The sequence below is a fragment of the Mesorhizobium silamurunense genome, assembly GCF_014843905.1.
GTDB classification, from domain to species: domain Bacteria; phylum Pseudomonadota; class Alphaproteobacteria; order Rhizobiales; family Rhizobiaceae; genus Mesorhizobium; species Mesorhizobium silamurunense.
In genome coordinates, this window is sequence record NZ_LPVS01000070.1 from 168895 (window position 1) to 223896 (window position 55002).

Genomic DNA, 55002 nt, shown 5'->3' on the forward strand with positions numbered 1-55002 from the left:
GAAGGCCTGTCGCCGATGCAGGCGGCCTTCAACGGCATGCGTGAAATCTTCTCGGCAATCGTCGCCATGACCATCACGCTGGCCGCCGTGTTTGCGCCGCTGGCCTTCACCGGCGGCCTGACCGGTGCACTGTTCCGCGAATTCGCGGTGACCTTGGCCGGCTCCGTGGTGCTGTCCGGCCTGATCGCCGTCACCATCACGCCGATGATGTCGGCTCGCCTCTTGAAGCCCGGCGCGCACAGCCGCTTCCAGCGTATCGTCGACGGGACCTTCAGCCGTGTCGAGCGTGTCTACGAGCGGGCGGTCACCGCCTCGCTCAGAAACCGGCCGGTGACGCTGATCATCGTCGTCGCGCTGGTCTCGCTTACCGGCTTCATGTTCACCAAGACCTCCACCGAACTGGCGCCGGAAGAAGACCAGGGCTTCCTGCTCTCGATCGTGACCGCGCCGCGCTATGCGACGTCGGACTATACCGAGACCTATGTCAATCAGATGCTCGGGTTGGTGAAGGATATCCCGGAAACCAGGGCGCAGTTCTCGGCCGTCGCCTTCGGCGGCGCGACCAACGGCGCCTTCGTCGGCTTCGCCTTCAAGGACTGGGCCGAGCGCAAGCGCAGTTCCAAGGAGCTTCAGGCCGACATCCAGGGCCGCCTGGCCAAGGTGGCAGGCGTCGAAGCCTTCGTCTTCGCGCCGCCGACACTGCCCGGCTCCGGCGGCGGCCTGCCCATTTCCATGGTGGTTCGCTCGACCGGCGATCCGTCCGAGGTCTTCGATCAGGCGGAGAAGATCAAGAATAAGGCGCAGGCTTCCGGTCGCTTTATCGTTGTGCAGAACTCGATGTCGTACGACGCGCCGCAGGTGACCGTCACCATCGACCGCGAGCGCGCGGCGGCGCTGAACCTGCCGATCGCCGACATCGGCCGCACGCTGACGCTGCTGGTCGGCGGCGCCGAGGTGGCGCAATTCGACCGCGACTCCAACAGCTATGACATCATCCCGCAGGTGCCGCAGGAATTCCGCGACAATCCGGCAAAGCTCGGCGAGTATTTCGTGCGTAGCGTCGACGACAAGATGGTGCCGCTGTCGGCGGTGGTGAATATCTCGACCAATGCCTCGCCGGCGGCGATCGAGCAGTTCAACCAGCTGAACTCGGCCACCATCTCTGCCCTGCCCTTGCCCGGCGTGACCACGGGCGACGGGCTGAAAGTGCTGGAGGACCTCGCCAGGGAAACGCTGCCCGACACCTTCTTCGTCGATTATTCCGGCCAGTCGCGGCAGGAAAAGGAGCAGGGCAACACCATCCTGATCGCCTTCGCCGCTGCCGTGATCGTCATCTATCTGGTGCTGGCCGCGCAGTTCGAGAGCTTCCGGGACCCGCTGATCATCATGATGGCGGTGCCGCTCTCGATCTTCGGCGCCATCGTACCGCTCAACATCGGTCTGGGCACGCTCAATATCTACACGCAGGTCGGACTGATCACGCTGATCGGCCTCATCACCAAGCACGGCATTTTGCTGGTTGAATTCGCCAATCAGCAGCGCGAGATCCATGGCATGCGGCGGCGCGATGCCATCATCGCCTCGGCCAAGGTGCGCCTGCGGCCGATCCTGATGACGACGGCGGCGATGGCGCTCGGCGTCGTGCCGCTGATCATCTCCAGCGGCGCCGGCGCCGCGGCCCGCTACTCGATGGGCCTCGTCATCTTCACCGGCATCCTGGTCGGCACCATGTTCACGCTTTTCGTCGTGCCCATGTTCTACACCTTCATCGCCAGCAAGGATCTGCCGCATCTCGCCGAGAAGCCGGATCCGAAGCTGATGCCGGCGCTGCCGACTTAGCAATTCCGATTTTCCGTCCGGGATTGCGTAAACAACAAGGAGCGGCGAACAAGCCCGTTCCAAATGAAAAGAGGCCGGAAATCCCCGGCCTCTTTTTTTGGTGGTTGCCTCACGGCTTCGGTCTATCTAACCGAAGGCGGCAACCAGCCTGCTACTTGACCCAGCCCGTTACTTAACCCAGCCCGTTACTTAACAATGACGATGCTGGTATTGGCCGGGCCGAAGGCCTCGACAAGCTGGTAGAAGTCGGCCGCGGCATCGGGATGCAGGCGCACGCAACCATGCGAGGCCGGCCGGCCGAGGCGATTGATGGCGTAGGTCGCGTGCACGGCGTAGCCGCCGCTGAAGAACACCGAATGCGGCATCGGCGCATTGTCGTACTTCTTCGAATACCACATCGCATGCATGCGGGTCGGCTTGAACGATCCCGTCGGCGTGACATGCGCCCTGTCGCCGGTCGAGACCTTCCAGGCGAAGGTCGGGCGGCCGTCGACCGTGACTTCCATGATCTGCTGCGACAGCGAAACCCGGGCGACGATCTGGTTGGCGTGAGCAGCATTGCTGCCGAAGAGCAGTGCCGCGCCGGTGAGCGCGGCGGCGGCGACGTTGATGAACCTGGCGGAAATGGCGGTATGCATGACGATCCCTCTCTTTATGCCGGTCCGGCCGGCTTCAATTTCGATGGGCCGTCTTATCGTGGGCGCCTGTTTCAAGGCTATTTCACTTGATACTCGTTTCTGTTTCGAATCTGTTTCCCGAAGTTAACAGCGTCGCCTGACGAAATCTGCTCATGGATCCGGTATGTTAACGATAACTTGGGGAAAACCGACAAACGAAAGCGCATATGGCCTTGATACGAAAGTCATTTCGCTGATCTCGAAACCAACTTGCAACAAAGCGCGGCTCGCGCGGCATGATGCGGATACAGGCCGGCGGCAATGTCGACGCAACGGGAACAGACATCAGCAAACGAAAATGGGCAGGAAATCGAAACGCACCTGGCTTCTCAGGATCAGCGTCGCGGCGGTCATCCTCGGTGGCGCCGGCACTGTCGCCGGCAACCCCGTGACGACGCTTGGCGCCATGAATTCCGGCGAGGTTTCGACGCTGCACACTGCACTGTTCATCGCCACGGTCTGGATCGTCTCCAGCGTGCGCGTCCACCGGCTGAGGGCCCTCTGGCGGGTCGGCCTTCGGCTGATGGGGATGCGCGGCCCCTCCGGCTACTTGCTGCCGAGAGGACCGAAGGCCCGCGCCGCAGCGGGGGGCTCCGTCAGCGGCGCGGGCGCTTCGGGAGTTTCCTGAAGCACCGAATTGGGGATTGAGAACATGAAGACGAAATTTGCCGCCTCGGTGTTGTCCGCACTGCTTTACGCCCAAGGCCTGCTTGGCTTTGCCGCGCTTGCAACGGTGCTGCTCAAGGAGCGCGCCCATGCCGAGATCACCGCCGATGCCGACATGCCATCAGGCCCCTCCGTCCTCGTGGTGCGTTGAGCAACGGCATTCGGATCCAAAAGTGCAGATCGGCTTGGGGGGATCCGATGCCAGATCAGAAAAATGCCTTGGCCTCCCTAGCCTCAGTCGGTGCGCGGCGTCGGAGGATCGAAGCGGTAGCCGGCGCCCCTGATGGTGGTGATGGTCTCCGTATCGAGCTTGCGGCGCAGCCGCACGATGCGCGAATCGATCGAGCGGTCGAAAGCGTCGGCATTCTCGGCAGGCGCGGCGGCAATGATGTCGTCGCGCGTCAGCACCTTTCGCGGGCTCGCCAGGAACAGCCTGAGCAGCGCCACCTGCCCCGGCGACAGCTGATCCTCGGCGCCGGAGCGGTGCATGACCATGGCCGACCTCAAGTCGACGGTCGCGTTCTCCAGCACGATCAGTTCCTGGGTGTTGCGGCCGCGCCGCATCAGCAGGCCGCCGATACGCGCCGCAAGCTCGCGCACGTTGAGTGGGCTTTCGATCACGTCGGCGGCGCCGAGCTCCAGCGCCAGCACCTTGTCGACGAGATCGGCGGGCCGGCAGATCAGGATGAAGTCGCAGCCACCCTCGCCGCCGTAGCGCTTGAGCAGTTCGCGCCCCTCCGCCTGGGTCACGTCGTCACCGACGACCACGACGTCGATGCCCCCCGCCGAAAGCAGCGACTCCGCCTCCCAGGGCTGGCGCGCCTGACGCACGTCGTGCCCGCGCCGCTCGAGATGGTCGGCAAGGTCGCCGGCCACCACTTCGGCAACGGACACAAGCGCGACGACGGATCGTGCTGCCATTTTTCTCCACCCCGCCACAGACAACTCGAGATGAGCGCTGGACATCATGTTTATACCCAATCTACTTTCCGCTGAAAGCGGGAGCGAGACCATTGTGAAGGCGCGCATCATCGTCGTCGAGGACGAGCCTGATCTGAGGGAAGCGGTTGCCGAGTATCTCGGCGCCAGCGGCTATGACGTCGCCACGGCCGAGAATGCCGCGGCGGCGCGCAGCCTGCTCGAGGCGCAGCCCTTCCACCTCGCCATCCTCGACATCGCCATGCCCGGCGAGGATGGCCTCTCGCTCGGCCGCTGGCTGCGCTCCAAGACGCAGATCGGCATCATCTATGCCACCGCAGCCGGCACCGCGCTGGACCGCATCGTCGGCCTGGAGCTCGGCGCCGACGACTACATCGTCAAGCCCTATGAACTGCGCGAAGTGCTGGCTAGGGTCCGCAGCGTGCTGCGCCGCGTGCCGCAGCCGGTCGCCCCGCAGGCCGCGAAGGCCGAGGCCGGCACGCGCCGCTTCATGAATTTCGGCGGCTTCCAGGCCGATTTCGACGGCAGGCTGGTGACCGGCGCCAACGGCGCAGTCATCGAGATGGCCAAGAGCGAGTTCGACGTTCTGGAAGTTTTCCTCACCCGCGCCAACCGGCTTTTGACGCGGGCGGCGATCTCGGAGGCGATCGGCTTCGTGGAAGACCCGGAATCGTCGCGCGCCGTCGACATCCGCATCATGCGTCTCAGGAAGAAGATCGAAGCCGATCCGGCCAATCCGAAATTCCTGCGCACGGTGCGCGGCGAAGGCTATATCTTCTCGCTGCCGACAAGCGACGGCCACTGACTCCGTCGCCGCACATCCTTCCGTAGATGCGATGGACGCTGTAGCATTCCGATCCAGCGCACGTTCCCTGGAAACCGTGATCGATTTTTCGGGGCTTGTGTGTTGGATTTCATGGTTTGCCGATATCGCCGGGGGATGACGTTCGACGATGACAACTGAGACCGCACGGATGAACATGCACGGCTCCCGTCAGGGCGCCGCGATGGCGGCCGTCCATGTCGTTCGCCGCCTGCGCGAGGCGGGCGACTGGCAGCGCGAGATGGACGGCATACTGGAGACGCTGTGCCGCTCGATGGATTGCCAACGCGGCATTCTTTTTCGTCTGCGCGAGCTTCCGGGCCAGGGCTTCGCGCAATCCGTTTCGGCCTACTGGATCGACCCCGCCTTCGGCGGCGAGCTCGCATCGCCCACGGTGATCATGCAGTCGATCATCAACTCCGATCCACTGCTGGAGCGGCTGCAGGAAGACGAGCGCCAGGGCAAGGTCTTTGCCGGCCACACGCGCAACCTCGAGGGTTTCCTGCGGGCCGATTTCGAGAAGCAGAGCATAAAATCCTTCATTTCCGTATCTGTCTTCGCCCACGGCCATCTTTGGGGCACGCTCGCCGTCAACGACTGCGTCGCCGAACGCGAATGGACCGACGAGGAAGAGGCGACGCTGCACATCATCGCGCTCGCCATCGGTGATGCCATTGAGCACTCGCCTTCCGAGGCTCACGCCAGCGAGGTTATCCGCCGCACCATGCTGCAAGCCTCGCTCGACGCCATCATCGTCATCGACGAGTCCGGCTCGATCATCGAGTTCAATCCCGCCGCCGAGAAGATGTTCGGTTTCCAACGCAGCGACATCCTCGGCAAGGACCTGCTCGACACCATCGTGCCAATCTACTACCGCAAGGGCTATGCCTCGGGCGCCGACTACATGGCCGGCCGCGGCGCGCCGATGGTCAACCAGCGGCTGGAGACCGTCACCCAGAACGCGGCCGGCGAGATCTTTCCGATCGAGCTGACCGCGACGGAGATGCGAGTCGCCGACCGCCGGCTGATCTTCGGCTCGATCCGCGACCTGCGCGAAAAGCTGCACGCCGAGGAAGAGATCAACCGCCAGCGCGAGAAGCTGCACCAGAACGAGAAGATGGCGGCGATGGGCTCGCTGCTCGCCGGCGTCTCGCACGAGCTCAACAATCCGCTCGCGGTGGTGGTCGCGCAATCGACGCTGCTGCATGAATTCGCGGCCGACCCGCAGACCAAGGTGCGCGCCGAGAAGGTGCGCGCGGCCGCTGAACGCTGCGGACGCATCGTCAAGAGCTTCCTGTCGATGGTGCGCCTGCATCCGACCGAGCAGGCCGAAACCGACCTCAACCAGGTGGTGCGCGCGGCGCTCGAAGTCACCGCTTACGGCGCGCGCTCCAGCGGCATCATCATCGACACCGACTTCGCCAATGGCCCGCTGCTCGCCATGGCGGACGCCGACCATGTCACGCAGGTCGCGGCCAACTTCCTCATCAACAGCCAGCACGCGCTGGCTGGAATTACCGGCGAGCGGCGCATCAAGGTACGGACCTTTCGCAGCGAGCGCGGCAATCCCGGCTTTTCGGTCGAGGACAACGGACCCGGCATTCCCGAAGCGATCCGCTCGCGCATCTTCGAATCCTATTTCACAACCAAGCCGGTCGGCGTCGGCACCGGCATCGGCCTGTCGATCTCGAAATCGATCGTCGAGCGCCACAATGGCAACATCTGGTTCGAAGAGGTTGAGCCGCATGGCGCGCGCTTCGTCGTCCAGCTGCCGGCGATCACCGGCGATACCGCGAAAGCCGGCGAAGGCCCGGCGCGCTCCAGCGGGCTGCGTCATGCGCTGATCGTCGACGACGAGCCCGACGTCGCCGCTTCGCTCTCCGACATACTGGAGCTCATGGGGGTGAAGTCACGGATCGTCGCAAGCTGGACGTCCGCCGGCGAGGTGCTGAACGGGCACATGTCGCCGGACATCGTCTTTTCCGACCTGCGCATGCCGGGCACCAGCGGCATATCGATCTATCGCGAGTTGCTTGCCGAACAGCCGGGACTGGCGCCGCGTTTCGTGCTGGTCACCGGCGACCTTATCGGCGCCAAGGCGGAGATCGAGGCGCTGCCGCCGCAGCAGCGGCCGCAGATCCTGGAGAAGCCTTTCTCGACGCTCGACGTCCGCGGTGTCCTCTCCGCCATCGCCGATCAGGCGGCGGCCGTGGAAGGCTGAATCCAGCGCCCCCGGAGCCGCCGTTCGCAGGCCGGCCTCACCTGAATATCGACAGACCCGAAAAAAAGAGGCTCCCGACCGACGATGCGGCGGGAGCCTGACTGGAGCGCGGAGGGTGCGCTCAGGGGAGCCTTAAAAAACGTTCGGGATGTTGGTGAGCGGCGCGGCGTTGGCGATCATGCGCACCGCGCGGGCCCTGTGCTGACCGGATTGCTCGGCGATGGCGCGCAGGCACTCGGGGCTTTCGGCGCCCCAGTTCTGGCCTTTGCAGGCGAACTCGATCTGCGGCTGCGGCAGGCGCGCGGTCTTGAGCGTGGTCGGCGCGCCCTCCACGACATTGGCCGGAGGATTGACCAAAGCGAAAGCGGGACCCGCGGCCGGCGCAAGCACCATGCTGGTAAAGGCCGTGGCGCCCAGCAACACGAACATCGCCATCGGATGGTCGCTGGCGCGCTGGCGCAGCGCCAGCTTCGGCCGGCGGTCATTGCGCTCGGGGCCGTGGGCGCGGCGGCTGGTGTCGGCGATTTGGACTTTCGTAAACATCGGCTGTTCCCTTCGTTATCTTTCTTTTTCCTTTGAAACGAACTTAAGCGCTGCAAGTAACAGTCGAATGATAGGATGCGATTGCCCGTGTAACAGGATTTGAAACAGGGAATCTGGGTCGCCACCCATCGTCTGCTTGTCGCCAGCGAGCGTTCACCGCGTCTGGTTTGCGGGAACACATGCTCCTGTCGGACGCGGCGGACTGTAAGCGACCTCACACAGCGCTCTGGTCGGCGAGATTTTGGCTGCGTCAAAGCCGACAAACCTGAGGCCCTCGCCCGGAATGACGGCCGCGATCGGCGCCCGCCTCGCCTACGACCGCGACGCCGTGCTGGCTACGGTCCATAGAAGCTCGGTTGCGAGCCTCTGGGCAGCGTTGCGGCCCGCAACGATCGCGCCTTCGACATAGCCCGGAAAGGACGGCGACAGTTCCGAAGCTGCAAAATGGACAGGCGGCGCGCCGGCAAGGATCGTACGCTCGGCGTCCCTCGCCGTCACATCAACTATAAGATCGCTATAGGCGCCGCCGCTCCAGCGGTCATGCGTCCAGTCGCGCTGGTTGAAATCGAGCACGTCGGCCGCGTCCGGGCCGAGCGCATCGACAAGCCTTGCTGTCACCTCTGTGCGCAGCGCCGCCTCGTCGAGCTTGCGCCAGCGCAATGCCAGCGGCCCGCCGACGAAGACGGTCAGTGCGGCGTGCTCCACATCCTTGCTGGCGTCGCAAGCAAACAGTCCAGACAGGTCGCGCCACATCACCATACCGCTCAGATCCCGCTCGCGCCAGAACGGCCTGGCATAGCGCACCAGGATCTTGACCACTGCGCCGCTTTCCCAGACACCCAGGGCCTTCGTCAGCGCTACCGGCAAAGCGGGCGTGAACTCCAGCTTCGCGGCCGTCGCCGGTGGCAGCATGACAAGGACCTGGCGCGCTTCGACAATGCCTCCGGCCGTGGCGACGCGAACGCCGTCGCGCCCGTGGGCGATGTGCGTGACCGGCTCGTTGAGCCGCAGCCGGTCGCCGAGGTCACCCGCCAGATCGTCGGCAAGCGACTGCATGGTCTCGCGCAGCGAGTACTGCAGCTCCGGCACCTCATTGGTGATGCGGCGGTCATTGTCGATCAGATGCCAGAGTGGCACCTTATCCAGCGCCAGGCACCACAGTCCTTCTATCATCGACCGGAAACCAGCCTTGGCATCGGTCGAGTCCTTCTGGCGCTCCAGCCAGTCAGCCACGGTCAGCCGGGCGATCGCGGGATCGTCCGGCTCGATCCCGTTCATGCGCTCGCGGATCGCCATCGCGGCATGATAGGTCCGCACCGCCTGCTCAACCGGCATCGGCGGATGGGTGATGAAATCGCCATCGACATTGGTTTTCACGAATGTCTTGCTGCGTGCCTTCGCCAGCGCCATCAGCTCCGGCATGTCCTCGCACAGGAACTGGGCGCCGCTGTCAATCCGTTCGCCAAGCCCGTTTCGTGTGGCCTCTACGCGGCCACCGGCACGATCGCGTGCTTCCAGGATCACGAAATCGATCCCAGCGCGCTTGAGTTCCAATGCGGCGGATAGGCCGGTGAAGCCTGCTCCGACGATCGCAACGTCGATTCTTTCGGTCTTGCTGCTCAATAGCCCGCCTTGATCTGCCGCCAATTCGACCGGCCTCCAACCCGCGCAGATGAGTGGGGCGCCGTCGCCCCTGTCAAGCACCTTCGTCGCTTGCGGATGTTTGCCGAGACGTCGCAGTTGTCTGCACCCGGCTCGACCACGAAGACCCCTTGCCGATCATCCGCGACCGCGGCGTCGGCAAGGAATGGCTGCAGCGCATCGGCTACGGCCAGTAAGCATAGCCTACCCTATCGTTCTTTCCAGAACGCTCAACCAATTCCGGTAAGCGATCTTCGCGATCAGCGCCCGTCCGAAGCCGCGCGCAGCGAGCGCGTCGATGAGCTTCGGCAGGCCGGCGACGTCGCCGATGACGGCCGGGATCATGGCGCCATCGAAGTCCGAGCCGAGGCCGATACCATCCTCGCCCAGCGCCTGTAAGAGCGAGTCGATGTGGCGCACCATGATGTCGAGATCGGTGTCGGCATTCATGCGGCCGTCCTCGCGCAGGAAGCCGGTGGCGAAGTTCAAACCCACCATGCCGCCCGTTTCGCGAATCGCCCCGAGCTGCCAGTCGGTGAGATTGCGCGAATGGCCGCAGATCGCATGCACGTTGGAATGCGTCGCGACCAGCGGCGCGTCGCTGAGCGCGGCGACGTCGCGAAAACCCTTCTCGTTGAGATGCGAGAGGTCGATCATGATCCTGAGCTGATTGCAGGCCTTGACCAGCGCCTTGCCGGCATCGGTGAGGCCAGGCCCGGTGTCCGGCGAGGACGGAAAGCGGAACGGCACGCCATTGCCGAAGGCATTCGGCCGGCTCCAGACGATGCCCAGCGAACGCAGGCCGGCGGCGTGCAGGACGTCGAGCATGGCAAGCTCGGGATCGATAGCCTCGACGCCTTCGATATGGAAGACCGCCGCGATCGAGCCCTTCGCCATCGCCTCGCGCACGTCGCCGGCGTTGCGGCAGACGGTCAGCGCTCCGGCGCGCTCCAGCCTGAACAGGATCGAGGCCATGCCGATGGTCGACGTGATCGCCTCGGCGCGCGGGAGCTCCGGCGGCAGGGGTTCGTTGTCGCTCGGCGCCGGCGGCACGGCGCTGCGCTTGGTCTTTTCGATCGGCGGCGGGAAGATCGCGAACATCCCGCCGGCAAAGCCGCCTTTCCTGGCGCGCGGCAGGTCGATATGACCGCCCGGCGTGCCCTCGATGAACAGCTTTTCGACATCCGCCTCCTTCGACTGGTAGAGTCGAAGAAGCGTGTCGTTATGGCCGTCGAAAACGGGGATCAGGTCGGTATCGGTCATCGGGGAAGCCATTCAAATCAGTGACGGGCGGGACGAAGGTTTCGTCCGAGCGAACCGTCAACTTAGGCAAGATGGCCGAGCTGCGCAAATGCCAAGCCGGCATTTGCGCTTGTGGCCTGGGCGGCGGTTTCCACCTTCCCCCGCAAGGGGGGAAGGGAAAAATGCTTACCGCTTCAGCACATCGGCCCATTCCGGATGACGGCGGAACTGAGCGTTGGCGAAGGGGCAGAGCGGGATGATCTTCTTGCCGGCGGCGCGAGCGTCCTCGACGGCGCGGGTGACAAGGCGCAGCCCGGCGCCCTGGCCGCGGAACACATCAGGCACCTCGGTGTGATCGATGATGAGCTGATGCTCGCCGATTTTGGTGAAGGTCATCTCTGCCTCGGCGCCGCCGGGTCCGCGCAGCACGTAGCGACCCTTGGTGCCGTGGTCTTCCAGTTCGATCTCGGGCAGTTGGTCAGCCATCGTTCTTGCCTCCTTCGGCGGCGGGCGTGGAGGCGAAGAGCCGCCGCGCCGCTTCGATTTCATTCGGCCGCACCTCGTGCCCGCCATCGTGCCATTCCACTGTGACATCGGCACCGTCGGCGCGCAAATAGGCTTCGAGCCGCGCCGTCAGGTTCGGCGGGCAGATCGGATCGCGCCTGCCGGCCGTGATCAGGATGCGGCGGCCGGCAAGACTGCCCTTCACTTCCGGCTCGAACGGGATCAGCGGATGCATGAGCGCGGTGGCATCGAACAGGCTTGGCTCCGCGAACACCACCGAGGCCAGGATGTTGGCGCCGTTGGAATAGCCGAGCCCGAACACCGCCGAAGGCTTGGCCGCCTCGACCTGCGCCTTGACGAAGCCCGCTATCTTGGCCGTCGCCCGCGCGAGGTCGTCCATGTCGTAGACGCCCTCGCCCGTGCGGCGGAAGAAGCGGGCAGCGCCCTGCTCCGACACGTCGCCGCGCGGAGACACGATGGTCGCTGAAGGCAGCAACTCGCGACCGAACGACAGAAGCTGGTTCTCATCCGCTCCGGTTCCGTGGAAGACGAAAAGCAGCGGGCTGCCCGGCGAACCGGGCAGCACCTTGTGAATGTAAGCGTCCTTGCTCATGGCCTTAGTCTTCCAGTTTCTGCAGGTGCTGTTCGAGATAGGGCCTGAGATGCTGGTGCTGCGCTGGTAGCTTCAGCGCCTCGCCGAGATGCGCGGTGTCCTCGTCGCGGTCGAAGCCCGGCTCGTTGGTGGAGACCTCGAACAGCACGCCGCCTGGCGTGCGGAAATAGATCGCCCAGAAGTAATCCCGATCGATGACCGGCGTCACGCCGTAGCCCGTGTCGACCAGCGCCTTGCGCACCTCGAGCTGTTTGGCGCGATCCTCGACCGCGAAGGCGACATGGTGTACCGAGCCGGCGCCGAGATTGGCAAAGCCCGCGCCGGGCAGCGATTCGATATCGACGATGTCGGCGCCGTTGCCGTTCTTGATTGCCAGCCGGCGGATGTTGCCTGACTTGTCGACTTCCTCATAGCCCATGAACTTCAGCAGCTCCTCGGTGGCGCCGCCGTCCTTCAGCCTCAGCGCGACCGAGTGGAAGCCGCGGATTGCTTCGTCGCCGGGAACCCCGCCCTTCACCCAGGGGGCTCTGCTGTCGGCCTTGTCCTCGACGAGTGCAAAGCTGTCGCCGTCGGGACCGGTGAAGGTGAGGCGCTTCTCGCCGAAGCTTTCGGTACGGGCAACATTGCCCACGCCCTCATCGGCGAAGCGCTTTTCCCAATAGGCAAGCGTGCCTTCCGGCACCGAAAAGACCGTGGTGCCGACCTCGCCGACCCCATGCCGGCCCTTGCCGATATCCGGGAACGGGAAATAGGTCATCACCGAGCCCGGCGTGCCGAGCTCGTCGGCATAGTAAAGGTGATAGACGTCCGGCGCGTCGAAATTGACGGTTTTCTTGACCCGGCGCAGGCCGAGCTTCTTGGTGAAGAATTCATTGTTCCGGCGCGCATCGCTCGCCATCGAGGTGACGTGATGCAGGCCCTTGATCTGATTGAGCATGATGCTGCTCCTTCCCTATCCTTGCTGCGGCCCTCGCCGCTGTCCACGCCAATATGAGGATAGCCCCGCCAGCGGCAAAGCAGGCAAACACAGAATGGACTGTCTCATAAAAGTGAACGGACAGATGGTTTATGTTCACCGGTTGATGAAACTCCCCTCCTTGCACCGCTCGGGAATTTCGGCTCCATGAGCGGCGCGCCGTTTTGAGGAGAAGATCTTGGACAACCGAGTGAGCCGCCCGAATGTTCTGCTCATCACTTGCGACCAGTGGCGTGGCGATTGCCTTTCGACCGCAGGCCACCCGGTAGTCAGGACGCCGAACGCCGGCGCGCTTGCCGCCGAGGGCGTGCTCTTCCGGCGCCACTATGGCGGAGCGGCGCCCTGCTCGCCGGCGCGCGCCTGTCTCTATACCGGCCTCTACCAGATGAACAACCGCGTCTGCCGAAACGGCTCGCCGCTCGACTCCCGCCACGGCAATATCGCGCTTTCGGCGCGGGCAGTGGGTTATGACCCGACGCTGTTCGGCTATACCGATGTGGCGCCTGATCCACGCCAGCTCTCAGCCGGCGATCCGCGGCTGAGGAGTTATGAAGGCGTGCTGCCCGGCTTCAGCGTGCGGCAGTCCCTGCCCGAGCATCAGAAGCAATGGCTGTCCTGGTTGAGAATGCAAGGCATCGACGCCAGCGCCGGCAGCCCCGGCATCCATCGTCCGGCGGGCGAGCAGGGCAAGACCGGAGGCGATGTGAGCAACGCGCCGCCCATCTATTCGAAAGACCAGACGCCGACCGCCTTCCTGGCCGGCGAATTCATCCGTTGGCTTGGCGAGCAGGAGCAGGGTGCGCCTTGGTTCGCGCACATCTCCTTCATCAGCCCGCATCCGCCATTCATCGTGCCGGAGCCCTACAACACCATGTACGATCCGGCCGATGGCCCCGTTTTCCGGCGCGCGGCGAACTGGCAGGCCGAGGGCGAAAGCCATCCCTATCTCGCCTACGATCTTGGCCGGCAGAAGCGGACAAAGTTCGTTCCCGGCATCGAGGGCAAAGTGCCGGACTGGAGCGAGGAGAATTTCCGCCGCATCCGCGCGATCTACTACGGCATGATCTCCGAGCTCGACGCGCAGCTCGGCCGCATCTGGGAAGCGCTGAAGGCGGCCGGCAGTTGGGACGACACCGTGATCGTGCTCACCTCCGACCACGCCGAGATGATGGGCGACCATTTCATGCTCGGCAAAGGCGGCTTCTTCGACGCCAGCTACCACATTCCGTTGATCATCCGCGATCCGAGCCGTAGAGCGGCAGCCGGCGCATCCATCGACCGATTCACCGAAGCCGTCGACATCTTTCCGACCTTGCTAGACCTGATCGGCGCGGCACCCGAGCCGCATCTCGACGGCAGGTCGCTGGCGCCGTGGCTCGACGGCAAGGAGCCGGCCGATTGGCGCGAGGCCGCGCATTGGGAATTCGATTTCCGCTCGGTCGCCGACGGCGAAGCCGAGCATCATTTCGGCATCGGCTCACGCGACTGCAACCTGGCTGTCCTGCGCACCGACGACTTCAAATATGTCCATTTCGGCGGCGGCCTGCCGCCGCTGTTGTTCGACCTCGCAAAGGATCCCGGCGAACTGAGCAACGTCGCGAACGACCCCGCCTATCTGCCGGCGCGACTGGAGTTCGCCGAGAAGATGCTCGCCTGGCGCGCCAGGCATCTCGACCAGTCGCTGGCGCTGGCGGAGCTGACGGAAGATGGCGTGGTCGGCCATGTGAGCAAGGCAGTAGGCAGTAGGGAATAGGTACTTGCCTACTCTACTGCCTACTGCCTACTGCCCTACTTGAGAATCATCCGCTGCTGGTCGCGCTTCGTGGCATAGGTGCTCTTGTCATAGGCCGTCTGCGCCTGCAGCTGCTCCTTGGTGAAGTTGGTGTAGAGATATTTCTTGCCGCTCTTGTCGGTCATGAATTTGAGCTTGTCCATGCCGACCGCCACTTCCTTGGCGCCGATGCCGAGGAAGCCGCCGACGTCGACGATCACCGCATCCGGCTTGTTGTCTGGCGTCAGCACAACGTCGCCAATGGTGCCTATCGTGGCGTCGTTGGCGCCATAAACAGTCGCGCCCTTCAGGTCGTCGCCCCGGATATTGCCCATCGGCATTTCGGTCAGCGTCGACTTGTCGATTGAGGCCGTCTTGGTCGTATCGGTTGCCGCCGTGCCGGAATCGGCCGGCTTGTTTTCAGCGGCGGTCGGGGCGGGCGCTGCAGGCTTGTTCTCGGCGGTCGTCTGCGCCGGCTGAGCTGGCTTGGCCTCCTTGCCGGCCGTGGTGTCGGAGGACGCCACGGTAGGTGTGGTCGTTGCCGGAGCATTGTTAGAAGCCGCGGTAGCCGGCGCCGGTGCCGGATCATAGGCCTTGCGGTTGAAGTCCGGCTGAGCTTGCAGTTCTTCCTTGGTCGTCTCGGCAACGAGCCAGCGATCACCGTTCTTCTCCGCCCATTTCGCCTTGGCGAAGTCGAAGGTGACATTCTTCTCGCCTATGCCCAGGAAGCCGCCAACGCCTATCACAAGGGACTCGGCCTTGCCGTCCTTGGCAAGAACGATGTCGTTGACGTCGCCGATCTTTTGGGCGTCATCGGCGGTACCGTTGTAGACCGACTCGCCCATGATGTTCGTGGCGAGATTGCCTTCAGCTTTCTTTACCGGCTGGGCCGGCTGTGCGGGCGCTTGCGCCGTTCCGTTGTCAGTGGTCGCAGGCTGCGTGGCATCCGTCGATTGCGCCGGGGCCGGTTCATAAGGCTTGCGGTCGAATGCCGGCTGAGCGTTCAGCTCGTCCTTGGTTGTTTTGGCAATCAACCAACGGTCGCCGTTCTTCTCGGCCCATTGCATCTTGGCGTAATCGAAGGCGACGTCCTTCTTACCGACGCCGAGAAAGCCGCCGACGCCGATGATTGCGGATTTGGCGTTGCCGCTAGCATCGAAGACGACATCGTCGACCTTGCCGATGTTTTCGGCATCGTCGCCGGTACCGTTATAGACGGACTCGCCGACGATGTTGGTCATGAGGGCGCCATCCGAACGGATCACGGGTGCCGGGTTCTCGGCAACAGGCGGCTGCGCCGGTGTTGGTGTTGTCTGAGCAAACGCGCCGCTTGCGAGCAACGTTGCAAGCGCGGTCGTTGCAAAAAGGGTGCGGATCATAATGGTTCCTCCTCGTGCCTGGTTGGTGCACGCTGCATCGCAGGCCTTTGGCTACGCCGGCCCGAGCGGCACTGTTCCACGATTTCACAACGTTGTGAGCGGGGGCTTGTTCCAAAACAGCGGCCGCTCTGCTCTGCGGGGATTTCCTGGCCTGCAAGGAACCTTCCGGCGGCCCTTTCCGTTCCAGCCTTCGGCTGAGTGCTATTTTCAGCCGAAGAACGGAAAAATCGGAGCGGGGCATGCGGTTTGCTGCGGTGCTGAACCAGGACGGCGGCACGCTGCGCACGATCGACATCTCAGCCTTTGCCGACCGTCTGCGCCAGACGCTGGAAGCGGCAGGCCATTCCGTTCAGGTCGACATCGTTGCCGGCCGCGAAATCGCCGCGGCATTGGAAACGGCCATAGCGAAGCGGAATATCGACGTCGTGATCGCTGGAGGCGGCGACGGCACGATTTCGACGGCGGCGTCCCTTCTGATGAACAAGAAGAAGGCCTTGGCCATATTGCCGGCTGGCACGATGAATCTCTTCGCGCGCGGCCTTGGCATCCCGCAGACGCTGGATGCGGCGCTGAAATCCTTCGCCGAAGGCGACGTGATGGCCGTCGACATGGCAAGCGCCAACGGCCAGCCTTTCGTGCACCAGTTTTCGATCGGCATGCATGCCAGGATGGTGCAGCTTCGGGCGAATATGGATTTCGGTTCGCGGCTGGGAAAGATGCAGGCTTCCGTTCGCGCGGCATGGGCAACGATCAAGAACCCGCGTACCCTCAAGGTGACCTTGAGCATCGGCCAGACCGAGATCGTCACCCGCACAACCGGCATCGGCATCAGCAACAATCTGTTCGGCGAAGGCCATCTGCCTTATGCGGACAATCCGGCGGGTGGCGTTCTGGGCATCTATGTCAGCGTCGCGCACAGACGTCACCACCTGGCGAAATTGCTCCTCGACATGCTGCGCGGCCGGTTGCGTGACAGCGAGCATGTCGAGATCCATCAGGCCGACAAGGCCGTTCTCAGAATCCATTCGCCGACGAAGAAGTTCAGCGCCGTAATGGATGGCGAGCTGGTTAGGCTGGAACGCGAGACGGTGATCGAGATTCATCCCCGCGCCTTGAACGTGCTGGTTCCGGCAAGCAATGCGCAGGCCAAGGCGGCGGCGTGATGGTGCGATCAGCCGCCTTGCGGGGGTTTCTGCCCGGCCGCCGGCGCCTCAGGCACGCTCTGGTCGCTCGTCGGGCTCTTGATCAGCTCGCCGTAGATCTCGACCGCGCCCCAGGCGATAAAGGCCAGCAACAGCCCGGCGACAAGGATTCTCAGCGCATGCCAGCCCCAGTGCCCCTGGCGCGCTTTGTCTTCAGGAACGATCTTGGTCATTATCGGCCTCCATGTTGCGTGGCGGCGGGCGCTTCGGCATGGTCGGGTAACGGGCCCTCTCCGCGAAGGTTCCGAAACCGAAGGCGAGGTTCGGCAATGATCGGGCCGCCGCTCGTCGCAGGGCGTGGCGCACGGGGGATTGGTGGGTAGCAAGGCAGCCAGCTTGCCGGCCGATGTCAGCCGCTTCGTCGAGGATGCGGGCCGGCTTGCCGTGCTCCGCGGCCTCGAGGCCATGGACACGGCCAACGATCCCGACTTCGACCGCATCGGCGGTCTCGCCGCAGCGGTACTCGAAACGCCGGTCGCGCTGGTGACGCTGGTCGACACCGATCGCCAGTGGTTCAAGTCGCGGCTGGGGTTCGACGAGAAGGAGACGCCGACCGGCATCTCCTTCTGCGCTCATGCGATTGCCGCCGGCGACGATCCCATGGTGGTCACCGACGCCACGCTCGATCCGCGCTTTGCCGGCAATCCGCTGGTCACCGGCAGAGAGCATGTCCGTTTCTACGCCGGCGCGCCGATGATCGTTGCCGGCGCCAGGGTCGGCACGCTTTGCGTGCTCGACCGGAAGCCGAGGGCGTTTCCGGCCGACGAGAAGATCGCGCAGTTGAAAACGTTGGCCGAGCTTGCCGCCAGCGTGTTCGTGCTCAAGGATGCCACGCGCAACGGCGCCATCGCCCAGGCGAAGCTGGCACGCGAGGAGACGCGCCGCGCGATCGCGCTCGACGCCGCCTCGCTGGCAAGCTGGGCCTGGGACATCCGCACCGACATGATCGACTGCGACGCGCTTTTGGCGGAGCTTTTCAACCTGCCGCCGTCAAACCGGCTTAAGGCAAAGGATATCCTGCGCGCCATCGATCCCCGCGACGTCTATCAGACCGAGACGCGCTTCCGCGACGCGCTGAGCGGCAGCGACGACTATTTTGGCGAATATCGGGTGAAGGACTTTCATCCCGCCCGCTGGATCGCGACGCGCGGGCGCGTCATCGAGCGCGACAGCGACGGCAGGCCGACGCTTATCTTCGGCGTCAACTACGACATCACCGAGCGCAAGCTCGGCGACGAGCGTCAGCGCCTGCTGCTTCGCGAGCTGAACCATCGCGTCAAGAACACGCTGGCGACGGTGCAGGCCTTGGCGACGCAGACCGTGCGCCATGCCCGCCAGCCGAGCGAGTTTCTCGAAGCCTTCAGCGCCAGGCTGCAAGCGCTTGGCGCCGCCCACAGCCTGCTGTCGGACCGCGAATGGCGCGGCATCGGGATCGCCGAACTGGCAAGGATCGAGGCAAAGGCCTTCGACGGCGGCGGCCGGTCCCGCATAAGGATTTCCGGCCCCGATCTCCTGCTCTCGCCGGATCAAGCCGTTGGGCTAGGCTTGATCCTGCATGAGCTCGCCAGCAACGCGCTGAGATATGGATCGCTCTCGGTTCCGTCCGGAAAAGTCGATCTGGAGTGGAAAACACAGGGTCGAAAGGACGCGAGACGGCTGGTGCTGACCTGGCGCGAGAGCGACGGCCCCGAGGTCGAGCCCCCTGATCGCCATGGCTTCGGCTCCATCCTGATCCGGCGCAGCCTGGCCAAGGTCATCGACAGCGAGGTGACCCACGAATATCGCCCCGGTGGCGTGTTTGCCGAGATAGCGATGCCGATCGAGCCGCTGCTGAAGTGACGAAGCCGGGCAATTCCACGGTTTTCCGTCCGGAATTGCGTAAAGACAAATAGCTGGAGCAGGTCAGCGTTCCTGCCTAACGCCGAACGGCTCTAAGAGACATTGCCGGAATCCGGATCGTCAGGCCCGCGCTTCACATTCTCGCGGTAGATGGCGTAGGCGGCGAGCGCGACCGCGGGCGCGAGAAGCGCGCCCAGGCCGCCCTTGCTCTTCGCAAGCGCCGGAAGCAGCGCGAGCGCCGCGGTGATGCCGACCGCCGTCATGTCGGCCTTTCGCCTTCGCGCGCGCCGCCGCGCCCGCCTGCCAGCGGTCAGCTTGTGGATCACAAGAATGATCGCCGCCAACACCAGGAACCCCACGCCAAAGCCCAGGGAAGTCGCCAGCGGCCCGTAGCGCGCGGCAAGCCAGATATAGGCGGCGCCGACGAGGAAGCCGACGCCGCACAGGACGAAAATACCGGCAAGCCCGTAGAGGATTGCCGTCATGCGCGCTCTTTGCAAAGCGGCCGTCGCCTCGCCGGAAGCGAGGGCCGAAATCAGCGAAGCCAGCGTCCCCATATGTGGGCTAGCGGCGCGAGAGCAGCGCGAACAGGAAGCCTATTCCCGCGGCGATCGCCAGCGATGTCACCGGCTTTTCGCGAACGCTGGCTATCAACTGCGCTTCCAGATCCTGGGCACTTCCGCGCACGCTTTCGAACGCTGCCTCGCCTTGCGCGCGCAACTGCTCGACCCCCTCGGTGGCCGCGCGCCGCGCCGCGCCGTAGCTGTCGTCCCTGGTCTTGGCCAATTGCCTGGTGAGTTCTTCGATATCGGCCTTCAACTGCCGGATGTCGGCTTCGAGGTCGGAGTTGGAGGGAGCACCTGTTGCGGATCTGCCTGCGGCGGTCGCCATTGCTTAACTCCTTAAGTTCGCTTCGATTTCAACGCCCGGTCGAGGCCGGGGTTCCGTTCCTCGCAGTCCAGATACTTCAGATCAGGGGCCTGCGCTGCATCTCGCCCATCAGGCTACCTTGCAGGCCGATGAAGATCGCCCGGCATGGAATAGTTGAGGATTTGCCGCCGCCCGTCGGACAGCAGCTTGTAGCGGAATGCCCGGCCTGAAAGCACGGTGTAGAGATGCGCGCTGTATCGACCAGCACCGTCGCGCCCTTGTCGACGGCAAGCTCTCCTTTCTTGAAGCTGCTGACGAACGACAACTCTTGGCTTTCGAACTCGCGAAAGGCCAGCAACGGCCGCAGCGGGCAATTCTCGCAAGGATATTGGTCTCGCAAGGATATTGGCGGCTGGGAACGGAAGGTGCGCTTTGGCCGGACATTTCGACCCCTCTTCGAAATCCCTGCCCCGATCGGGCGAATGGAAACGCTCCACGCGGACCGAGGTTCCGCCGATCACGGCAATGCATCACCCGGTCATGTCTTTTTTAAATGACAGAGACCCAAATACCGCGCATGACTGCGGGCCTTGTAGGAGTCGCCGACACGTGCCCCCATTGCTGAACGGATTGCGTATCCTGGTCGTAGAGGACGAATTCCTGATCGCGATGGATGTCGAACAGCTATGCCGGGACCATGGTGCCGCCCATGTCGCCATCGCCCGCGGATTGACCGAGATCGACGAGCAGGACCTGCCGTCCCGCTTCGACGCGGCCGTCGTCGACCTGATGCTGGACGGCGTTTCGACCCTTGATTTTGCCGGACGACTGCGCAGCACAGGCGTTCCGTTCGTCTTTGCCACCGGCTATTCGGACTCGGATGACCTCAGGGACTCTTTTCCCGAGATACGGCTGATCGGCAAACCCTTTTCGGGCGATGACCTTGTCGCGGCCCTGGCTGCCGCCTGCGGGCGCGCGGCCGCCGCCTGAACGGGTCATTCGCCACAAGGAACGATATTAGAGACGGGGTGATCTCAGGCCGCGTTCGAACCGGTCACCTGCGCCGAGATCGCATCGGGGCCGTATTCGTCCTCGCCGGAAATCTTGAGGATATCCTGCAGCCGGGCGCGCGCCCGGCTGACCCGGCTCTTGATGGTGCCGACCGCGCAGCCGCAGATCTCCGCCGCCTCTTCGTACGAGAAACCGGACGCGCCGATCAGGATGATGGCTTCGCGCTGATCCTCCGGCAACTGCTCCAGCGCGCCGCGAAAATCCTTGAGGTCGAGCTGGCCATGCTGGGCCGGGTGGACGGCAAGCCTGGCGGTCATGATGCCGTCGCTGTCCTGCACCTCGCGGCCGCGCTTGCGCATCTGCGAATAGAATTCGTTGCGCAGGATGGTGAACAGCCAGGCCTTGAGGTTGGTGCCCGGCTGGAAGCTCTCATGCTTGTCCCACGCCTTGACCAGGGTTTCCTGGACGAGGTCGTCCGCCTTGTCCGCATTCTGCGTCAGCGATACCGCAAAGGCGCGCAGGCTCGGGATCGCGCCGAGCAGCTCGGTCTTGAAGCTCTGGGAGACCGCCGCCATGCCTCAGTCCTTTTTCTCGGCGGGTTCGGCCTTTTCCAGCTGGCTGAGCAACTGAGCGAATCGATCCGGCACCTGATCGGAGACCAGCTCGTCGTAATATTGTTTGAGTTTGCGGGCGATTTCGGAGTTCGGTCCGAGCGGATTACCACCCCCATTCCGGTGCCTGCTCATGGCGCCAGTCGTTGAATTCTTTGACATTTCTTTCATATTTGCCCTAATTCCCAGCACCCGAACCGCTCAAGAACCACAGACCACAACGCAAGCGGCACCTTGTCTGGTTGCCCATCCCGAAAATCCGAAACGCCCGCTTCCTAATTTAGTTCCACAGCAAGCGGAACTTTTTCACAAAGCCGACGTTGGTTTGCCGGGGTTTGCGATCCGTTTGGCCCAATGAAATGCAACAACGTCATCTGAGGGAGACGTCAAATATGAGCCTATCCGCAACCATCGCTCCTCACCTGCCGTTCCTTCGCCGTTTCTCCCGCGCCGTCTCGGGATCGCAGGAAAGCGGTGACGCGTTGGTCGCCGCGTTGCTGGAAGCCATCATCGCCGACACCGAAGTCTTCCCCAAGGCATCGAGCGACCGGATCGCGCTGTACAAGGTCTTTGCCAGACTCTTCACCTCGATTGCCATCCGCGTGCCGCAAGAACATGCGCAGACCGCCTGGGAGCAGCGGGCGGCCGCCAATCTGAACGCGATCGCGCCGCGGCCGCGGCAGGCCTTCCTGCTGGTCGCCGTGGAGGGTTTCAGCGAGGACGAGGCGGCGGAAATCCTCGATGCCGACGAGCAGGAGTTCTCCGAATTGCTTGCCCAGGCAAGCAGCGAGATTTCCCGCCAGGTCGCGACCGACGTGCTGATCATCGAGGACGAGCCGCTGATCGCCATGGACATCGAGGAGATGGTCGAAAGCCTCGGCCATCGCGTGGTCGGCACCGCGCGCACGCATGCCGAGGCGGTGGCCATTTTCGGCAAGACGCGTCCGAAAATGGTCCTGGCCGACATCCAGCTCGCCGACGGCAGCTCGGGGATCGAGGCGGTGAACGAGATCTTGTCCTCGACGCCGGTGCCGGTGATCTTCATCACCGCTTTCCCCGAACGCCTGTTGACCGGCGAGCGTCCCGAACCGGCGTTTCTGGTGACCAAACCGTTCAATCCCGACATGGTCAAGGCCCTGATCAGCCAGGCGCTTTTCTTCGATCGCCAGGCCAAAGCCGCAGCCTGACCTCATCCATACCGACAATCGAGATCTCATGCGAGGGTTCCGCCTCGCATGAGGCTGGGCGGTGCCTGATCGGTAACTGCTTACAGGGGGTCGTCTTTTTCCGCAAATGGTGGAACAAACGGTATCCAGCCACGTTTTTCAGGTCATCAGAAGGAGATGTATCATGCTGTACTGGGCGCTCGTTTTTCTTGTGGTCGCGATTATCGCCGGCGCGCTTGGGTTCGGCGGCATTGCCGGCACATCGGCTGGCATCGCACAGATATTGTTCTTCATCTTCCTTGCCTTCCTGGTGATTTCGCTCATCGCCGGCCTTTTCAGACGGGCTTGACGCGTGAAACGCCGAACACTGGAAGCCGCACCCCTCAAACGGTTTCCAGCTACCGCCGGGCGGTGTCCCCAAAGGGCATCGTCCGGCGGACCGCTTTTGGGGCTGCGCGCAGCCTCGGCATGTCAAAGCCGGGGCTGCGACCTGTCTTAAGCGTTCAAGCCTGGATGCGGGAAGTTTCGGATGCGTTCCAAGGCCTCACAGAAGGACGATACGCAAAGACGCAGCGACGAAGTGATCGCGATGCATCCGGCAGAGAACGGGATGCAGCTAGGGCGCGCGTTGCTCCATGCGCTTCACAATGCTGGAATTTCGGTCCTCTATCAGGATCGTGAAATGAAAACCGTCTGGGCCCGCAACATGCGCCCCCCGTGGGCGTCCGAGACGGCCGACGGCAAGGATCTGCTCTCCCCCGCACAGGCCGCGCGCATAAGCGCAGCCAAACGCAAGGTGATTGAAACCGGTAACGCGGAGCGCCTCGAGCTCGGCATACCCGACAGTGACGGCGTGCGCTGGTTCCATATCTGGATCGATGCCGATCGCAGCGGCTCCGGCGAAGTTCAGGGCGTCGTCACCACCATGGTCGAGACGACGGAGCAGAAACGCCGCGAGCAGACGCTGAAGACGTTACTGCGGGAGGTCAGCCATCGTTCGAAGAACCTTCTGGCCATCATCCAGAGCATCGCCACCCAGACCGGGCGCTACTCGGAGACGCTTGGCGATTTCCTGACGCGCTTTCGCGGCCGCATCCAGTCGCTCGCCTCGTCTCAGGATCTGGTGACATCCTCCAACTGGCGGGGAGCAGCGCTTCGGGAACTCATATCCGGCCAGGTCGGCCGCTATAGCGCCGATCCGGGTCGCAGCTTGCGTTTGGATGGCGAGAACCCTTACCTCAACCCGAACGCCGCCCTGCATATCGGGCTGGCCATGCATGAGCTGGCCGTCAATTCGGTAAGCTACGGCGCCCTGTCCCGGCCCGGCGGTCGGGTCAAGGTAAGCGCCAGGATCGCGGCCGGCAGCGAGACTTCGTCCGGCCTTTTGCTGATCTGGACGGAAAAGATCGGCGCAGGCCAGCGCAACGAAAAACGCTTTGGCAGCGTCGCACTCGAACGCGTCGTGCCGACGTCGCTGAATGGCTCGGCCACACTCGATATCGACGAGGATCATCTCGAATATCGCCTCACGATTCCGCGCGGCAATTTCGAGATGGAGTGAACCGCCGCGTCGCCGCCGGCATTCGCCGCCAAGGCTCTTAACCGGCTGTTCACCATAAAGTCCGATTCTGCTCCCGGCTAAAAAGCAACTCCAGCAAAAGCGCGCAGCGGATTTCGTCTGGAGTTGCGTAAAAACAAGTACTTGGAGCGGATCGGCGACCCCATCAAACGCTGAACCGCTCGGGTGCGCCGAAACCCAACCGCGCCTAGTCACACGATTTGGCACGCGATTTGGGAGGAATGAATGATGGTTGCCGACATGAACAGGTTGGAGCAGGCCGCCCGCGTCTCGATGAGCGGCTTCCAGGACGTCGAGGCACCGCCCTTGCCCCATTCCTCCCATCTGTCGCTTCGCCTCGGCGCCGTCGCGCTCCTTGCTGCCCTGGTGCTGGCGGCTGCGTGGCAGTTGACCTGATCCGACGGGGTTCCCATTCGAGCGACCACCAAGGGCTCGCGGCATCGCGGCCAGGAACTTTTGAGTGGCGAGAATCGTTCTTTGCGGCGGGAGGATTCACCCGTGGAACACATCGCCGCTTTGCTCCTCGTCATCGGCTGCTCGGACACCATGACCGATTGCCGCGAGTTGTCGGTGCCGGTCGGCGTCTTCGAGACCTTCGAGGCTTGCATCGCCGAACGGCCCTTTGCGCTGGGCGACCTGCGGGGCCGGACGCCGCATATCATGGGGGAGTGCCTTGCCGTCGATCCGGCGCTCGAGGACGACTACGATCAGATCCTCTGGACCGTGCGTCCCGACGGCACGCTCGTCGCGTCGCTGGCGGTCTCCGGCACGCTTGTCGCGTCAAACGGCGCGCGCCCCGAAAAAGACTATCTTCAGCAACAATAAGATCAGGCAAGCAAAGCCCGTTTTTTCGTGCTAAATGGCGGCTGGCACTGCCCAAAAGTGAGGACAAAAGTGAGGAGCAATTTTATGCGGAAGATGATCATTGCCATGGTTGCCGTGGTCGCTGTCAGCGGCTGCACCACGACCGAGCAGGATGTGGTCGGCGGCGGCCTGATCGGCGCCGGCGTGGGCGGCTTGGTCGGCGGCGGCAAGGGCGCGCTGATAGGCGCGGCTGTCGGCGCAGGGTCCGGCCTGCTGGTCCGCAACCTGCGCAACGGTTATTGCCAGTATCGCGACCATCGCGGCCGGATCTACACCGCCCGCTGCAACTAATCCCGCGCTAGCGGAAATGTCGATGTGGAGGCCGGCCCTGCCGGCCTCCATTTTTTGTGCTTGAACGGACAGCCTTGGCTAGAGAGGCCTGGGCCTGCTCACTCTGACAGCGGAAGTCTTATTTCCACTTTCAGTCCGTTGGCCTGAAAATCGCGCTTGATCGTGCCGCGCAGTTCGCGCGTGACATTGAGATCGATCAGCTTGGTGCCGAAGCCGGTCTTTGCCGGAGCCTCCAGTTTCTTTTGCCCCGCCTCGCGCCAGTTGAGCACCAGCGTCCTTTCCCGCCCACGCCTTTCGACCCTCCAATCCACTTTCAACGCCGATTGTCCCTTAAGCGAATTGGCCGAGTTGCCGGCCTCGCCATATTTCAGCGCATTGGTGGCAAGCTCGTGGAAGGTCAGGCCGAGCGCCTGTGTCGTCGTCTCGTCAAGCAGCACCTCTGGCCCCGACAATATGCCTTCGGGAAGCTCCTTGCCGAACACCTGACCGAGTTCGGTGCGCAGGAGGTCGCCGAGGTCCGCCTTCTGCCAGCGCGAACGTGTCAGCATGTCCTGCGACGCGGCCATCGCCTGCAGCCGTGCCGAAAAGGATGCGGAGAACTCCTTCACGTCGGTGGCCTGGGAGGCAGTCTGCCGCGCGATCGCCAGCACCCTTGTGATCGAATTCTTGATGCGGTGCTTCATCTCCTGCAGGATCAGATCCTTTTCCAGCAGGCTCTTCTCCGTCGCCTCATGCAGCAGCGACTTCGCCTCATAGGCGCGCTCCTGATAGCGGGCCACCAGAGCGATCGCCCCGGCCAGCAGCAGGCCGAACAGCCCGAGCATCACCGGAATGGCGCGCGAGGAAGGCAACGAAAAAGCGCTCGTCGGCCGAAACAGGATAGTCCAGGGCCGGCCGGCCACGACGACATCCCGGCGCGCCACAAGCCTTCCTCCGAGCGATTCGGCCGGCGGCGCCTCTGACCGGAACAGGAGATTGTCGGCTCCCGGCTTGCCGTCATAAATCTCGACATTGACCGGCAGCAGCGGAGCCTTGCTGAGCGCCACCTGGAACAAATCGCGCGCGCGGAAGGCGGCGTAGAGGAAGCCGGCGGTCGAGGAACGGCTGGCGTTGATGACGTCCGGCGCCGTTTCCACGTTCAACCGCACGAAGACCAGGAAACCGGGGAAGGTTTGCTCCTGCCCTTGTCCCTGGCCAAGTTGAACGAGCCCGCTCGCATGCTGCTGGTCGTCGGCCATGGCCTTCTCGATCGCCACGCGCCGTACCGGCTCGCTGAACATGTCGTAGCCGATGATCGACTGACTGGACGTATCGAGCGGCTCGAACAGCACGATGGGCGTGCGCCACTGCTGTCCGGTGTTGGCCGGATAGACCGGGTGGGCCGAACCATAGTCGTGCAGGATATCGCGTTCGACCGCAGGCTCGTCGCCGGTCTTGGCCAACCTCAGGAAGCCGATGCCGCGCAGGCCGGCGAAATTATCGTCGATGTCGAGCGCGGTGAAGAAGGCTTTGAACTCGCCGCGCGTGATGTCGCCGTTGCGCGCATCGAACAGCGCCTGCGTCGAGCGCAGCAGCGACAGATGCAGGTCGATGCGGCTCTCGATTCGATTGAGCGCGTCGTCGGCCGTTCCCTCGAACTTGATGCGAGCCGCCTCCTGGGTCGCGAAATAGGCGAACCCCGCCATTGTCAGGCTGATCAGCGCGACGGCGATGAAAGCGACGATCGGAAAGAGTTTTTTCAACGAAGGGTGCGGCCCGTGATCATTGACCACCTTTATGGGCAAGTCTCCGCGCCAACACAATGGCGAGGTCAAACCATCACGGCCGCTGGCACATCAACGATTCGTAAATTAGCCAGCTAATTTACGGCCTTACGCCGCTATTTTCAGCGCTCCGGGACCCGGAATGGCGCCCGGCGGGCACTTGCCCAAGATGATCATCCCAAGCACTTCGTCCTGGGTCACATCGCCGGTGCGCGCCGTGCCGACGACCTGGCCGTTCTTCATCACGCAGACCCTGTCGGCAAGCTCGAACACGTCATGGATGTCGTGGCTGATCAGGAAGATGCCGATGCCGTCGGCCTTGAGTTGCCGCACCAGCTCGCCGACCTGGGCCGTCTCCTGCGGACCGAGCGCTGCCGTCGGCTCGTCCATGATCAGGATGCGGGCGTTGAACAGGATCGCGCGGGCGATCGCCACCGACTGCCTCTGTCCGCCGGACAGCTTGATCACCGGCTCCTTGAAGCGTTGGAAGCGCGGATTGAGCCGGCCCATCACCTTGCGCGCCTCGGCCTCCATGGCGACGTCGTCGAGCGTGCCCCAGGCGGTCCTCAACTCGCGGCCGAGGAAGAGGTTGGCGGCGGCGTCGACATTGTCGGCAAGCGCCAGCGTCTGGTAGATCGTCTCGATGCCGTATTTCTTGGCGTCGCGCGGGTTGGAGATCGGTGCTTCCTCGCCGTTGACGAAGATCTGCCCCGCATCGCGCTTGTAGGCGCCGGACAGGATCTTGATCAGCGTCGACTTGCCCGCGCCGTTGTGGCCGAGCAGCCCCACCACCTCGCCGGGGAAGAGATCGATGGAGGCGTCGTCGACGGCGCGGATGCCGCCGAAGGCGATCGAGATGTTGCGCATGTCGACCAGCGGGGCGTCGGTGGGAGCGTTCTTCTCGGCCATGGGTATCTTCCCTCCGTCAAACCCGCTTGCGGTAGATGGTGTCGAGCCAGACCGCGATGACCAGCACGGCGCCGACGACGATGCTTTGCAGCGGCGAGTCGACGCCGAGCAGCACCATGCCGGACTGCAGCGACTGCACTAAAAGCGCGCCAAGCATGGCGCCGAGCACGGTTCCCGAGCCGCCGGCAAGCGAGGTGCCGCCGATCACCGCCGCGGCGATGACCAGGAGCTCGTCCAGCGTGCCCAGCGCATTGGTCGATGAATTCTGCCGCGCCGACGAGATCGCCGCGGCGATCGTCGCCAGCACGCCCATGATCATGAACACCTTCATGGTGATCCAGCGCGTGTTGATGCCGGCAAGGTTCGCCGCCTCCGGATTGCCGCCGATGGCGAACACATAGCGGCCGAAGCGTGTGCGCTTGGTGATGAAGGTCATGATGAGGCCGACCGCGACCGCCATCAGCACTGGAATGGCGATGCCGTGGGCGATAAACAGCCCGCCCTCGGGGACGGTGATGTTGTTGGCGGCGGCGTAGCGGTTCACGATGCCGACCGGCCAGGGATAGGAATTGGCCAGCCATACCGCGCCCATGATGACCGCGCAGGTGACCGCGCCGAGCAGCGTCTCGGCCCAGATCGGCCGCAGCGGGAAACGGAAGCGCTTGCGCTGCACCCGGCCGTTGAACAGCGCAAACACCACGGCAAGGCAGGCGACGACGCCGACGATCCAGCTCCACCTGGCGCCGATCGAGCCTGCCGGTCCGCCGCCCATGAGCTGGAAAGTGGCGTCGAGCGGTGCCACCGTCTGGCCGCTGGTGACCCACCAGGCGGCGCCGCGCCACACCAACAGTCCACCCAGCGTCACGATGAAGGCCGGCACTTCGAGATAGGCGATGACGAAGCCCTGAAAGGCGCCGATGAGCAACCCGAGCGCGAGCCCGATGGCCAGCGCCAGCACCCAGATCCACGGATTGCCGAGCTCGAGCCCGACCATCCGCACCAGGAAATGCACCTGGGCGAAGCCCATGACCATGCCGATCAGCCCCTCGGCCGAGCCGACGGAGAGGTCGATGTTGCGCATGACGATGACCAGCACCATGCCGGAGGCCATGATCGCCACGGCCGAGGTCTGCACCGACAGGTTCCACAGATTGCGCGGTGTAAGGAACGTGCGGCTGTCGAAATCGAGCGGATTGACGCCGAGCCGCAGGCTCGAAATGACATGCAGGCCGATCCAGATGATCAGCAGCGCGCCGACCATGCCGAGCATGCGGGTGTCGAGTTCGGTCGCCTTGAGGAAACGGCCGACGGCGCTGAGTTCGGAAGCACGCGCGCGATCCGCGGCCGGGTTGGCCGGCGTATCAGAGGTCGTATCGGTCATGATATCCTCCCACCGGCTGCCGTCTGGCGCGGATGCCGGACCACGATGCTATTTGCTTTCCCGGCTTTGTTGAAGCGGGAAGCCCTTGGACGAGCGCCGCGGTTTTGGGCCGGCGCTCGTTTTTGGACCGCTGTCGGCCGGATTAGTTGCAGACCGCGACTGCGCCCGCGGCAACGCCCGCGCAGACTTCGTCCTTCTTGATCCAGCCGGCGTCGATGACGACGTTGAGATTGTCCTTGGTGATCGCGACCGGGGTCAGGAACAGCGACTTGACGGTGTTGCCGCCGGGCGTCGTGAAGTCCTTGGCGCCGGCGATGTCGGCCATCTTCTTGCCGTCGGCGAGCTGCGAGGCGATCTCGGCGGCGTTCTTGCCGAGCTCGCGCGCATCCTTCCACACCGACACCGTCTGCGTGCCGAGCGCGATGCGGTTGAGCGCGGCATGGTCGCCGTCCTGGCCCGACACCGGAACGGTGCCGGCCAGGCCTTGCGCCGTCAGCGCCGCGACGACGCCGCCGGCGGTGCCGTCATTGGCCGCCACGACGGCATCGACCTTGTTGTCGTTGGCGGTCAGGAACTGCTCCATATTCTTCTGCGCGTTGGCAGGCAGCCAGCCATCCGTATAGGCCTCGCCGACATTCTTGACCTTGCCGCTGTCGATGGCTTCCTTCAGCACTTCCATCGAGCCCGCGAACAGGAAATCCGCATTCGGATCGGCGCCCGAGCCCTTGATGAAGACGTAGTTGCCTTCCGGCTTGACCTTGAACACCTCGCGGGCCTGCATGCGGCCGACTTCCTTGTTGTCGAAGGTCAGATAGAAGACGTCCTTGTTCTCGATCAGGCGGTCGTAGCCGACGACCGGAATACCCTCGTCCAGCGCCTTCTGCACCGCCGGCCCGATCGCCGAGGCGTCCTGCGCCAGGATGATCAGCGCGTTGGCGCCCTGCGAGATCAGGCTCTCGACGTCGGTCAGCTGCTTGCCCGGATTGGACTGCGCGTCGGCGGAGATATACTTGTCGCCTGCGGCTTCGATTGCCTTCTTCATCGCCGCTTCGTCGGTCTTCCAGCGCTCTTCCTGGAAATTCGACCACGAAACGCCGATTACCTTGTCCTTTGCCTCTGCGACCGACGCCAGTGTCAACGACATGGCGACACCCGCCAGTATGGCGGCTGCGAATCTCTTCATGATTTCCTCCCTGCGCCCTTGCGGCGCGACCCAGACTGGCCCGAAGGCCGGCACAGAGGCTTTTTTTCGAGCCTCGAAAAAATACTGATCCAACGCGGAAGCGCTGTCAACTGCGATTCTGATGGTTTTTGAGGTGCCGCGAACTTTATTTCGAGGCTCGCAATAAATAATGACAGTCTCGGCCGCTTCTGCCACTATTCTGCAACGGCTCCGGAGGGAAGCGCAGAACCGCTTTCCATCGGAACGGAATGAAGCGAATCCAGGGCGGTTCGGTAGCTATATCCGGAACTGAACCGATCTGGCGCGTCGCCAACGGCCCATGCATTATCAAAGAGGCCGCGCTGCCCGGAAGGAAGGAAAAATGTCGGTCGGAATCCGCCACGACGACCTGCGCCGGCGCAATCGCGCCATGGTGCTCTCGGCCGTGCGCCGGGCCGGCCAGCCGTCGCGCACGGAAATCGCCGCGACCACCGGGCTCAGCCACTCGACCATTTCGGCGATCTCCGCGGACCTGATCCAGGAAGGCATCCTCGCCGAGAGCAAGCCGAGCGAGACCGTGTCGCTGAAGCGCGGCCGGCCGCAGGTCGGCCTCGCCCTCAATCCCGAGGCGACGGCGGTAGTGACGGTGGTGCTGTCGCTGAATTTCCTCTCCGTCGCCGTCATCGACTATGCCGGCCAGGTCATCGCCGAGGAGCAGCGTCGCCTCGACACGCTGACCATGCCGCGCGACGAGCTGATCGGCGAATGCACGGCGATCGTCCGGCGCCGGCTGGAAGATCCGGACCTCGATGTCGCCAGCGTCGCCCGCCTCGCCATGGGCATCCAGGGCATCACCGATTCCCATGCTCGCGCCATGCTGTGGTCGCCGATCACGCCGCTGACCGACATTCCCTTCGCCGACATCCTGGAGAAGGAATTCGGCATTCCAGCCACCATGGAGAACGACTGCAACATGATGGCGGTGGCGCTGCAATGGCGCGACCCCGACCGCTATCGCGACAATTTCATCGCCATCCTGCTCTCGCATGGCATCGGCATGGGGCTGGTGCTCAAGGGCGACCTGTTCACCGGCACGCATTCCTCAGGCGGCGAGTTCGGCCACATGATCCACCGTCCGGGCGGCGCGCTCTGCCGCTGCGGACGCCGCGGCTGCGTCGAGGCCTATGCTGGCAACTACGCCATCTGGCGCAGCGCCATGGGGATGAGCGAGGACGCCGAGCCGGTCGATGTCGGCGACGCCGACATGCGCGCGCTCGCCGCCAAGGCGCGCGAGAAAGACGGCCCGGAGCGCGCGGCCTATCGCCGGGCGGGCGAGGCGCTGGGCTTCGGCCTCGGCAGCCTGTTCGCGCTCATCGACCCGGCGCCGGTCGCCATGGTCGGTGTCAGCGCCGCGGCCTTCGACCTGATAGAGCCGGCGCTGCGCGAGGCGATCGCCCAGACCGCCGGCGGCCAGCACTCGCAGTCGATCTCCTTCGACACCGAGCCGAACGAATTGCCGCTGATCCGCGAAGGTTGCGCCATACGCGCGCTGACCTTCGTCGACCAGGAGATTTTAGCGCCGGGTATACAGACGAGACACAGCGCGACAGGGTGAACCCTATGCCCGTCGACGCTTTGAAAGCGCCCGCCACAAATCGGCTTCATCTGTGATGCCGTCTTGAAAGAGGCCGATCACATCCCGAGCGAGTTCTTCTCTCTGATCTTTGTCCTTTAGGGCTAGCCGGCGCTCGGTGCACAGCCTGTCAAATACCCGCTGGAGCGTATCCAGATCAGCGGGACCGAACACTCCGCCGTGGCCTGAGAGAGGCATGACAGCCGCCCTCGATAACCCTGCCTATATTCTGCCACCAACAGCGCCGCTCGAAAAGGCGATTCAATCCGTACCAGTCCGAAGCCCGACTTAAATGGTCGCGGCTCAACGCCAGCATTTTCCAGGAAAGGAAGTCGAGTTCATCCGCTGGCATGGAACCGGCCCCGTCCGTCCGGGTTGACCAGATGGTCCGGCCTGCTTTCTTTCTGGTGACACAGGATCGCAGGCCGGACCATACACGGGGAGTAGCCGGCTACTCCCGGTGCGGGCTAGACCTTTTCTAGACCAAGTCGTAATCGCTGGCCTTCGGCATAGACCATAGCGAAGGTCTCAAGCTCGAATGAGGTGCGGCATAGACCATAGCGAAGGTCTCAAGCTCGAATGAGGTGGTGGCTTCTCCACCATCCTCGATCACCCGAACGAACCATTCGCCGCAGGTTTCAATCACTTCGATTTTGGGGGATTTGGCTTCGTTTCTCCGGACGTTATCCATCGCAGCTCTCCTCAGGGAAGCAATGGGAAACGTCGATTTTTATAAATCCAGATCGGCGTTTTTCAATATCAAAATATGCTTACGGAACGATAACGCGCGACGGTCGTTATTGTTATTCGCCAATAGAGCCGGAGAGGAGCAAGCCGGTCGACGCTATCGTTCAGCTGCTTGTTAAAGATACCGGCATTCCCGAAAATCAAGCGCTCGAACTCATCTTCCCGATGGGCTTGAACTGAACTCGCTTGTGCGCGAGGCGAAGATCATCAAATCCGGTCGGTAAACGGGCTGGTCGCAGGCCGGCCGCACCTGCATATCAGCGCATCGTTAATCTTCCCTGATCGCGTAGCCCGCCCCGCGGATGGTCCGGATCACGTCCGGCATGCGGCCGTTGTTGACCGCCTTGCGCAGGCGTCCGACATGCACGTCGACCGTACGCTCGTCGATATAGATCGTCTCGCCCCAGACATTGTCGAGCAACTGGCTGCGCGAGAACACCCGGCCGGGATGGCGCATCATGAATTCGAGCAGCCGGAACTCGGTCGGGCCGAGCCTGATCTCGCTCTTCTTGCGGTAGACGCGGTGCGATTCACGGTCGAGCACGATGTCGCCGACCTTGAGCACGCTGGACAGCACTTCCGGCTTGGCGCGGCGCAACAGCGCCTTGACCCTGGCCATGAATTCCGGCGTCGAGAACGGCTTGACCAGGTAATCGTCGGCGCCCGTCGAGAGGCCGCGCACCCTGTCGCTTTCCTCGCCGCGCGCGGTCAGCATGATGATAGGCAGCCGTTCTGTCTCGGGCCGCATCCTGAGCCGCCGGCAAAGCTCGATGCCGGAAACCGCCGGCACCATCCAGTCGAGCACCAGAAGGTCGGGCACGTTCTCCTGCAGGCGGATCTCGGCTTCGTCACCGCGGGTAACCACCTCGACCTGATAGCCCTCGGATTCGAGGTTGTAGCGGAGCAGCACCCCCAGCGGCTCCTCGTCCTCCACCACCATGATGCGTGGCGCGATCATATAGCAGGTACCTTCGCTGTCAGGCCGCCGGCGCCGACATCGCCGTTTCGTCCTGTTTCGGACGGTTCGCGGGCAATTGCGTGCCGGTCAGCACATAGTAGGCGTTCTCGGCGATATTGGTCACATGGTCGCCGATGCGCTCCAGATTCTTGGCGCAGAACAGAAGATGCGTGCAGGCCGTGATGTTGCGCGGATCCTCCATCATGTAGGTCAGCAGCTCGCGGAAGACGGAGGTGTATTTGACGTCGATGCGCTCGTCGTCGTTCCTGAGCTTGGCGAGCGCCGCGGCGTCGCCCGCCGTGTATTCCTCGATCACGCCCTGGACCTGGATCAGCACCAGTTGCGCCATCGAGTCGATGGAGTGCGATAGGTCGCGCGGCGCGGCGCTGACGCCGACGGAGCCGACGCGCTTGGCGATATTCTTGGCAAGATCGCCGATGCGCTCGAGATCGCCGGCCATGCGGATCGCGCCGACCACGCTGCGCAGGTCGTCGGCCATCGGCTGGCGTTTCGCGATCAGCGTGATGGCGCGATCGTCGAGCTCGCGCTGCCGCGCGTCCATGATGGCATCGTCGGAGACCACGCGCTGCGCCATCGCGTTGTCGGAGTTCAGCAGAGCCTTGGTCGACGCGCCGACCATCGAGCCGGCAAGATCGCCCATGTCACGGATGAGCTGGCTGATCTGCCTCAGATCCTCGTCGAAGGAAGCGACCGTATGGGCCATGATTGTGTCCTCGTATGAACTCAGCCGAAGCGGCCGGTGATGTAGTCCTGCGTGCGCTTCTCGCGAGGCGAGGTGAATATCTTCTCGGTCCGGTCGAACTCGACCAGCTCGCCGAGATACATGAACGCCGTCTGCCGCGACACGCGCGCCGCCTGCTGCATGTTGTGGGTGACGATCACGATCGTGTAGTCGGCCTGCAGCTCGTCTATCAGCTCCTCGATCTTGGCGGTCGACAGCGGATCGAGCGCCGAGGCCGGCTCGTCGAGCAGGATGACCTCCGGCTTCACCGCTACCGTGCGGGCGATGCAGAGCCGCTGCTGCTGGCCGCCGGAGAGGCTGAGGCCACTGGCATTGAGCTTGTCCTTGACCTCGTTCCAAAGCGCCGCACGCTTCAGCGCCTGCTCGACGCGGTTGTCCATCTCGGCCTTGCTGATCTTCTCATACAGCCTGACGCCGAAGGCGATGTTCTCGTAGATAGACATCGGGAACGGAGTCGGCTTCTGGAACACCATGCCGATCTTGGTCCTGAGCAGATTGAGATCCTGCGAGCGGTCGAGGATGTTCTTGCCGTCGAGCAGCACCTGACCCTCGGCGCTCTGCTTCGGGTAAAGTTCGTAGATGCGGTTCAGCACGCGCAGCAGCGTCGACTTCCCGCAGCCCGACGGTCCGATGAAGGCGGTGACGCTGCGCTCCGGCAGCGACAGGTTGATGTCCTTCAGCGCCTTCGACTGGCCATAGTAGAAGTTGAGGTTCTTGACCTCGATCTTAGCCTTCTCGACGGCCGTCTCGGCTACGTTAAGGTCGGTGGACAACATCGGTTTCATCTGTCCTCTCTGCGTCCGGTAAGGCTGCGGGCGAAAATGCTCAGCCCGAGAACCGTCAGGGTGATTATGAGTGCGCCCGTCCAGGCCAGCTGCTGCCATTCCTCATAGGGGCTGAGCGCAAACTGGAAGATGGTCACCGGCAGGCTGGCCATCGGCGCGTTGAGATTGCTCGACCAGAACTGATTGTTGAGCGCGGTGAAGAGCAGTGGCGCCGTCTCGCCCGAAATGCGGGCGATCGCCAGCAATATGCCGGTGACGATGCCGGAAAGCGCGGCGCGATAAGCGACGGAGCGGATCACCACCCAGCGCGGCGCGCCGATGGCGGTGCCGGCTTCGCGCAGCGCGTTGGGCACAAGGTTGAGCATGTCCTCGGTGGTGCGCACCACGACAGGGATCACCAGGATGGACAGCGCCACCGCGCCGGCGATCGCCGAGAAATGGCCCATCGGGCGCACCAGCAGCTCATAGACGAACAGGCCGACGATGATCGACGGCGCCGACAACAGGATGTCGTTGATGAAACGCACCACCGTGGTGAGACGCGAGAAGCGACCGTACTCGGCCATATAGGTTCCGGCGAGCACGCCGATCGGCGTGCCGACGATGATGCCGATGATGGTCATCACGATGCTGCCGTAGATGGCGTTGAGCAGGCCGCCGGCGTCGCCGGGCGGCGGCGTCATTTCCGTGAACACCGAAAGCGAGACGCCGGACAGGCCCTTATAGACCAGCGCGCCAAGGATCAGCGCCAGCCAGGCAAGGCCGATGCCCGCGGCGATGACGCACAGCGCCATCATCACGCCATTCTTGCGCTTGCGTCTCTGATGAAGCGACATGGCTACCGACATCGGTCAGGCTCCCGTGCGGCTATCGATGCGCAACAACATGTAGCGCGCGATGGCGAGGATGATGAAGGTGATGATGAAGAGGATCAGGCCGAGCGACACCAGCGAGGATGTGTAGAGCTCGCCATCGGCCTCGGTGAACTCGTTGGCGATGGTCGCCGAGATCGTCGTTCCCGGCGCAAACAGCGAGGCGCTGATGCGGTGTGCGTTGCCGATGACGAAGGTGACGGCCATCGTTTCGCCGAGCGCGCGGCCAAGACCGAGCATGACGCCGCCCATGATGCCGACGCGAGTGTAGGGAATGGTCACGCGCCGGGTCACTTCCCAGGTCGTGCAGCCGATGCCATAGGCCGATTCCTTGAGCACCGCGGGCACCGTATCGAACACGTCCTTGGTGATCGAGGTGATGAAAGGCAGAACCATGATGGCAAGAATGAGCGATGACGTCAGCAGGCCGATGCCGTAAGGCGGACCAGCGAACAGGCTGGAGAGGCCCGGGACGTTGTGGAAGACGTTGATGATGAAGGGCTGCACCGTCGTCTGCAGGAACGGCGCGAAGACGAACAGACCCCAGATGCCGTAGATGATCGAGGGAATGCCGGCGAGCAGCTCGACCGCAATGCCGATCGGGCGCCTGAGCGGGCGCGGGCAGAGCTCGGTGAGGAAAATGGCAATGCCGATGCCGATCGGAACCGCGATCAGGATGGCAATGGCCGAGGTGACGACGGTGCCGTAGATGGGCGCGAGAGCGCCGAAATTCTCGGTGACCGGGTTCCAGGATTCGGTGGTCAGGAAGGAGAAGCCGAACTTCGACAGCGCCTGCCATGAACCGGTTATCAGCGAGATGGCGACGCCGCCGAGAAGAACCAGCACGAGGATGGCGGAAAGGCGCGTGGCCGTCCGGAAGATCGTGTCGGTGAGCGCAAAGCGCCGCACTGTCGCTTCTCTGGTCCGCATGGCGGACGGTGTCACGGCTTCGGAGACGGCAGTCATCTAGCCCCTCGCATTTCGAAAGAGAGACAGGAGGGCGCCGGAAGCGCCCTCCTCAATTCCGCAAATTACATCCCCGAGAACAGCGGCTTGCCGTCCTTGTCGACGATGTCCTTGCCCCACATTTCCTCGACGCTCTTCACGACCGCGTCCGGCATCGGAACGTAGTCGAGCCCGGCAGCCATTTCGTCGCCCTTGGCGTAGGACCAGGCGAAAAACTTCAGTGCTTCGGTCGTGGCCGCCGCATCGTCGGGCTTCTTGTAGAGGAGGATCCAGGTAGCGGAGGTCATCGGCCAGGATTCGGCGCCGGCCTGGTTGGCCAGGATGACGCCGTAGCCCGGCTGCGAGCTCCAGTCGGCATTGGCCGCGGCAGCCGAGAAGGCCGCTGCCGTCGGCTCGATCTTCTTGCCGTCCTTGTTGATCAGGTCGGTGTAGGTCAGCTTGTTCTGCTTGGCGTAGGCGTACTCGACATAGCCGATCGCACCGCCGGTCTGCGAGACGTTGTTTGCGACGCCTTCATTGCCCTTGGCGCCGATGCCCACCGGCCACTCGAGCGCCTTGTCGACGCCGACCTTCGACTTCCAGTCGGCGCTGACGTCGGCCAGATAGTAGCTGAAGTTGAACGTGGTGCCCGAGCCGTCCGAGCGGTGGACGACCGCGATCGCCTGGTCGGGCAGCTTGAGATCGGGATTGAGCTTCTTGATCGCTTCGTCGTTCCAGTTGGCGATCTTGCCGATGAAGATGTCGGCCAACGTCGGGCCGTCGAGCACCAGTTCGCCCGGCTTGATGCCTTCGAGGTTGACGACCGGAACGATGCCGCCCATCACCATCGGGAACTGCGCGAGCCCGGTGGACTCCAGTTCATCGCCCTTCAGCGGCGCGTCGGAAGCGCCGAAGGTCACAGTCTTGGCTTTGATCTGTTTGATGCCGCCGCCGGAGCCGATCGACTGATAGTTGAGACCGGTGCCGGTCTCCTTTTTGTAGGCATCGGCCCACTTCGCGTAGATCGGATAGGGGAAGGTGGCGCCGGCGCCCGAGATATCGGCCGCCATCGCGGCGGAGAGGGAAAGCGTGGATGCCGCAGCCATTGCAATCGCAACGGCCGCCGAGCGGATGAAATGTCTCATGTGGCCTGCTCCTGTTCGGAATATGGTCTTTCGGCACCCGTTCTATCGGCGCCCGGTGAGCGCAATAGCCCTCGATTATTACAGTCGCATGACAGTTTCGTGTCAGCCGGGTAACGCCTGAACGGGGATGCCTGGAGGGCCTGCGTCCGCCTTTTGCGGACCAGCCGGAGTTTGCCGCGGGAATCAGTAACTTGTCTGACTTTTGAATCAAAAATTATCCCGGCGGCCGGATCACGGCCGCCGGGAAATAAAATCCGGACGAGAGCGCGTTGCCTGTGCGCCAGAGCGGATCATGGCCTAGCCATCGCCGAAAACAGGGTCCGTTGGGGTAGAGTCGACGCTGTTCCTTGCCGGCGGTCGCTGCTCCCGCCCGTAACCGAAGGGCGGAATCGACAGTGACCATTGTCCCGACTTGGCCTTCGTTTTGTATGGTGCGATCACACCATATGCCCGCGTCCGGTCTGCGGACGATGCCCGTGGAGGACGACGCCGCGAAGCAGAAAAAGGCTGTTAGCCGGCGCTGCGCCGGACTTCCGCGTCCGACCCGAGCCATCTTTCGAGCTTCTCGAGTAGCGCCTTCGGGCTGATCGGCTTCGGCAGGTAGTCGTCCATGCCAGCTTCCAGGCAGCGCTCTCGGTCCCCCTTCAGCGCATGCGCGGTGACGCCGACGATCGGCACATGCGTCCCCGTCTCCGCTTCGAGCAGGCGGATGGCGGCGGTCGCCTCCAGGCCGCTCATCTCGGGCATCGACACATCCATCAGGATCATGCGCGGGTTGAGCTTGCCGAAGGCGTCCAGCGCCTTGCGGCCGTTGCCGACGATTTCGAACTGATAGCTGGTCTCACCCAGGATTTGCGTGAACACCAGCTGGTTCACCTCATTGTCCTCGGCGACGAGGATGTCGAGCCCGCGCTCCGCGCCGGCCGCGCGCGGACGGGCACGCGCCGGCGGCGGCTGCAGCAGGACGCGATCAGACGCCATCGTCTGCACCGTGGACGCTCGCGATGCGCCGGGCCCGGTCTCGACGCTGCCGGCCAAAGGCGGATGGATGGCCGCCGTGCTGTGGCGGTGGCGCTGGATGGTGGCGACCAGCGTCTCCAGGAGGATGGAGGAGCGCGCCGGCTTGATCAGTTGCGCATCGATGCCGAGATCGCGGTAGGCGGCGCTGGTGAGCGACTGGTCGACCGAGGTCAGCATGATGATCGGCGTATGCGCAAGGCCGGCGGTATTGCGCACGATGCGCGCCATTTCGGCGCCGGTCATGCCCGGCATCTGGTAGTCGAGCACGACGCAGTCGACAGGCACGCCGAAGGCGGCGGCGGCGATCAGCACCTTCAGTCCCTCGGCGCCGCTTTCGGCCGCGCAGGAATCGAAAGTCCACGAGGCCATCTGTTCGCTGAGGATCGAGCGATTGACGGCATTGTCGTCGACGATCAGCACGCGCGCGCCAGTCACGTCGACCGGCATGATCCGTTGCCCGCCCCGTTCTGCCCGCGGCAGCGTGACGGTGAACCAGAAGGTCGAGCCCTTGCCCTCGGCGCTGTCGACGCCGATCTCGCCGCCCATCAGCTCGACCAGCCGCGAGGTGATGGCAAGGCCGAGCCCGGTGCCTTCGTGCCGCCTCGTCGAGGAGGTGTCGACCTGGCTGAACTTCTCGAACACCAGCTTCAGCTTGTCCTCGGGAATGCCGATGCCCGTATCTGTGATCGAGATGGTGAGCCTGGTGCCAGCCGGAACCCGCTCGCCGGTGACGTCGACCAGCACGTGGCCTTCGTCGGTGAATTTCACGGCGTTGCCGAGCAGGTTGGTGACGATCTGCCTGAGGCGGCCGACATCGCCGACGAACTGTCCGTCGAGCCCGGGCTGGACGCGGACGATGAGCTCGAGGTCCTTCTCCTTGGCGCGCGTCGAGACCAGCGTCGCCACATCCTCGATTGCCTCGGCGAGGTTGAAGGGCGCCGGATCGAGCACGAGCTGGCCGGCATCGATCTTGGAGAAGTCGAGGATGTCGTTGATGATGGTGAGCAGCGCGTTGCCGGACTTGACGATGATGTCGGTGAACGTCTTCTGCTTCGGGTCGAGGTCGGACTTGGCGAGCAGCTCGGCCATGCCGAGCACGCCGTTCATCGGCGTGCGGATCTCATGGCTCATATTGGCGAGGAACTCCGACTTGGCGCGGTCGGCGAGCACGGCGCGCTGGCGCGCCTCGCTAAGCTCGGCCTCGCGCTGTTTCAGTTCCGTTATGTCCGTGGTCGACCCGATCAGATAGAGCGAGCCGTCGGACGCGATCATCGCGCCCTTGCGCGCGAACTGGTGACGCACGCTGCCGTCGGGCATCGTTACCTTTTCCTCGATCTCCTGCGTCTCGCCGGTGCGCAGCACCGCGAGATCCCCCGCCACGAAGGCCTCGCCGTCCGCGCCGAAGATCTCGACGTCGGTCTTGCCGATCGCCTCTTCCTTGCTGAAACCGGTGAGGTCGCACCAGCCCTTGTTGACGTAGAATTGCCGCAGATCCGAGCGCTTGGCGTAGATCGACACCGGCACGTTGTCGATCAGGCTGCGGAACACCTCGTTCTCGCTCATGCTTTCCTTGAGCGCCCGCTCGCGCGCCTTGACGTCGGTGATGTCGGTGCTGGAGCCGACCAGATGCACCGATCCGTCGATGGCCACCAGCCGGCTCTTGCGCGTCATCAGCTGCCGCACCGTGCCGTCGCGATGGGTGACCGGTTCCTCGACCTCGCGCCCCTTGCCCGTGGCGACGACCTCGGTGTCGTCCTGGCTGTAGCTTTCGGCGTCCTCGGCGCCGAACAGCTCGCGGTCCGTCTTGCCGATGACGTCTTCCTTGGCGATGCCGGTCAGCGCGCACCAGGCCTTGTTGACGAACTCGATGCTGAGATCGTCGGCCTTGATGAAGGCCGCCACCGGCAGCTCGTCCATGACATGCCGGTAGAGGTCGATCTGGCGCATCGAGTCGCGCAGCGCCTTCTCGCGGGCCTTGATGTCGGAAATGTCGACGCGCACGCCGATGAACGTGCCGTCATCCGTCCTCATATCGTAGACCTGATACCAGCGACCGTCGGGATTCTGGCGCTCGTAGGACGAATTGGGCAGGTGGTAACGCTTGAGTATGGCGTCGAGCCAGCGCTCTTTGTCGACGCTGTAGAGGTTGTCGATCTCGGTGTCGCCGCTCGACTGGAAATAGCCCACGGAATGACCGAGCGCCAGCGCCTCGCGGAACGTGCGGCCCGGCTGCCAGGCCGGTTTCAGGGCCGGCAACGTGTCCTGCAGCTTGCGGTTGGCGAAAACGAATTTATCGTCCCTATCATAGATGATGACGCCCGCCGGCAGCGATTCAAGCACCGTTGCGAGGTTCTTGCGTGCATCGTCGGCTTCCGTCTCGCGATGCTTCATGTCGGTGATGTCGACATAGGAGATGAGCCGCTTGCCGCCGGCAAGCGGTGCCAGCGAGGCGATCAGCGTGCGGCCGTCATTGCGCGGCAACTGCCTGGATCCGGCAAGACCTGCCCGGATTTCCGCCTCGCGCTCGGCGATGTGTCGCCGCCAGGCCGCCTCGTCGGCGCCATAGGGGTCGGCGTCGCGGCTCGCCTCCATCAGCTCGCGGAAGCCGCAGCCGACCGTGGCGCGGCGCGGATCGATCTTCCAGAAGTCATAGAAGGCGCGGTTGATGATCTCCGCCCTGAGATCGGCATCGAGGACGATGACGCCGATCGGCATCGAATCGACCATCAGGCGAAGATTGGTGAGCGCTTCCTTAGTTCCTGCCGCGTGCTGAGCTCCGGCGAATGCCTCGCCGCCGCCCACAATCGCCCTTTGAAAATCACGCGCGTCGACCGTCCCGTCCGTATCCGCCATTCCTACCCCCAGGCCGACCCCTCGCCGGTTCGTCGGCGGAATGTGCCCGACAAGCATTAACGATCCGCTAACCTTAACGATTCGCAACCAGACACGCCTGATGCCGTTGACGCATGTCGGCCAAAAGTGTGCAGCGGCTTTGGGAAAACGGCATGCGCAAGAGCAAGCCTAAAGCGCGTCGCCTGAACCCGTTCGGCGCGACGTGGTTTGATCGGACGCTGGTCCCATGCCTGCTGCGGTAATCCGTCCGTTGGCGGACCCACCGCTGCCGGGCTATAAAATCGGTGGGGTATTGCTGATGCTTGGTCGAATGCTGACTTTTGTTCTCTGCCCGGCGCTGCTCGCGGCAAGCGGCTGCGCGCGCAGCGATGACGGAACCGTCATCATTCCAAGCCGGATGGACGTCAGGCGCATTTGGGACAGGGCCCCGCCGGGGACAACCGCCTCGAGGCAGGTTGCATCGGACGTATTTCCTCAGCCACCGAGCGCGCCTGCGGATCCCTCCAGCCGAAGACATTTCAGGCCGGCTTCTACCACCCCTTCTTATCAGCCGGATTTGCCCGATGCGTCCTCCCAGCCGGAGAAGGCGCTTGCCTGCAGGAACGTCAGCGAACCCGGCAAACGCTATCGCGTCGTCTGCGACTAGACGCGTGTTTCGGTTGGGTCTCCGCTTTGGCCGGCCCCCAGTGGGCTAGGCTTTCTGTATCGAAGTAGACATCTGTATAGCTGGCGCCCAGCTCACGTCGGTCGACGGCGATTATGATGCGCCCGCGATCACAGACTGCCGATGAAACCTTTGGCCGGCACCTGACGTTATCCGTGCAGCGCGAAGGAGGCTGAAGATGTCCATTCACTTCACCGTCTCTGGCTTGACCAGGAACCTGATCCATTCGCTTGGACTGGATCATGAGCGGGCACCGAGGCATCTGACGCCGGAGCAAAATCTGCTATTGGAATGCTATCTGGCCGGGCAGATCCCGGAATCGGCCTGGAACGACTATGTCTTTGAGATGCCGGAACTGGGAAAGCACGCAAATGCCCGGCGCCTGCGCACCGTTCAAGCGTAGAGAAGGCGATTTTGACCAGTTCGGCAATTCTATTGCTGAACGGCTTTGGCATTATTTTTTGGCGAATTGAACTGAAGCGTAAAGACCTTTCCCGGAATTCCCTGCGCCAGTGCCGGCGAGAAGCTGAGCGGCAGGCAGTTGCGCAGGGCGGTGGTCGCCGCGTCGACATAGGCCTGACGCGCCTTGTCATCGCCGCTGACCTTGATGGCCGTCGGCTTCGGCGGGCCGATCAGCGTGCCGTCGCGCTTGAAGCTGAAACTCAAGGTGACCGAAGCAGTTCCGGAACCGGCGGGCGGAGTCCAGCACGCCTGCAGGGCGGCGCCGACCTCATTCATGGTGTTGAGCGGCGCGGCATTCGCCGGAAAGAGTGACGCCAGCATCACGCCAGCGCTCGCCGAAAATCTTGCCATGCTTCTCATCGCGGTCCTCGTCGCCTTCGCCCGTTCGCCTGATGGCATGGTACGATCAACGAGGAGGATGACAATAGGATTTCAACCCGCTTGGCACCGTCGAAATCAGGCTGCCGTGATCGCGCGACCGTCGCCAAAAGCAAAAGGCCGGCACGGGGCCGACCTTTCCTTCGCCTTGCCATCGCGCCAGTACATCCGTGGTCGCGAAGAGGACCGGATCACTAAAAGGCTTTGGTTAACGAACCATTAACCCCGTGGATTGCTCAAGCCGCGGCCTGCGCCTTGACATGAGCGATATAGCCGCGCACGTCGCCGGCCGGCTCCGAATAGGCCTTGCCGAGCTTCTTCTCGATCGCCGCCATGTAGTCCTTCGCCCATTCGGGCAGCGCATAGTCGATAACGGCCAGGAACTCGAGTGTCGCCGCCAGCCGGATATCGGCGATCGACGGGTTGTTGCCGCCGATGAACGGCTTGCCGTCCCTGAAGAAGGAGTGAAACACCTCGAGCGGCTCTGCGATCGCGGCGGCGGCGGCTTTCTGTGCCTCCGACTTCTTCTCCGGATGGGCATCGCTGTGGCCGACCTCGCCGGCATATTGCGGAAAGCCGAGCGCCGGATAGGTGGCTCTGGCCACATAGGGATAGAGCGTTCCGATTAGGTAGAACATGGCGCTGTCGACCATCGCCCGCTTGGCCGGCGCCTTCGGATAGAATTTATCCAGCCCGTGCTTGTTGGCGAGGTACTGCATGATGGCGCAGCTTTCCCAGAGCACGCCTCTGGGAAGTCCTTTGTCCTCGATCATCGGGGTCAGATGCGCCGGGTTCCTCGCCAGGAATTCGGGCGAACGGGTCAGACCCCAGGCGTCGGTCTCGGCATGGTCGAACCCGGCCGCGCGCGCGAACACCCGCACGGTCATGTTGTTGACGCTGGGCCGCAGCATGCTGAGCTTCAGCCCGGGCCTCTTAGCCGGCTTCGCCTTTGCCTTAGGCGCGGCTCTTGCCGTCGCTTTGGGCGCGGCTTTTGCCGTCGCTTTCGCCGCCGGCTTGGCCGCGGCCTTCTTCGTTCCCTTCGTTGCAGCCTTTGCCATCTTGGTCCTCCCTCTGGCCTGTTCAGTACGGATTTTTCGCCGCCCGGTCTTCGGACAATGTTTCGCGCGATCGCTCGACCAGCGCCTGGATGGCGTCGGCAAGGTGCGCTTCGGCGATATTATAGTCGCCGCGCGCGACGCGGATCTTATGCGCTGCCATCAGCACGTCGGCGTGGCTGAAGCCGGCCGGCGGCTCGAAGCGGTAGGAGGCAAGCTCGATCAGCAGGCCGAGCGGATCCTCGAAATAGATCGAATCCATGAAGCCGCGATCCTTGACGCCGCTGTGCTTGATGCCGCGCTCGTCGAGCCGGGCGACCGCCTGCAGGAAGGTCACGCGCGACACCGCGAACGCGATGTGGTGAACGCAGCCGATGTCGGTCGGCGTGCGCCGCTTGACCGGGCTGCGGCTCTCGTCGGTGAAGACCGTGATCAGCCGCCCATCGCCCGGGTCGAAATAAAGGTGGCTTTCGCTCGCCTTGTCGAGATTGGGCTGCTCGAAGATGAAGGGCATGCCGAGCACGCCTTCCCAGAAATCGATGGAGGTCTGGCGATCGGCGCCGACCAGCGTGATGTGATGGACGCCTTGCGATTGTAGTTTCTGCATCTGGCTCCTCCCGGCCACGCCGCGCCTTGCCGGCGGACGGATTTCAAGTGCCCAGTCGCGCTTGGATCAGCGCCCGGCATATGACCGCCGCTCGGCTTCGCTCCCCTGCGCTCCGCATTTCCGCATCCTGCGGGATTGCGGCCGAAGCTTTGATGAACGGATGCTAATTCAATCCGAGGCGTTGCGCCAGAAGCGCCGACGCTTCAGGACCCAGGCGGCCCGATCGGCGATCCGTGCTTGCCGGCGCCGAAGAATGCGCATCCGCGACCCTTAGATGAAAATCACATATTCTTCATCGGCACGTCGGGATCGACATGTCCCCCATCGGCAGTGACCTTCAGCCTTGAGAGGTAGTGCTCCCATCCCCTTCGATGGCTGTCACGCTCCTTTGCGTTCGGCAGTCCGCTGTGCGTGAAGCGGATCAGTGTCCCCGCATCCCTCGCGATCAGGTCGATCTCGACATGGCTGGAGCCGGGCGGCACGGTCTCGTTGTCTTCCCAGCCAAAACTGTAGGCAAGACGGTGGACCGGGATCACCTCGGTGAACTCGCCGCGCGCCATATGGCGACCACCGACATTGACGAGGAACAGACCGCCCGGCGTTGCATCCAAATTCGCTTCGGTCCCGATCCATCGCAGGATCTGGTCCGGATCCGTCAAAAGCGCGAACACGGTCGCTTGTGGCGCCGCGACCTCAATCTCTGTGTAAACCGATTCCGCCATTGCTCGCTCCAGGTCACATCCGCATCGCATGCCGTGCATGATTGAAGCGAATGTGGGGAGTTGCAAGAAGATGTTCGAGGCGTAAGCATAAGCCGGTGCCGAGTGACCTTCTACCGATGCTTCTCGCAAACTCGCTTTCATTCCTTCTGGACGACGCCGCGCATATTGGCGACGGTGGGCGACTTCTATTGCAGCTCTCAACGCATTTGATGGAAGACGGCTTGCCGATCATTGCCGGCGCGCTGGCGCAGGATGCTCCCGACCCGATCATTTCACGCCGCATCTGGCTCTGGCGAGCACCTAGCGGTGAAGTGGTCGAGGCTTTGGGGATAGGCGCCGACCGCCAGAATGCCGATCCCCGGCTCGTGCTGCGGGAATGGCTTGGCACGACGCGGGCGATCGTGTTCGACGAGGGAGCTGGCGGTGTCGCACCGACTTTGGCGTGGGCGTTCGATCATACTCCGGATGAGGCGCAGTCAGAGCTGCTGCGGCAAATCTCCCGGTTTGCTGCGGCTCCGATGACCGCACTCGCAGAACGGTCTGCGAAACGCGCATTGCTCGAAGCATATTTGGGAAAGCGCAGTGCAGCACATGTGCTCAACGGTCATTCTCGTCGAGTAAAGGGAGAGACGATACGGGCTGCGCTTCTGTGCGCGGACCTTCGAGGTTTCACCGATCTATCCGAGGTTCATGATGCAGACGAGATCGTATTGGTACTTGATGCCTGGTTCGATTGCGTCGCCGGCGCGGTGCACGCATTTGGTGGCGAGGTTCTCAAGTTTATAGGTGATGGCGTCCTCGCGATTTTCCCGATTGGCGAGCGCGATGCAAGGGCCGCATGTGACGCGGCGATACGCGCCGTGAAGGCCACGCGCGCCGGGATAGATCATCTCAACCAAACTCGGCGCCGCAATGGGGGCCCTGAGTTCGGATATGGCATTGGCCTGCATGTCGGCGAGATACTTTGGGGGAATATCGGCACTGCCGGCAGGTTGGACTTCACCGCGATCGGCAAGGCTGTAAATCTTGTCAGCCGCATCGAAGGGCTGTGCAAGCCGGTTGGGACGGACGGTGCTCGCGTCGACAGTGTTCGAGGCAGAAACTACCGAGCCGATGATCGCCATGGGCAGTCATCCGCTCAGAGGAATAGCAGGCGCGCAAACACTTTTCGGCTTGCCGGAATAGATCGAATGGTTGAGCGCGCCGTGGATGTGTCGTTCACCGCATATCTTAGTATCGTGCGAAGCCATGACTGGGAGAAATTCGAACGGCAAAGAAGCTACGATACTACAACGCGTTTCTGGAGCATGGCGCGTTTAGAGCCGAGCCATGCGTCGCGCGCAGCTTCGCTGGCCGGTGCTAAGGGCCGACTATTCCTGGCATCCACCCTTCGCCGAAGCGCCTGGAAGCGCCGAACAGATCGGCCAGCTCGCGCGGTCGAGCGTCAAGTTCGTCAGCGCCAAGAGCGGCACGGGGATTGTCGACGCCTTCGCGGAACTCGCCGAAACGATCCGCCGCCGGCAGCTATAGCGCGGCAGTAAAGATCCAATTTGTTTGATTGCTTGGTACGCCCAAGGGGAATCGAACCCCTGTTCCCGCCGTGAGAGGGCGGTGTCCTGACCGCTAGACGATGGGCGCGCTCAAGAACCGGCTACATAGGATGAAGGCTGCGAAAAAGCAACTGGGGTTTCAGGCTGTCCGCAGACTTTGCCGAATGCCCCGGTCAACCCCGCCGTTTCGGCTCGATCAGGTCCCAGAGATTGCCGTAAAGATCGGCAAACACCGCCACCGTCCCATAGGCCTCGTGGCGCGGCGCCTCGCGGAACTCGACGCCCCTGGCAAGCATCGCCCGATGGTCGCGCGCGAAGTCGTCCGTTTCCAGGAAGAGGAACACCCGGCCGCCGGTCTGGTCGCCGATACGGCTCGCCTGCGTCTCGCCGGAGGCTTCCGCCAAGAGCAGCCGCGCGCCTTGTCCATTCGCCGGCGTGACCGTCACCCAGCGCTTGCCGCTGCCGAGGTCGGCATCGTCGGTCAGCACGAAGCCCAGCCGCTCGACATACCAGGCTATCGCCTCGTCGTAGTTCCCGACGACGAGCGCCACCGTCGCAATGCTGCGGTTTTCGGCAAAGCCGCTCATTTGTTGCGGATCGCGAACTGGCCGACCATGCGGCGCTCGGCAATATCGTAGACGAAGATGGAACGGCTGCCGTCGGCAAGCTCGGCGTCGATCGACAGCCGGTTGCCGGACAGCGACTGGCCGACCACCCTGGCGCCGACCGGCAGCACGATGTCGCCGCTGAGCGGCGCACCGGCCGGAGCCGGGACATCGCCGGCGGGCACCGACCCGGCGCCCGGCGCGTTGCGGGCTTTGTAGACAAGCGCCCCGATCACCACCATAAGGGCGAGGAACAGAAGGCCGAGATTGACGATCATGAAGCGGATGAGCTTCCGGCGCACCTTTTCGGCCGCCGGGTCGAGCGGCTTCTCCTCATCTTCTTCGGCGATCGGCCGGGCCATGGCTAAACAATCCGCAACGGGTTTCGATGAGCGCTCATAACGAAGAGCCCCCGATTTTGATAGGGGATGAATTGACCGATAACGAAGCGGTCGTTCTGGAAGCCGGCACCGATGCCGCCGGCCAGCGCCTCGACCAATGGCTCACCGCCCAGCTCGGCCCGGATATCTCGCGCAGCCGCGTGCAGGCCCTGATCCGGCAAGGTGCGGTCTCGATCGGTGGCAAGCCGGTCGAGGAGGCCAAGCGCAAGATGGCGCCGGGCGAGCACGTCTCGGTCGTCATGCCGGAACCGGAGCCGGCCGAGCCGCAAGGCGAGAACATTCCCCTCGATATCCTTTACGAGGACGACGAGCTGATCGTCATCAACAAGCCTGCCGGACTGGTCGTCCATCCCGGCGCCGGCAACTGGGCCGGCACGCTGGTCAACGCGCTGATCCATCACTGCGGCGACAGTCTCTCCGGCATCGGCGGCGTCAAACGGCCGGGCATCGTGCACCGGCTGGACAAGGAAACCAGCGGCGTCATGGTGGTGGCCAAGACCGACCGCGCCCACAAGGTGCTGTCGGAAGCCTTCGCCGATCATGGCCTGACCGGCGACCTGGAGCGCGCCTATCTGGCGCTGGTCTGGGGCATTCCACAGCGGCCGACCGGCACCGTCGACGCAGCGCTCGGCCGCGCTGCCGACCGCGTGCGGCGCGCCGTGGTTCCCGAAGGCCGGGACGATGCCCGCCATGCGGTCACCCATTTCTCCGTGGTCGAACGCTTCGGCGAAGGGCAGAAGGCATTCGCCACCGCAAGCCTGGTCGAATGCCGGCTCGAGACGGGACGCACGCACCAGATCAGGGTCCATATGGCGCATATCGGCCATCCCGTGATCGGCGACCCGGACTACGGCCAGGCCTTCCGCACCAAGGTCAACCGGCTGCCGGAACCGCTGAAAAGCAAAGTCAATGCATTTTCCCGGCAGGCCTTGCACGCCTGGCTCCTTGAATTCCGACACCCGACCACCCATTTAACGATGAGGTTCGAGGCGCCGATGCCGAGGGACATGGAGGAACTCGTCAGCGGCTTTCGCAAGTTCTGAACCGCCATCAAGACGCTTCAAACCAGCCATCAAAAAACCTGACTGGCGTTGTTCACTTTAGTGTGACACACTGTTTCGTGTTGAACAAATGCCTGTCCTTTCTGGTTTTGTTCCTATATACACCAGTTGCCGCGGATGAGCCGATTGGCATTCGCGTCACATGCCCGCCGCGTTTATGGGGGCATCACTCCAATAGAGAGGGGGCGCTATCATGGCCCAGTCACTACCCAGTATCGTTTCCGGTGAAGGCGGTCTCGCCCGTTACCTGGAAGAAATCCGTCGCTTTCCGATGCTGCAACCGCAGGAAGAGTACATGCTCGCCAAGCGTTACGCCGAGCATCAGGACACTTCCGCCGCGCATAAGCTCGTCACCAGCCATTTGCGGCTCGTCGCCAAGATCGCCATGGGCTATCGCGGCTACGGCCTGCCGATCGGCGAGGTGATCTCGGAAGGCAATGTCGGCCTTATGCAGGCCGTGAAGAAATTCGAACCGGAGCGCGGCTTCCGGCTCGCCACATACGCTATGTGGTGGATCAAGGCCTCGATCCAGGAATACATCCTGCGCTCGTGGAGCCTGGTGAAAATGGGCACCACCGCCAACCAGAAGCGCCTGTTCTTCAACCTGCGCAAGGTGAAGGGCAGAATCCAGGCGCTCGACGACGGCGACCTGAAGCCCGACCAGATCGCCGAGATCGCCACGCGCCTCAACGTTTCCGAGGCCGAAGTGGTGTCGATGAACCGCCGCCTGTCGGGCGATGCTTCGCTCAACGCTCCGATCCGGGCGAGCGAGGGTGAATCCGGCGAATGGCAGGACTGGCTGGTCGACGACCACGAAAGCCAGGAAGAGATGCTGATCGAGCAGGACGAGCTGGAAAACCGACGCTCGATGCTGTCTGGCGCGCTGTCGGTGCTCAACGATCGCGAGCGGCGCATCTTCGAGGCGCGCCGCCTGGCTGAAGAGCCGCTGACCTTGGAAGAGCTGTCGGCCGAGTTCGACATCAGCCGCGAGCGCGTGCGCCAGATCGAGGTGCGCGCTTTCGAGAAGGTGCAAGACGCGGTCAAGGCCGCGGCCAAGCGCCAAACTCAGGCGCTGCGCACCATCGAGGCGCAGCCGGCGGCTTGAAGCATCAAGCAAGAAATGAAAAAGGCGACGCTTCGGCGCCGCCTTTTTTGTTTTCAGAACCGGCAGCTTCGGCTCAGGCAGATGGCTGCTTGGTTTTCCTCAGATACGGCAACACGGTCTCATAGGCGCCGAAGCGCTTGATCGCATCCTCGTTGGAGACGGCAGCGGTGATGATCACATCCTCGCCCTGCTTCCAGTTCGCCGGCGTCGCCACCTGGTGCTTGGCCGTCAACTGGATGGAATCGATGACGCGCAGAATCTCGTCGAAGTTGCGGCCTGTGGTCATCGGATAGGTCAGCACCAGCTTGATCTTCTTGTCCGGGCCGATGACGTAGACCGAGCGCACGGTGGCGTTGTCGGCCGGCGTGCGGCCTTCGGAGCTCTCGCCGGCGCCCGCCGGCAGCATCTCGTAGAGCTTGGCGACCTTGAGGTCCTTGTCGCCGATCAGCGGGTAGTTCACCGTCTGGCCGGTAGCGGTCTTGATGTCGGCCTGCCACTTGTCGTGGCTCGACACCGGATCGACGGAGATACCGATGATCTTGACGTTGCGCTTTTTGAATTCGCCTTCCAGCCCGGCCATCGTGCCGAGCTCGGTCGTGCAGACGGGCGTGAAGTTCTTCGGGTGGCTGAAGAGCACCGCCCAGCCGTCACCGATCCATTGATGGAAATTGATAGTCCCTTGCGTGGTCTCGGCCGTGAAATCCGGCGCGATATCGTTGATACGAAGGCTCATGACGTGCTCCCTACCCTGTGACATGCCGCCGGCATGGGGCCAACCCCATCGGCGTGGCTGCCCTTCTATACCGCCGGATGGCCGCCTTCAAAAGGCTTGTGTCTGCAAGCGTGATCGGGAGAGCGGAAAAATTTCGTCTTTTCCTGCAAAAGACAGCAGGAATTTCCACGACGGATGCCGGGGGAGGCTGGATGAGGCTTAAGCCTTCTTCATCGCCAGCGTTGCCGCCAGGTCTTCCATGCGTTGAGCTAGCGCTGCAAGCGCGGTGGTCAGCACGCTGTCGCTCTTGTCGGCCTTGGTCAGCGCCTCGTCGCGAGTCTTGCGCAGCGTCTGCACCTCGCTTTCCATGCCCTTGACGCGCTTGTTGAGCTCCGAGAGCTCATCCATCACCATGATGCCGGCCATCACGGTCAGCCGCTGGTCACCGATCTCGCCGAAAGAATCCTTCAAATGCATGACATAGCGGTCGAAGCGCTCGGCGAGGTCGATCAGATGCTCTTCCTGGCCCTCGTCGCAAGCCATCCGGTACTGCTTGCCGTCGATGGAAACCGTCACCTGTGCCATTGGCTTACCTGTCGAGCCCCTACCGGTCCAACACAGCGCGGATGGTTTCCATGGCGGTCACCAGCCGGCGCGACACTTCCTTGTTGGCATCTTCCAGCCGTTCGGCGCGGGCCTCGGAATTGTCGAGCTCCTGCGCCAGCCGCGAGCGGTCGGCGTTCATGCGCTGCACCTCGGCCTCGGCTTCGGAATAGTCGCGCTCATGCTCAAGCCGCGCCGCGACGGCGCTTTCCAGCCCTTCCATGGCCTTGCCGAGCCTGGCGATGACTTCTTTGAGGGTCGTTTCCCCGGTCATGGCCTTCGTCCTATGCCCTGCCCGTCACCGAATCGCTCGCGTTCAGAACGCGTTATTGCGGAAACATTAGGCGCCGGGTGAAGCGCGCGTCAATAAAGCTCTCGCGACTGTCCCCCGCTAACGCTAATGTAGCGCGTACGGCCCTATCACAAGCCCGGCAAAAACCGACCGATTTGTTGACTAAAGGGCCGCGCCTGCTATGTGTCGCGGCATCCTTTCCAAGGACTCCCCCAAGACTCCAACCCCTATTTCCGGAGGAAGAATGACCTCGCGTGAACAACATGACCGGATGGCCAATGCGATCCGTTTTCTTTCCATGGACGCCGTCGAGAAGGCGAATTCGGGCCACCCAGGCCTGCCCATGGGCTGCGCCGACATCGCCACGGTGCTGTTCACCCGCTTCCTGAAATTCGACGCCAAGGCACCGCGCTGGGCCGACCGCGACCGTTTCATCCTGTCGGCCGGCCATGGCTCGATGCTGCTCTACTCGCTCTTGTACCTCACCGGCTACGAGGACATGACGATCGACCAGATCAAGAATTTCCGGCAGCTCGGATCGAGGACCGCCGGCCATCCCGAATACGGCCATGCCGCGGGCATCGAGACCACCACCGGTCCGCTAGGCCAGGGCCTCGCCAATTCGGTCGGCTTCGCGCTCGGCGAGCGCATCATGAACGCCGCCTTCGGCAACGACCTCGTCGACCACTACACTTATGTGCTGGCCGGCGACGGCTGCCTGATGGAAGGCGTTTCCCAGGAAGCCATCGCGCTGGCCGGTCACCTCAAGCTCAACAAGCTGATCGTCTTCTGGGACAACAACAACATCTCCATCGACGGCCCGGTCTCGCTCGCCGACAACACCGACCAGGTCGCCCGCTTCCAGGCCAGCGGCTGGAACGCCAGCCACATCGACGGCACGGATCCGGAAGCGATCGCCTACGCCATCGAGGCGGCGCGCCATTCCGACAAGCCGACGATGATCGCCTGCAAGACCACGATCGGATTCGGCGCCCCGACCAAGGCCGGCACCAACAAGGCGCATGGCTCGCCGCTCGGCGCCGAGGAAATCGCCGGCGCCCGCAAATTCTTCAACTGGGAGTCGCCGCCCTTCGAGATTCCGGCCGACATCCTCGACGCCTGGCGTGCCGTCGGCACCGGCGGCGCCAAGGCGCGCGCCGATTGGGAAGGCCGCCTTGCCAAGGCCGACGCCAAACTGATGGGCGAATTCGAGCGCCGCCTCGCCGGCAAGCTGCCGGGCAATTTCGACGCCGTCATTACCGAGTATAAGAAGAAGCTCTCGGCCGACAAGCCGAAGGTCGCCACCCGCAAGTCGTCGGAAATGGCGCTCGAGGTCATCAACGGCGCGGTTCCGGAAACCATCGGCGGCTCGGCCGACCTCACCGGCTCCAACAACACCAAGACCAGCCAGACCAAGAACATCACGCCGGACGACTACGGCCAGCGTTATGTCCACTACGGCATCCGCGAGCACGGCATGGCGGCGGCGATCAACGGGCTGACCCTGCATGGCGGGCTGATCGCCTATGGCGGCACGTTCCTCTGCTTCTCCGACTATGCCCGCCCCTCGATGCGCCTTGCCTCGCTGATGGGCATCCGCTCGATCTTCGTCATGACGCATGACTCGATCGGCCTTGGCGAAGACGGCCCGACCCACCAGCCGGTCGAGCATCTGGCCGCGCTGCGCGCCATTCCGAACCACAACGTGTTCCGCCCGGCCGACGCGGTGGAGACGGCGGAATGCTGGCAGCTGGCGCTGAAGTCGGAAAAGACGCCGTCGACCCTGGCGCTGACCCGCCAGAACCTGCCGACCGTACGCACCGAATTCAGCGAGCAGAACCGCAGCGCTTCCGGTGCCTACGAGCTCGCCGCTGCGAGCGGCGAGGCGGCGGTGACGATCTTTGCCACCGGTTCCGAGGTCGAGATCGCGCTTGGCGCGCGCGAGCTGCTCGAGAAGCACGGCCATCCGACCCGCGTCGTTTCGGTGCCCTGCTTCGAGCTGTTCGACCGGCAGAGCGAGGACTACCGCAAGAAGACCATCGGCAACGCCAAGATCAAGGTCGCCATCGAGGCCGGCATCCGCCAGGGCTGGGACCACCTCATCGGCACCGACGGCATCTTCGTCGGCATGCACGGCTTCGGCGCCTCCGGCTCGATCGAGCAGCTCTATCCGCATTTCGGCATCACGGCGGAGGCCGCGGCGAAGGCGGTGGAAGAACGCCTGCACGGCAAGTGAGCCATTGCATGTCGCTCAAAGGCGTACAGCGGCTTTGAGCGACATATAGAAGCAGGAAGCCCGGTGCGGCGAAGCCATTCAAGGGTTTCGCCGGGCTGGACCAACCTAATCGATTTAAATCTGGGCTCCTGCGGCTGGATTCTTGTGTCATCCGCCGTTATGAAGCTGCGGGCCCATCCGCTTTCCAGCCCCAGGGAGAGAAAAATGACCGTCAGAGTTGCCATCAACGGATTTGGCCGCATCGGCCGCAACATCCTGCGCGCAATCCACGAATCCGGCCGCAAGGACATCGACGTGGTCGCCGTCAACGACCTCGGCCCGGTCGAGACCAATGCGCACCTGCTCC

At 63.5% G+C, this 55002-nt stretch carries 58 protein-coding genes, 1 tRNA gene and 2 pseudogenes (2 of these 61 cut by a window edge); 24 read left to right on the forward strand and 37 right to left on the reverse strand.

The genetic code is table 11. From position 1 onward, the window contains the following. Positions 1-1839: the 3' portion of an efflux RND transporter permease subunit gene (locus tag AU465_RS20080; protein WP_192251777.1), read on the forward strand. It extends 1245 nt beyond the left edge of the window; the window shows 1839 of its 3084 coding nt (coding positions 1246-3084); its start codon lies beyond the left edge, outside the window; it ends in the stop codon at positions 1837-1839. A gap of 185 nt (positions 1840-2024) precedes the next feature. On the opposite strand, the gene AU465_RS20085 is transcribed toward AU465_RS20080, so the two are convergent. Then, entirely contained in the window at positions 2025-2477 is a 453-nt protein-coding gene (locus AU465_RS20085; RefSeq protein WP_192251780.1) for a L,D-transpeptidase, read from the reverse strand. 337 nt (positions 2478-2814) lie between these two features. On the opposite strand from AU465_RS20085, the gene AU465_RS20090 reads away from it, so the two are divergent. Next, positions 2815-3144, forward strand: coding sequence for a hypothetical protein (locus tag AU465_RS20090; RefSeq protein WP_192251783.1), 330 nt, complete (start codon positions 2815-2817; stop codon positions 3142-3144). A 24-nt stretch (positions 3145-3168) separates the two neighbouring features. Further along, positions 3169-3333 (forward strand): hypothetical protein, encoded by a 165-nt coding sequence (locus AU465_RS20095; protein ID WP_192251786.1) that lies wholly within the window; start codon positions 3169-3171, stop codon positions 3331-3333. Between the two features lie 83 nt (positions 3334-3416). Here AU465_RS20095 and AU465_RS20100 read toward each other — a convergent pair whose 3' ends face one another. Further along, on the reverse strand, positions 3417-4103 hold the full coding sequence (locus AU465_RS20100) for a response regulator transcription factor (RefSeq protein WP_192251789.1): 687 nt from the start codon (positions 4101-4103) through the stop codon (positions 3417-3419). 46 nt (positions 4104-4149) lie between these two features. Here AU465_RS20100 and AU465_RS20105 point away from each other — a divergent pair, with 46 nt between their 5' ends. Continuing rightward, on the forward strand, positions 4150-4926 hold the full coding sequence (locus AU465_RS20105; protein ID WP_192251792.1) for a response regulator: 777 nt from the start codon (positions 4150-4152) through the stop codon (positions 4924-4926). A 175-nt stretch (positions 4927-5101) separates the two neighbouring features. After that, positions 5102-7165 carry an ATP-binding protein gene (locus AU465_RS20110; RefSeq protein WP_376774873.1) on the forward strand — a complete coding sequence of 688 codons (2064 nt, stop codon included), beginning with the start codon at positions 5102-5104 and terminating at the stop codon, positions 7163-7165. 132 nt (positions 7166-7297) lie between these two features. Here AU465_RS20110 and AU465_RS20115 read toward each other — a convergent pair whose 3' ends face one another. From AU465_RS20115 to AU465_RS20140, 6 genes are all read right to left on the reverse strand, one after another. After that, positions 7298-7708, reverse strand: a complete 411-nt coding sequence (locus AU465_RS20115; protein WP_192251798.1) for a hypothetical protein — start codon at positions 7706-7708, stop codon at positions 7298-7300. A 312-nt stretch (positions 7709-8020) separates the two neighbouring features. Continuing rightward, positions 8021-9331, reverse strand: coding sequence for a flavin monoamine oxidase family protein (locus AU465_RS20120; protein ID WP_192251801.1), 1311 nt, complete (start codon positions 9329-9331; stop codon positions 8021-8023). A 222-nt stretch (positions 9332-9553) separates the two neighbouring features. Beyond that, positions 9554-10612: a dipeptidase gene (locus AU465_RS20125; RefSeq protein WP_192251804.1), complete on the reverse strand. Its 1059-nt coding sequence runs from the start codon at positions 10610-10612 to the stop codon at positions 9554-9556. A gap of 165 nt (positions 10613-10777) precedes the next feature. Continuing rightward, positions 10778-11077, reverse strand: coding sequence for a GNAT family N-acetyltransferase (locus AU465_RS20130; RefSeq protein WP_192251807.1), 300 nt, complete (start codon positions 11075-11077; stop codon positions 10778-10780). After that, on the reverse strand, positions 11070-11708 hold the full coding sequence (locus AU465_RS20135; protein ID WP_192251810.1) for an alpha/beta hydrolase: 639 nt from the start codon (positions 11706-11708) through the stop codon (positions 11070-11072). Before AU465_RS20135 ends, AU465_RS20130 begins: the two co-directional genes overlap by 8 nt. 4 nt (positions 11709-11712) lie before the next feature. After that, on the reverse strand, positions 11713-12645 hold the full coding sequence (locus AU465_RS20140) for a VOC family protein (protein WP_192251813.1): 933 nt from the start codon (positions 12643-12645) through the stop codon (positions 11713-11715). Between the two features lie 217 nt (positions 12646-12862). Between AU465_RS20140 and AU465_RS20145 the strand changes: the two genes are divergently transcribed. After that, positions 12863-14437, forward strand: coding sequence for an alkaline phosphatase family protein (locus AU465_RS20145; protein WP_192251816.1), 1575 nt, complete (start codon positions 12863-12865; stop codon positions 14435-14437). A 35-nt stretch (positions 14438-14472) separates the two neighbouring features. Here AU465_RS20145 and AU465_RS20150 read toward each other — a convergent pair whose 3' ends face one another. Continuing rightward, the gene (locus AU465_RS20150; RefSeq protein WP_192251819.1) at positions 14473-15834 is read right to left on the reverse strand and encodes a PRC-barrel domain-containing protein; all 1362 of its coding nucleotides are present in this window, start codon (positions 15832-15834) and stop codon (positions 14473-14475) included. 239 nt (positions 15835-16073) lie between these two features. On the opposite strand from AU465_RS20150, the gene AU465_RS20155 reads away from it, so the two are divergent. Further along, the gene (locus AU465_RS20155; protein WP_192251823.1) at positions 16074-16997 is read left to right on the forward strand and encodes a diacylglycerol/lipid kinase family protein; all 924 of its coding nucleotides are present in this window, start codon (positions 16074-16076) and stop codon (positions 16995-16997) included. A gap of 8 nt (positions 16998-17005) precedes the next feature. Here the strand turns inward: AU465_RS20155 and AU465_RS20160 are convergent, their stop codons facing one another. Next, entirely contained in the window at positions 17006-17209 is a 204-nt protein-coding gene (locus AU465_RS20160) for a hypothetical protein (RefSeq protein ID WP_192251827.1), read from the reverse strand. A 142-nt stretch (positions 17210-17351) separates the two neighbouring features. On the opposite strand from AU465_RS20160, the gene AU465_RS20165 reads away from it, so the two are divergent. Further along, on the forward strand, positions 17352-18875 hold the full coding sequence (locus AU465_RS20165) for a sensor histidine kinase (protein ID WP_192251844.1): 1524 nt from the start codon (positions 17352-17354) through the stop codon (positions 18873-18875). A 92-nt stretch (positions 18876-18967) separates the two neighbouring features. Here AU465_RS20165 and AU465_RS20170 read toward each other — a convergent pair whose 3' ends face one another. The 3 genes and pseudogenes from AU465_RS20170 to AU465_RS20180 form a co-directional block, all read right to left on the reverse strand. Further along, the gene (locus AU465_RS20170) at positions 18968-19432 is read right to left on the reverse strand and encodes a phage holin family protein (protein ID WP_192251847.1); all 465 of its coding nucleotides are present in this window, start codon (positions 19430-19432) and stop codon (positions 18968-18970) included. 7 nt (positions 19433-19439) lie between these two features. Further along, positions 19440-19766: an ElaB/YgaM/YqjD family protein gene (locus AU465_RS20175; protein WP_192251850.1), complete on the reverse strand. Its 327-nt coding sequence runs from the start codon at positions 19764-19766 to the stop codon at positions 19440-19442. A 94-nt stretch (positions 19767-19860) separates the two neighbouring features. Further along, a pseudogene (locus tag AU465_RS20180) lies at positions 19861-20151 on the reverse strand (cyclic nucleotide-binding domain-containing protein); the annotation flags it as partial. A 26-nt stretch (positions 20152-20177) separates the two neighbouring features. Between AU465_RS20180 and AU465_RS37500 the strand changes: the two are divergent. Then, the gene (locus tag AU465_RS37500; RefSeq protein ID WP_312891296.1) at positions 20178-20735 is read left to right on the forward strand and encodes a response regulator; all 558 of its coding nucleotides are present in this window, start codon (positions 20178-20180) and stop codon (positions 20733-20735) included. 44 nt (positions 20736-20779) lie between these two features. Here AU465_RS37500 and AU465_RS20190 read toward each other — a convergent pair whose 3' ends face one another. Continuing rightward, on the reverse strand, positions 20780-21331 hold the full coding sequence (locus AU465_RS20190) for an RNA polymerase sigma factor (RefSeq protein WP_040973662.1): 552 nt from the start codon (positions 21329-21331) through the stop codon (positions 20780-20782). Between the two features lie 3 nt (positions 21332-21334). Continuing rightward, positions 21335-21538, reverse strand: coding sequence for a NepR family anti-sigma factor (locus AU465_RS20195; protein WP_192251853.1), 204 nt, complete (start codon positions 21536-21538; stop codon positions 21335-21337). 221 nt (positions 21539-21759) lie between these two features. Between AU465_RS20195 and AU465_RS20200 the strand changes: the two genes are divergently transcribed. The 6 genes from AU465_RS20200 (at position 21760) to AU465_RS20225 (ending at position 25267) form a co-directional block, all read left to right on the forward strand. Further along, positions 21760-22554 (forward strand): response regulator, encoded by a 795-nt coding sequence (locus AU465_RS20200; protein ID WP_192251856.1) that lies wholly within the window; start codon positions 21760-21762, stop codon positions 22552-22554. 163 nt (positions 22555-22717) lie between these two features. After that, positions 22718-22882, forward strand: coding sequence for a DUF1328 domain-containing protein (locus AU465_RS20205; protein WP_018429836.1), 165 nt, complete (start codon positions 22718-22720; stop codon positions 22880-22882). Between the two features lie 180 nt (positions 22883-23062). After that, positions 23063-24094 carry a sensor histidine kinase gene (locus tag AU465_RS20210; RefSeq protein WP_192251859.1) on the forward strand — a complete coding sequence of 344 codons (1032 nt, stop codon included), beginning with the start codon at positions 23063-23065 and terminating at the stop codon, positions 24092-24094. A gap of 243 nt (positions 24095-24337) precedes the next feature. Further along, entirely contained in the window at positions 24338-24508 is a 171-nt protein-coding gene (locus tag AU465_RS20215) for a hypothetical protein (RefSeq protein ID WP_192251862.1), read from the forward strand. A gap of 102 nt (positions 24509-24610) precedes the next feature. Continuing rightward, the gene (locus tag AU465_RS20220) at positions 24611-24937 is read left to right on the forward strand and encodes a hypothetical protein (RefSeq protein ID WP_192251865.1); all 327 of its coding nucleotides are present in this window, start codon (positions 24611-24613) and stop codon (positions 24935-24937) included. An 84-nt stretch (positions 24938-25021) separates the two neighbouring features. After that, a complete protein-coding gene (locus AU465_RS20225; protein WP_027166589.1) occupies positions 25022-25267 on the forward strand; it encodes a YMGG-like glycine zipper-containing protein in 246 nt (81 codons plus the stop codon). A 98-nt stretch (positions 25268-25365) separates the two neighbouring features. On the opposite strand, the gene AU465_RS20230 is transcribed toward AU465_RS20225, so the two are convergent. The 4 genes from AU465_RS20230 to xylF form a co-directional block, all read right to left on the reverse strand. Beyond that, positions 25366-27009 (reverse strand): CHASE domain-containing protein, encoded by a 1644-nt coding sequence (locus AU465_RS20230; protein WP_192251868.1) that lies wholly within the window; start codon positions 27007-27009, stop codon positions 25366-25368. 129 nt (positions 27010-27138) lie between these two features. Continuing rightward, positions 27139-27939, reverse strand: a complete 801-nt coding sequence (locus tag AU465_RS20235) for an ATP-binding cassette domain-containing protein (RefSeq protein ID WP_192251871.1) — start codon at positions 27937-27939, stop codon at positions 27139-27141. A 16-nt stretch (positions 27940-27955) separates the two neighbouring features. Further along, positions 27956-29320, reverse strand: a complete 1365-nt coding sequence (locus AU465_RS20240; protein ID WP_192251874.1) for a sugar ABC transporter permease — start codon at positions 29318-29320, stop codon at positions 27956-27958. A gap of 142 nt (positions 29321-29462) precedes the next feature. Continuing rightward, complete coding sequence (gene xylF, locus AU465_RS20245) at positions 29463-30503, reverse strand: D-xylose ABC transporter substrate-binding protein (RefSeq protein ID WP_192251877.1); 1041 nt, start codon at positions 30501-30503, stop codon at positions 29463-29465. Between the two features lie 361 nt (positions 30504-30864). Between xylF and AU465_RS20250 the strand changes: the two genes are divergently transcribed. After that, positions 30865-32097 carry an ROK family transcriptional regulator gene (locus tag AU465_RS20250; protein ID WP_192251880.1) on the forward strand — a complete coding sequence of 411 codons (1233 nt, stop codon included), beginning with the start codon at positions 30865-30867 and terminating at the stop codon, positions 32095-32097. Positions 32098-32593: 496 nt separating this feature from the next. On the opposite strand, the gene AU465_RS20255 is transcribed toward AU465_RS20250, so the two are convergent. The 8 genes from AU465_RS20255 to AU465_RS20290 form a co-directional block, all read right to left on the reverse strand. Next, positions 32594-32806 carry a hypothetical protein gene (locus AU465_RS20255; RefSeq protein WP_192251883.1) on the reverse strand — a complete coding sequence of 71 codons (213 nt, stop codon included), beginning with the start codon at positions 32804-32806 and terminating at the stop codon, positions 32594-32596. A gap of 324 nt (positions 32807-33130) precedes the next feature. Beyond that, on the reverse strand, positions 33131-33820 hold the full coding sequence (phoB, locus tag AU465_RS20260) for a phosphate regulon transcriptional regulator PhoB (protein WP_010911896.1): 690 nt from the start codon (positions 33818-33820) through the stop codon (positions 33131-33133). Positions 33821-33839: 19 nt separating this feature from the next. Continuing rightward, positions 33840-34547, reverse strand: a complete 708-nt coding sequence (gene phoU, locus AU465_RS20265; RefSeq protein ID WP_192251990.1) for a phosphate signaling complex protein PhoU — start codon at positions 34545-34547, stop codon at positions 33840-33842. Between the two features lie 17 nt (positions 34548-34564). Next, entirely contained in the window at positions 34565-35368 is an 804-nt protein-coding gene (pstB, locus tag AU465_RS20270; RefSeq protein ID WP_192251886.1) for a phosphate ABC transporter ATP-binding protein PstB, read from the reverse strand. Continuing rightward, positions 35365-36216, reverse strand: a complete 852-nt coding sequence (gene pstA / locus AU465_RS20275) for a phosphate ABC transporter permease PstA (RefSeq protein ID WP_192251888.1) — start codon at positions 36214-36216, stop codon at positions 35365-35367. Before pstA ends, pstB begins: the two co-directional genes overlap by 4 nt. Positions 36217-36219: 3 nt before the next feature. After that, positions 36220-37206: a phosphate ABC transporter permease subunit PstC gene (gene pstC, locus AU465_RS20280; protein WP_192251891.1), complete on the reverse strand. Its 987-nt coding sequence runs from the start codon at positions 37204-37206 to the stop codon at positions 36220-36222. 65 nt (positions 37207-37271) lie between these two features. Continuing rightward, entirely contained in the window at positions 37272-38330 is a 1059-nt protein-coding gene (gene pstS / locus AU465_RS20285) for a phosphate ABC transporter substrate-binding protein PstS (protein ID WP_192251894.1), read from the reverse strand. A 510-nt stretch (positions 38331-38840) separates the two neighbouring features. Beyond that, complete coding sequence (locus tag AU465_RS20290; RefSeq protein WP_192251897.1) at positions 38841-42203, reverse strand: response regulator; 3363 nt, start codon at positions 42201-42203, stop codon at positions 38841-38843. An 842-nt stretch (positions 42204-43045) separates the two neighbouring features. Here AU465_RS20290 and AU465_RS20295 point away from each other — a divergent pair. Beyond that, positions 43046-43270 carry a hypothetical protein gene (locus AU465_RS20295; protein WP_192251900.1) on the forward strand — a complete coding sequence of 75 codons (225 nt, stop codon included), beginning with the start codon at positions 43046-43048 and terminating at the stop codon, positions 43268-43270. A 29-nt stretch (positions 43271-43299) separates the two neighbouring features. Here AU465_RS20295 and tolA read toward each other — a convergent pair whose 3' ends face one another. Further along, positions 43300-43689 (reverse strand): cell envelope integrity protein TolA, encoded by a 390-nt coding sequence (gene tolA, locus AU465_RS20300; RefSeq protein WP_192251903.1) that lies wholly within the window; start codon positions 43687-43689, stop codon positions 43300-43302. On the opposite strand from tolA, the gene AU465_RS20305 reads away from it, so the two are divergent. Continuing rightward, on the forward strand, positions 43604-43930 hold the full coding sequence (locus AU465_RS20305; protein WP_192251992.1) for a hypothetical protein: 327 nt from the start codon (positions 43604-43606) through the stop codon (positions 43928-43930). The genes tolA and AU465_RS20305 overlap by 86 nt on opposite strands. 13 nt (positions 43931-43943) lie before the next feature. On the opposite strand, the gene AU465_RS20310 is transcribed toward AU465_RS20305, so the two are convergent. From AU465_RS20310 to AU465_RS20320, 3 genes are all read right to left on the reverse strand, one after another. After that, positions 43944-44765: a glutathione S-transferase family protein gene (locus AU465_RS20310; protein ID WP_192251906.1), complete on the reverse strand. Its 822-nt coding sequence runs from the start codon at positions 44763-44765 to the stop codon at positions 43944-43946. Positions 44766-44787: 22 nt separating this feature from the next. Continuing rightward, positions 44788-45369 (reverse strand): VOC family protein, encoded by a 582-nt coding sequence (locus AU465_RS20315; RefSeq protein WP_192251909.1) that lies wholly within the window; start codon positions 45367-45369, stop codon positions 44788-44790. Between the two features lie 281 nt (positions 45370-45650). Beyond that, the gene (locus tag AU465_RS20320) at positions 45651-46091 is read right to left on the reverse strand and encodes an SRPBCC family protein (RefSeq protein WP_192251912.1); all 441 of its coding nucleotides are present in this window, start codon (positions 46089-46091) and stop codon (positions 45651-45653) included. Positions 46092-46207: 116 nt separating this feature from the next. Here AU465_RS20320 and AU465_RS20325 point away from each other — a divergent pair. Together AU465_RS20325 and AU465_RS20330 are read left to right on the forward strand one after the other, a co-directional pair. Further along, positions 46208-47276 (forward strand): annotated as a pseudogene (locus AU465_RS20325) (adenylate/guanylate cyclase domain-containing protein). 144 nt (positions 47277-47420) lie between these two features. Next, a complete protein-coding gene (locus AU465_RS20330; protein ID WP_192251995.1) occupies positions 47421-47621 on the forward strand; it encodes a P-loop NTPase family protein in 201 nt (66 codons plus the stop codon). Positions 47622-47654: 33 nt separating this feature from the next. On the opposite strand, the gene AU465_RS20335 is transcribed toward AU465_RS20330, so the two are convergent. The 3 genes from AU465_RS20335 to AU465_RS20345 form a co-directional block, all read right to left on the reverse strand. Continuing rightward, a tRNA-Glu gene (locus AU465_RS20335) sits at positions 47655-47729 on the reverse strand. Between the two features lie 85 nt (positions 47730-47814). Next, a complete protein-coding gene (locus tag AU465_RS20340) occupies positions 47815-48228 on the reverse strand; it encodes a VOC family protein (RefSeq protein ID WP_192251915.1) in 414 nt (137 codons plus the stop codon). Beyond that, positions 48225-48608, reverse strand: coding sequence for a fimbrial protein (locus AU465_RS20345; protein WP_192251918.1), 384 nt, complete (start codon positions 48606-48608; stop codon positions 48225-48227). Before AU465_RS20345 ends, AU465_RS20340 begins: the two co-directional genes overlap by 4 nt. 26 nt (positions 48609-48634) lie before the next feature. Between AU465_RS20345 and AU465_RS20350 the strand changes: the two genes are divergently transcribed. Together AU465_RS20350 and rpoH are read left to right on the forward strand one after the other, a co-directional pair. Further along, a complete protein-coding gene (locus AU465_RS20350) occupies positions 48635-49690 on the forward strand; it encodes an RluA family pseudouridine synthase (protein WP_192251921.1) in 1056 nt (351 codons plus the stop codon). Between the two features lie 211 nt (positions 49691-49901). Further along, positions 49902-50813, forward strand: coding sequence for an RNA polymerase sigma factor RpoH (gene rpoH, locus AU465_RS20355; RefSeq protein WP_192251924.1), 912 nt, complete (start codon positions 49902-49904; stop codon positions 50811-50813). Between the two features lie 73 nt (positions 50814-50886). On the opposite strand, the gene AU465_RS20360 is transcribed toward rpoH, so the two are convergent. The 3 genes from AU465_RS20360 to AU465_RS20370 form a co-directional block, all read right to left on the reverse strand. Beyond that, positions 50887-51546, reverse strand: a complete 660-nt coding sequence (locus tag AU465_RS20360) for a peroxiredoxin (protein WP_192251927.1) — start codon at positions 51544-51546, stop codon at positions 50887-50889. Positions 51547-51744: 198 nt separating this feature from the next. After that, a complete protein-coding gene (locus tag AU465_RS20365; protein ID WP_192251932.1) occupies positions 51745-52110 on the reverse strand; it encodes a cell division protein ZapA in 366 nt (121 codons plus the stop codon). 19 nt (positions 52111-52129) lie between these two features. Beyond that, the gene (locus AU465_RS20370) at positions 52130-52402 is read right to left on the reverse strand and encodes a DUF4164 domain-containing protein (protein WP_126087211.1); all 273 of its coding nucleotides are present in this window, start codon (positions 52400-52402) and stop codon (positions 52130-52132) included. A 262-nt stretch (positions 52403-52664) separates the two neighbouring features. Between AU465_RS20370 and tkt the strand changes: the two genes are divergently transcribed. Then, complete coding sequence (tkt, locus tag AU465_RS20375; RefSeq protein WP_192251935.1) at positions 52665-54656, forward strand: transketolase; 1992 nt, start codon at positions 52665-52667, stop codon at positions 54654-54656. A 204-nt stretch (positions 54657-54860) separates the two neighbouring features. After that, positions 54861-55002, forward strand: partial view of a type I glyceraldehyde-3-phosphate dehydrogenase gene (gene gap, locus AU465_RS20380; RefSeq protein ID WP_192251938.1) — the beginning only. Its footprint extends 869 nt past the window's final position; the window shows 142 of its 1011 coding nt (coding positions 1-142); the start codon lies at positions 54861-54863; the stop codon falls past the right edge of the window.

What these genes read in the sequence shown, in the direction of transcription:
- AU465_RS20160 (WP_192251827.1), bottom strand. Translation starts at nt 17,209, where the DNA reads ATGACCAAGATCGTTCCTGAAGACAAAGCGCGCCAGGGGCACTGGGGC.
- AU465_RS20315 (WP_192251909.1), bottom strand. Translation starts at nt 45,369, where the DNA reads ATGCAGAAACTACAATCGCAAGGCGTCCATCACATCACGCTGGTCGGC.
- AU465_RS20115 (WP_192251798.1), bottom strand. Translation starts at nt 7,708, where the DNA reads ATGTTTACGAAAGTCCAAATCGCCGACACCAGCCGCCGCGCCCACGGC.
- phoB (WP_010911896.1), bottom strand. Translation starts at nt 33,820, where the DNA reads ATGATCGCGCCACGCATCATGGTGGTGGAGGACGAGGAGCCGCTGGGG.
- tolA (WP_192251903.1), bottom strand. Translation starts at nt 43,689, where the DNA reads ATGAGAAGCATGGCAAGATTTTCGGCGAGCGCTGGCGTGATGCTGGCG.
- AU465_RS20200 (WP_192251856.1), top strand. Translation starts at nt 21,760, where the DNA reads ATGAGCCTATCCGCAACCATCGCTCCTCACCTGCCGTTCCTTCGCCGT.
- AU465_RS20195 (WP_192251853.1), bottom strand. Translation starts at nt 21,538, where the DNA reads ATGAAAGAAATGTCAAAGAATTCAACGACTGGCGCCATGAGCAGGCAC.
- AU465_RS20365 (WP_192251932.1), bottom strand. Translation starts at nt 52,110, where the DNA reads ATGGCACAGGTGACGGTTTCCATCGACGGCAAGCAGTACCGGATGGCT.
- AU465_RS20295 (WP_192251900.1), top strand. Translation starts at nt 43,046, where the DNA reads ATGTCCATTCACTTCACCGTCTCTGGCTTGACCAGGAACCTGATCCAT.
- pstB (WP_192251886.1), bottom strand. Translation starts at nt 35,368, where the DNA reads ATGAAACCGATGTTGTCCACCGACCTTAACGTAGCCGAGACGGCCGTC.
- AU465_RS20350 (WP_192251921.1), top strand. Translation starts at nt 48,635, where the DNA reads ATGAGCGCTCATAACGAAGAGCCCCCGATTTTGATAGGGGATGAATTG.
- AU465_RS20215 (WP_192251862.1), top strand. Translation starts at nt 24,338, where the DNA reads ATGATGGTTGCCGACATGAACAGGTTGGAGCAGGCCGCCCGCGTCTCG.
- AU465_RS20340 (WP_192251915.1), bottom strand. Translation starts at nt 48,228, where the DNA reads ATGAGCGGCTTTGCCGAAAACCGCAGCATTGCGACGGTGGCGCTCGTC.
- AU465_RS20130 (WP_192251807.1), bottom strand. Translation starts at nt 11,077, where the DNA reads ATGGCTGACCAACTGCCCGAGATCGAACTGGAAGACCACGGCACCAAG.
- AU465_RS20210 (WP_192251859.1), top strand. Translation starts at nt 23,063, where the DNA reads ATGCGTTCCAAGGCCTCACAGAAGGACGATACGCAAAGACGCAGCGAC.
- AU465_RS20235 (WP_192251871.1), bottom strand. Translation starts at nt 27,939, where the DNA reads ATGGCCGAGAAGAACGCTCCCACCGACGCCCCGCTGGTCGACATGCGC.
- AU465_RS20090 (WP_192251783.1), top strand. Translation starts at nt 2,815, where the DNA reads ATGGGCAGGAAATCGAAACGCACCTGGCTTCTCAGGATCAGCGTCGCG.
- AU465_RS20125 (WP_192251804.1), bottom strand. Translation starts at nt 10,612, where the DNA reads ATGACCGATACCGACCTGATCCCCGTTTTCGACGGCCATAACGACACG.
- AU465_RS20305 (WP_192251992.1), top strand. Translation starts at nt 43,604, where the DNA reads ATGGTGTTGAGCGGCGCGGCATTCGCCGGAAAGAGTGACGCCAGCATC.
- AU465_RS20255 (WP_192251883.1), bottom strand. Translation starts at nt 32,806, where the DNA reads ATGGATAACGTCCGGAGAAACGAAGCCAAATCCCCCAAAATCGAAGTG.
- pstC (WP_192251891.1), bottom strand. Translation starts at nt 37,206, where the DNA reads ATGACTGCCGTCTCCGAAGCCGTGACACCGTCCGCCATGCGGACCAGA.
- AU465_RS20240 (WP_192251874.1), bottom strand. Translation starts at nt 29,320, where the DNA reads ATGACCGATACGACCTCTGATACGCCGGCCAACCCGGCCGCGGATCGC.
- AU465_RS20105 (WP_192251792.1), top strand. Translation starts at nt 4,150, where the DNA reads ATGTTTATACCCAATCTACTTTCCGCTGAAAGCGGGAGCGAGACCATT.
- AU465_RS20225 (WP_027166589.1), top strand. Translation starts at nt 25,022, where the DNA reads ATGCGGAAGATGATCATTGCCATGGTTGCCGTGGTCGCTGTCAGCGGC.
- AU465_RS20110 (WP_376774873.1), top strand. Translation starts at nt 5,102, where the DNA reads ATGCACGGCTCCCGTCAGGGCGCCGCGATGGCGGCCGTCCATGTCGTT.
- AU465_RS20135 (WP_192251810.1), bottom strand. Translation starts at nt 11,708, where the DNA reads ATGAGCAAGGACGCTTACATTCACAAGGTGCTGCCCGGTTCGCCGGGC.
- pstS (WP_192251894.1), bottom strand. Translation starts at nt 38,330, where the DNA reads ATGAGACATTTCATCCGCTCGGCGGCCGTTGCGATTGCAATGGCTGCG.
- AU465_RS20330 (WP_192251995.1), top strand. Translation starts at nt 47,421, where the DNA reads ATGCGTCGCGCGCAGCTTCGCTGGCCGGTGCTAAGGGCCGACTATTCC.
- AU465_RS20140 (WP_192251813.1), bottom strand. Translation starts at nt 12,645, where the DNA reads ATGCTCAATCAGATCAAGGGCCTGCATCACGTCACCTCGATGGCGAGC.
- tkt (WP_192251935.1), top strand. Translation starts at nt 52,665, where the DNA reads ATGACCTCGCGTGAACAACATGACCGGATGGCCAATGCGATCCGTTTT.
- AU465_RS20100 (WP_192251789.1), bottom strand. Translation starts at nt 4,103, where the DNA reads ATGGCAGCACGATCCGTCGTCGCGCTTGTGTCCGTTGCCGAAGTGGTG.
- rpoH (WP_192251924.1), top strand. Translation starts at nt 49,902, where the DNA reads ATGGCCCAGTCACTACCCAGTATCGTTTCCGGTGAAGGCGGTCTCGCC.
- AU465_RS20170 (WP_192251847.1), bottom strand. Translation starts at nt 19,432, where the DNA reads ATGGGGACGCTGGCTTCGCTGATTTCGGCCCTCGCTTCCGGCGAGGCG.
- pstA (WP_192251888.1), bottom strand. Translation starts at nt 36,216, where the DNA reads ATGTCGGTAGCCATGTCGCTTCATCAGAGACGCAAGCGCAAGAATGGC.
- AU465_RS20250 (WP_192251880.1), top strand. Translation starts at nt 30,865, where the DNA reads ATGTCGGTCGGAATCCGCCACGACGACCTGCGCCGGCGCAATCGCGCC.
- AU465_RS20190 (WP_040973662.1), bottom strand. Translation starts at nt 21,331, where the DNA reads ATGGCGGCGGTCTCCCAGAGCTTCAAGACCGAGCTGCTCGGCGCGATC.
- AU465_RS20310 (WP_192251906.1), bottom strand. Translation starts at nt 44,765, where the DNA reads ATGGCAAAGGCTGCAACGAAGGGAACGAAGAAGGCCGCGGCCAAGCCG.
- AU465_RS20205 (WP_018429836.1), top strand. Translation starts at nt 22,718, where the DNA reads ATGCTGTACTGGGCGCTCGTTTTTCTTGTGGTCGCGATTATCGCCGGC.
- AU465_RS20290 (WP_192251897.1), bottom strand. Translation starts at nt 42,203, where the DNA reads ATGGCGGATACGGACGGGACGGTCGACGCGCGTGATTTTCAAAGGGCG.
- AU465_RS20370 (WP_126087211.1), bottom strand. Translation starts at nt 52,402, where the DNA reads ATGACCGGGGAAACGACCCTCAAAGAAGTCATCGCCAGGCTCGGCAAG.
- AU465_RS20150 (WP_192251819.1), bottom strand. Translation starts at nt 15,834, where the DNA reads ATGATCCGCACCCTTTTTGCAACGACCGCGCTTGCAACGTTGCTCGCA.
- AU465_RS20095 (WP_192251786.1), top strand. Translation starts at nt 3,169, where the DNA reads ATGAAGACGAAATTTGCCGCCTCGGTGTTGTCCGCACTGCTTTACGCC.
- AU465_RS20085 (WP_192251780.1), bottom strand. Translation starts at nt 2,477, where the DNA reads ATGCATACCGCCATTTCCGCCAGGTTCATCAACGTCGCCGCCGCCGCG.
- AU465_RS20155 (WP_192251823.1), top strand. Translation starts at nt 16,074, where the DNA reads ATGCGGTTTGCTGCGGTGCTGAACCAGGACGGCGGCACGCTGCGCACG.
- AU465_RS20175 (WP_192251850.1), bottom strand. Translation starts at nt 19,766, where the DNA reads ATGGCGACCGCCGCAGGCAGATCCGCAACAGGTGCTCCCTCCAACTCC.
- xylF (WP_192251877.1), bottom strand. Translation starts at nt 30,503, where the DNA reads ATGAAGAGATTCGCAGCCGCCATACTGGCGGGTGTCGCCATGTCGTTG.
- AU465_RS20345 (WP_192251918.1), bottom strand. Translation starts at nt 48,608, where the DNA reads ATGGCCCGGCCGATCGCCGAAGAAGATGAGGAGAAGCCGCTCGACCCG.
- AU465_RS20320 (WP_192251912.1), bottom strand. Translation starts at nt 46,091, where the DNA reads ATGGCGGAATCGGTTTACACAGAGATTGAGGTCGCGGCGCCACAAGCG.
- AU465_RS20360 (WP_192251927.1), bottom strand. Translation starts at nt 51,546, where the DNA reads ATGAGCCTTCGTATCAACGATATCGCGCCGGATTTCACGGCCGAGACC.